Origin of the sequence: Streptomyces noursei (assembly GCF_016917755.1) — a bacterium.
In the GTDB taxonomy this organism is placed as follows: domain Bacteria; phylum Actinomycetota; class Actinomycetes; order Streptomycetales; family Streptomycetaceae; genus Streptomyces; species Streptomyces yunnanensis.
This window is the reverse complement of the sequence record NZ_CP070326.1, coordinates 1,592,863-1,648,552: the sequence shown is the minus strand read 5'-3', so window position 1 is coordinate 1,648,552 and position 55,690 is coordinate 1,592,863. Positions and strand designations below refer to the sequence as shown.

Here is a 55,690-nt window from a genome sequence, read left to right as displayed (position 1 = left end):
AGGTCCTGGCCGCTCATGTGGCCGGGTCGGTGCCGGCTGGGGCCGGGACGCGGTCTCGGGTGACCCCGGAGCGGGCCGTGGCGGCGGGGGCTGCCGGGGGACCGCCACCGGGCTGGTGGCGCCGGATCGGTCCATCTCGGTCGGGGCTTCGAGGTGTCGCGCGCGGGCTCCGTTGGGCAGCAGGCTGATCGGCACGCGTTCGCCGGTGAGTGACATCTGGTAGCGCGCGCAGCCGAGCCATCGATCCGCGCTGTCGCAGTAGTATTCGCGCCAACCTTGCAAGCTCGCCCTAAGTAGGGGGAAAAGGGGGCATCCTGTGGCGTGAGAGCAACTCATGTTGCTCCTTCCTGATCGGCGCACCACCCCTTCGGGGAGAGCGGTTGCCGTTCTCGATTCCTGCCCTCGCTCTGCCTGGTTGACGCTCCGAAAGCAATGCGGTGAAGGGCGGTGACAATAAGGCGCTGTGCCTCCATTCCTTGATCGGCCGCGATGCAACCATTGTTTCGGTGTTCCGAGCAACTCGGGGAGTTTTTCCAAACAGGCCACTTGGCGCTACTTGGTGAGATACTCTCCGCGACGGATATGCAGCGCCTGTCTCTCATGTCCGGATATCCGCGATCGTCAGCGAGGCCGTTTGGGCCGTGATTCGACTGCGTGAACGTGGCCCGCGCTGGCGCCAGTTAGCTGTATATGGAGGGGGTGTAAATTCTAGAGTTTCTTGTGGTGATGATGCGAATGTCGTGGATATCGAACGAAGGGCCAAGGGAGGGCAATCATGTGTCAACGTGCTGTCTGTCGGTCGTGCCGGAAGCTGACCTATGAGGGCTGCGGGAGACATGTGGACCAAGTGCTCATGGGTGTGCCAACGGCTCAGCGGTGCCTGTGTGAGCCCGCGGAACGCAAGCGTGCGCGCGCAGTGGAGGCGACGACTCGATCGGAATCGGTGCCCGCCCGACAGGGCGGGGCGTCGCGACGCACGCATGCTTCTGGGGGCCCCGGGAGTCCACCGGGTCGATCGAGGGGCGGCTGGTGGGCTCGGCTCGTCGATTGGGTGAAAAGCCCGGCATGAGGCACTCATCTGAGTGCGCTCGCTTTGGGGCCCTTGAGCCCAAGGTGTTCGGGTCACTCCCTTCAGCGCGCTGTGCCCCTGGAATGTCACTGGTGGCGAGAGAGGGACACCAAGCCAGCGCTCTTGTGAAGAGAGCGACTTGAGGCCGTCACAACTCAGCCGCCAACCAGGCACGCATCCTCGTCCTCCGGCGGGACTGCCCGCAGTAGCCGGGCTCTGCGCAGCCCGGAAAGACAAGGTTGCAGGGCCGGTAGGCTGTGGCCGCTGCGGCACCCCACACCTTGGTTCGCGCCCCACGGTGAGTCATGGCTTGCGGCGATCAAGACGTCTTTGGGCATGAGGATGAAGAACACGTGCTGATAGCGGGCCGATACCGGCTGCGAGACACCATCGGGCGGGGCGCGATGGGGGAGGTCTGGCGGGCCTTCGACGAGACGCTCGGCAGACCGGTTGCCGTGAAACTCCTGCTCCCTCACGACTCCGACCCCACCGCGCCCTCCCGTTTCCGGCTGGAGGCGCAGACCGCCGGAAGCCTCAGCCACCCGCATGTGGTCGCCGTTCTCGACTTCGGCGAGCACGAAGACCGTCTGTTCCTGGTGATGGAGCTCGTCGATGGGGGCAGCCTCGCGGACCAACTCGCCGTCTCCGGACCGCTACCCGCCGAGCACGTGACCCATATCGCCGCACAGGCCGCCCTTGGGCTGGTCGCCGCGCACCGGCAGGGCATCGTGCACCGGGACATCAAGCCGGCCAACCTCCTGCTGGGCGCCGACGGCACCCTGAAGATCGCCGACTTCGGCATCGCCCGCTTCCTCGACGACTCCGGTGCCGCGCTCACCGCCACCGGTCAGATCGTCGGCACCAGCCTCTACCTCGCGCCCGAGCGGGCCCTGGGCCGCACCGCCGGGCCGGCATCCGACGTGTACTCCCTGGGCTGCGTGCTCTACCAACTCCTCACCGGCCGACCACCGTTCCAGGCGGACAGTGCGCTCGCGGTGCTTCATCAGCACCTCGATGCCGCCCCCGTACCTCCCTGGCAACTGGGCGTCGATCTGCCGCCCGCCTTCGAGAGCTATCTGCTCGGCCTGCTGGCGAAGGAGCCCGAGAGCCGACCCACGGCTGACGAGGTGGCGGACTGGTTCGGGCGCGGAGCCTGGCGCGGTGCGCGGGAGCCGCTGCCGAGCGAACACCAGCGCCACGGCCGCCCGGACCGGCCGCACGTCACCGGCTCAAGGGCCGCCGCCCCGGCAAGCTCCCACTCCGCTCCCACCGCCCACTCCGACCGTGCCTTCGCCCCGGTGACGAACACCGAGTGGCAGACGAGCGTGCACCGGTCGGCGACCCGCCGCGCACACCTGCCGTTCCTCCGCCGTTCCCCGCTGGTGGCTGTGCTGGGCGGCGCCGGCATCTTCACCGTGGCGTTGCTGGTGGGCATGGTGTGGTTCTCGCCCGGCACCGGCTCGGCGCAGGGGCCGCAGGCCAACCCGTCCGCGAGCACGAGCCCCGCCACGCCGTCCCCCTCGGCGTCATACGAGACTGCTTCCTCCCCTCCGGCACAGCTTGCCGAGCAGAAGCCGGAGAGGGCCCCCGAAGTCAAACCAGGCCCCAAGAAGGCCGGCAGGCCCGGCAAGCACAAGCACTGACAGGGGCCGGAGCCCGGATCCTCACACGGTCTGCTCGCCTGGCTCCTGTCGCCCCACCTGTTGGGGGGCGAATGCGTAGTCCCTGAAGATGCGCCCGAGTCCGTCCGGTTGTTCCCGCGCATCGAAGAACTCGCCAAGAAGCCGGTGGAGCGCGGTCAGGGTCGCGGTGTCGGCCTGCTGTGTGAGCGGGGGGACGCATCCGCCGTGGGCGGGGGTGGTCGACGAGAACAGGCCAGGTCGGGCGCACTTTGAACAGCTAACCGCCCTCGAATGGAGTGGAGTTGACCACCGCCGGGTCGTCCACGACGTTCTGGTTGGCAGCGACGACCTCACCGGTCACCGGGGAGTGCAGGTCGCTCACCGCCTTGGTCGACTCCGGCTCGCCGCAGGTCTCGCCCGCGGTCACGGTGTCACCGACGTCCGGAAGCTGCACGAACACGACGTCGCCGAGCACGTTGGCCGCGTGCTCGGCGACGCCGATCGTCGCGACGCCGTCCTCGGCAGCCGACAGCCACTCGTACTCCTTGCTGTACCGCAGCTGCTGGAGGTCTCATTGCCTGAATTCTCTTGCACGCAGGGGCCATTGGCGGGCGCCGACGGGGGGAAATGGTGAGCAGGGGGAGAGCCTCGTGGAGTACTTACTGGTCACACCTGAAGGCGGTTGCTGACCGGCCGCTGGGCTCGCTGGCCGAGTCCGATGACGCCATCCATCCGTGAAGCCATGTCGCTTGAGAAAACCAAGAGGCGGCGTTCTCAAGCGACATGGCAACCCCGTAGGTCAGCGGCCCACCTCTGCCAGATGCGCTGCGACAGGGCATTCGCCGTCGGGGCAGATGTTTCGAGGGTGTGCCACTTCTGGTGAGACTGAACCGTGTGCCATCGCCGTGAGATCGCGGAAACCTACTGGTCAGGAGATCGGCGTATGCCACAAGCCGCGAGCTCCCACACTCGCCAACACATCACCGGCGGGGGAGTGGCCAGGCCCCGGGTTGTCCAGCAGCGCACAGAGGACTGTCGGGGCCTATTGGTGCGTCAGAGCCCGGCTATGCCGGAAAAGCTGGCCTGGCCCGAGACGGGGCCGGTGACCTGGATTCCGCCGCCGCCGCTGATCGCGCCGCCGGGCAGCCCCGGCAGTACCGGCAGTCCGGGCAGGCCCGGGAGCGCGGACGTGCCGTCTTGAACCATGTCGCCGAGAACGCCGCCGGAAACGCCGTCCAGGTCGGCCTCGGGAATCTCTCGGGTCTCGACGGGAGTGAAGTCGTTACGCATGACTGTCCTTTCCATTCGTGGCTTGGCGCGAGAGCAAACCATGTCGACCGGTTGTCCGGCGACCCCGGCTCATCGGTAATTTCTGCCGAGGTTCCCCATATCCCCACATGCCGACCCGTGGGACCGTTCACGGGATCACGGAAACTCCTTCACGCTCCTTTCGAGATCCGACGCCCGTGGCCGGTTTGCGGCGCCATCGCCGTCGGAAACCGGTGGGACATATCGGCATTCGAGCCCGGCCAGGGCGCGGCGGGCCCGGGTGATACGAGGAGTCCGTGACCTTCCTGTGCGCTTCGCGGATGCTGCCCCCAAGGAAATCCACCCGCACCGCCTCCGACGCAGCCTTTCCCGCCGCCATCGGCCGCATCGGCACCGACACCCTTCCCAAGCAGCGACGTCGGCCGCTACAGCCAAGTCGTGAAGGCCGACGTCACGCAGGCCCCGAACCAACCAACAGAGACCCTCCTCAGGGTCGGGCCGCTCGTGCGTCGTGACTCACCACGGCCGACCCCGGATGATTGCTGCAACGTGTCTGGGTCTCAGCCGCAGAGAGCCAGCCACGATGCTCGGGAGCCGTGACGAGCCCCCGACACGTGTGGAGTTCAGCCCCGCCGGCCTCGGCGACGCCGCTTTGTCCTTCTCCCGGGGGGCGGGCGGCGCTGCGCTGAAGCGGGCGTGTCTGGCCGGGTGGGTGGTCGTTGATCGAACGTTGGATGGTTCGCCCGTCCGACTCCGGCTCCCTGCCATGGCGCGGTGCTGGGTGGGGGGGCTCGTCGGTCCCGATCAAGCGTCTTGCCGGTGCGCTGAGTTGGCGCTCGGGGCTGCCGTCCGTTCTGGGGATGTGTGCGCCGCTCATTGGCGGGTGTCGTGCAGGGCGGCCGTGTTCAGCGTCGTCGGGTTGGTACGGGATTGCCCGTCGCGATGCGTGGTGCGGTGCAGCTGCCTGATGACTGGAGGGCTCCACACGTTCGGAGCCCTCGCAAAGTCCTTCATGGCCGCTGGTTGCCAGCCACAGCAGCAGCGGTCGTTGGGCTCAGCGGCGCGTACTGCGTCGGCTTGGCTCGGGCGTGGCCTGGGTGGCGACCATTCGAGGCTGCGGCGGAGCGAGACGCGGCTGTGCTTCTCGACTGCTGCGGGCCCTCGCTGCTTGCCCCCGAGGGCTGGGGGCGTGGTGTTCGCCGAGGCGGCGGACGCGCCAGGTCAGTGCGCGGGCGGGGTTGCGGGCGTCGTCCCGTGTGCGCTGGCCCAGAGTCTGGTCGAGGACGGTGACTGCGTTGTGCCCGGCGGCTTCTGCCTCGGTGAGCATCGCGGCGAGTGCGTTCCAGGCTGGGCCGTTGAGGATGCGTTCGGCGTGCTCCGGTACCGCCTCTTGGAGGTGGCTATCCCCGTTCGGACGGGGCAGCGGGAGAAAAGGGAAGCTCCGATGGCCTGCGAGCCGGGCACATCCAGCACGTACTCACCGTCACGGCCCCCGACCTCATCCGCACGGACGCCTGGCTGACCCAGACCCCGCTGGCCAGGACCAGAACTTCTGGCTTCACGAGCTTCGCCCCGCATAACGCACCGCCGAATTCGCCAACGGTGTCCCCGGTCGGGATGACCCGGTGAAGTGATGGGTGAGCGCGCCAGTCACCATGTGCGGCACCGGTGATGACCCTGCGCGCTCGTCCAGTCCGGCACGGACACGCGATCGCTTGGATCACGGACTTCGGTAAAGTCCCCGGCTCGTAGGGGCATTACGGGGGCAGCAGTCGATTGACCGGGCCCTGCCGTGTGACTGAGAGGCTGGTCGTTCGTGAGATACACAAGGGCATCGTCGGCTGCGGCAACGGTGCTGGGGTTGTTGGCACTTGCGGCCTGCGGCGGGTCCGGTGGCGGAAGCAAGGGCGCAGGCCCGGAGGCGACGCGTCCCGGTGGGAGTCAGCAGGCGTTGAAGTTGAAGGTGCCGGTCCCGCAGGCGTTCGACAGCACCGAGGGCTGGCAGGAGGCCCTCCCGTGGGTCCCGGAGGATGCCACCGGCCGGCCCTATGCCGCAGCGTCGGGCGCCGGGGTCGTCGCGCTCCTCAAGAAGCAGGGGAGCTCGTACATCCTGGAGGCCCGCGACGAGGCAACGGGTGCGCTGCGGTTCGGCAGCAAGCCCTGGCATCCGCCGAAGCCGCAGGAGATCACGGGCAAAGCCGTCGTGGAGACCCCAGGCGTGGAGACCGTCAGGCAGGACGGCCGCGAGTACTTGGCCGTCTGGGCGCAGGGCACGGACAGTGGCGACGCGCTCTCCAAGCCCCAGCAAGTGGTCGAGGTGGACATCTACCCCGTCGACACCTCCGGAGCCTCCGCCTCCCCCGCACATGTGGTGCAGGTGCCGGTCGACACATACTCGGGCGTGGCGCGGGCGCGCGACGGCGGAGCGGGGCTGCTGGTCAGCACGGACAGTGGCGACGAGTCCGTCTCCGTCGACATGCGGACCGGGCACCTGAAGCACTACCCCAACACCACAAAACTCGGCGAGCCCACGTGCGGGGCGATCGCTTGCGTCACCAGCGAGGTCAAGGCGCTGACCGCGCGCGGGCCGGTGCTGGCCAACTCCGTCGGCGGGTTCGGTGTCCCTGGTGTCTGGAACTCCAGCCGGGTCGTTCCGCACGGTGCCTCGACTCACGACTATGAGCAGTACAAGAGCACCGCCCACTTCGCCGTCTCCGGCCATCTCGTCGCGTCCTGGACCGCTGCGGACAACGGGGACGACATATGGGCCGTGCACAACGCCGAGACCGGCAGGGTCGAGGCTTCGACACGGTGCTCGCCAAGCGATCTGTCGGAAGGGGACACCCCCAGCGCGTTGTCGTTGAACGGCCGTTACCTGCTGGCCGGACCGCTCGCGTTCGACCTCACATCGGGCAAGGGCTACTGCTTCGCGGGAAGCAAGGCCAGTCGCCAGATCCTGCTGCTGTCTGCCGACGACGACGGACAGGCGTACGGCGTCGCCCAGGGCGACGACACCGCCGCCGGTGCGCCTGTGGCGGTGTCGTTGAGCACAGGGCATCCGAAGCCGTTGGCGCACGGAGCGCAACCGCCCTTCCTCTCCCTTCGCACGGTCGGTGCCTTCTCCCCGCCGGCGGACGGCCCCGGCGTGTTGTTCGCCTTCCTTCGTCGTCAATGAAATACGTCCGGGAAGGGGAGGCATACCGGATGCCTCCCCTTCCGGCCAGGCGGAGGCGTCCAGGCTTGTCGGCGACCGGCCGCTCCTCGCCAGCGGAAGTCCGGTGTCCTTCGCTGGCCACGGTCCTCGGCAGTGGGTGTCCGCCGATCCGCACTGTTGTCAGGGAGACTTCACGGGGGCGCCGGGGGTGTCGGCTGTCCCCGCGATCAGCCCCGGTACGGCGGCGTGATGCGGGACTCACTTCCGGGCGGTGTATGGGGACTTTCCACTGTCGCCATTCGCTGGAAACCCGCAGGTCAGAGGGATCCCGTACGTGCACCGCAGCGGCCGACCGCAACGCGCGGTAGCGGCAGCCACCTTTTGGTCCGACGCTCCGACGCTCCGAGGATCTTCGGAGTGAATGGAGCGACCGGCGCGGGTGGCCGGTCGGCACGGCACCGGCATACGCCTGGTGGCCGGCGAGCCGGACGTCTGGGCTCCGCAGCGGCGGCGGGAGGCGGTCGTCTTCCTTATGGTGGACACCAAGGCGCCCACGCCGCCGGCACCGAGGCATGCGCCGTCCAGATCATGGTCTGGCAGGGCAGTGGCAGGAAAGAGCCGCACATGGAGCAGGGAGAGGACCCGCTGCCGCTCGCGCTGCGGCTGCGCCTGGACGCCGAGTGGGACCGTGTCACCGAACGGCTCCGCACCCTGGCCGACGCCCAGGAACAGTTCCAGGGGCTGCTGGACGCCGCGCTCACCATCAGCCGGGAGCTGGAGCTGCCCGTGGTGTTGCGCCGCATCGTCAGCACCGCGATGGACCTGGTCGGCACACGCTACGGCGCGCTGGGCGTGCTGAACGAGCAGCACACGGGCTTGTCGGAGTTCATCCCGGTCGGCCTCACCGACCGGGAGGTGGCCGAACTGGCCGGTGTCGGGCAGCCACAGGGCCGGGGGCTGCTGGGCCATCTGATCCGCCACCCCGAACCGCTGCGGACCGACAACGTCCCCGCCCACCCCCACGCCGCCGGCTTCCCGCCCGGACATCCACAGATGCGCACCCTGCTCGGGGTGCCGATCAGCGTGCGCGGCGAGATCTACGGGGACCTGTACCTGGCCGAGAGGCTGGACGGGCAACCCTTCGGCGCCCACGACGAGCGTGTGGTGCTTGCCCTGGCCAGCGCCGCGGGCGTGGCCATCGACAACGCCCGCCTCTTCGAGCAGGTGCGCGCCGGAGCCGAACAGTTCCAGCGCCTGCTCCTGCCCCACCTGCCCGACCTGCGGCCCTTCACCGCGTCCGCGATCTACCGACCGGCCACCGCCCCCGGGCTCCTGGGCGGGGACTGGTACGACGCCGTCCTGCTGCCCGACCACGCCTGCGCGGCCGTCATCGGCGACGTCGTCGGCCACGACATGCACGCTGCTGCCGCCATGGCACAGACCCGCAACATGCTGCGCGCCCTGCTCTACGAACGGTGCACCCCGCCCAGCGCCGTCCTCGCCCAGCTGGACCGCACCCTGTGCGCGATCACCGACAACCCCGTCACCACCGCCTGCCTGGCCCGCATTGAACCCGGGGGCAACGCCTGGACGCTGCGCTGGAGCACCGCAGGCCACCTCCCACCACTGTTGATCACGCCCGACGCCCGGACCGAGTATCTGCACGCCGACCCCGGCGTCCCCCTCGGCGTCGACATCGCCCAGCCCCGCCCCGACCACACCCACCCCCTGCCCGCCGGCGCCACCGTGATCCTCTTCACCGACGGGTTGGTCGAACATCCCCAGGACTCCCTCGACGCCGGTCTGAACGTCCTCGCCCGCATCGCCACCGCTCACGCCGAGCTGCCCCTGGACGAGCTCTGTCAGACCCTGGCCGACCAACACCCCGGCGACGGCCACGACGATATGGCCATCCTCGCCCTGCGCACCCCACCCCGTGCGTAACCGCACTTCAGCCGGTCAGCGTCCACCGGGCTGCGACCTTCGTCGCGGGCTCTCCTTCCCGCCTACGGTGTGCCGACGGCGTGCGGCCCTCAGGCGGCGAGCGGCGAGGCTGCTCGCGTGGAGGCAAGCGGACACCGTGGAACGTTAGGTGAGTACGGGTCGCCTTGACTCGATGGCCATTTCGGATGCATCGGTCATCGAGCAGTCCGTCCGGACGACTACCGCGATGGATCCGGCAAGATGTGCGGATGCACAACAACAAGATCATGGTCGGGGCGGCAGTGGCTGCAGCCGCGCTCCTCCTCACCGCCTGCTCCGGCGCCAGCGATTCCTCGTCTTCTCCGGAGGCTGTGGCCACCGCGCCGACTGTCGCGCCCAGTCCGGACGCAACCCAGCGGCAGGAGCTCTACCGGGCTCTGGAGGCCATCGACCTCGGATACGTCCGACGGACGGGCCCCGCGGTCCGCCACGCCATGGAGGTTTGCGCCGACATAACGGCCGGCAAGGACCCGGCAACCACGGCCAAGAACGCGGAGGCATCCTTCCGTGGACTCGATGAACAAGAGTCCGTGCACGACAGGGGGCAGAAGATCGTCGACGCGGTCAAGCGAACCTTCTGCCACTGAAGCCGGCGCCCCGGGACCACACTCGTCCGCGTAGTCGTGTCCGTGAAGTCCCGCCGGTCGCCCGGAGGGTCGGTCGGGCGGTGTTCGGTGCGGCGAGAGTGCGTGCCTGGGGGCACCTCCCAGCGTGAGGGGGAGCGCCGAACGGCAGGCGGGACTTTGCGGACACACGGCGGCAACGTGAGGTGTCCGGCGAGCGCTGGCCCGCCATCGCTCGTGCCGGCGTGGCCTACCGAAACGTGCGGATCGTGTTCCGGTTGGTGGTGTCGGGCCGGCGGGGGATGCCGTGTTCCCGCAGGGGGCCGACGTGCCAGCCGCGTGTCTGGCAGGTGTCGAGTATGCGCGGTAGGGCCCGGAGGGTGGTGCGCCAGGAGCCGGTGGCGGAGGTGCAGTCGGAGTCGTGGAGCAGGATGGTGCCGCCGCCGCGCGGATCCTGCAGGACGGTGTTCCGGACGGAGTGCGCGGTGGCGCGTTGGCGCCAGTCCTCGCCCCAGCAGGTCCACAGCACCGGGGTCAGCCCGAGGCGGCGGCAGGTGAGATGGGCGGCGGTGGTCATCACCCCGTACGGAGGCCGGAAGAGCGCGCTGGTGGTCGGCCGGTGACATCGGCCGCGGCGTCGCGGGCACGGGCGATGTCGTCCCAGGTGGCACGGGGGCCGCGGAGCAGCAGCGGGCGGTGGTGCCAACCGTGGACGGCGAGTTCGTGCCCGGCGGCGGCCATCTCCTTCGCAGGGCCGCGCGAGCGGAGCAGCATCGAACCGAGCAGGAAGAAGGTGGCGTGGATCCCGCGTGCCTCAAGAAGGCGGAGGAAGCGCGGGGTTGAGAGGTGGTCGGGTCCGTCGTCGAAGGTGAGGGCGACATGGTCGGGGCGGCCCTGCCCGGCCAGGCGGGGCAGGGCGGTGTTGCGCAGCGGACCGAAGGTGGAGATCACGGGGGCGGCGTGCAGGGCGGCAAGCCCCGGCAGGACCGTGGCCGAGGCGAGCAGCGCGGCGCGGGCCGGGGTCATCGGTCATCTCCGTCCAAGTGGTGGGCGACGGTGGTGAAGTGGGCGGGGGCCTTGGCGTATGCGTAGGTCAGTGGCGCGGCGACGCCCAGCGAGACGGTGGCCACTGCGGTGGTGGCGGCCAGAGCGAGCCGTCGCCTGCCCGGGTGGCGCACCGCGGACGAGGGTGCGGGGGTTGCGAGCCGGTGTCTGGCTCGGGCGGTGATGGCCGGTACCGGGCCGGAGGCGGTTCGGTGCAGGGCGATACCTGCCAGGCGTTGGGCCCTGCCTCGTGGCCCGTGCAGAAGCTCGGCGAGCACGGGGCGCAGGTCGCCGACGGTGCGGATCCAGGCCGCCAGGCCCGCCTCCTCCAGTGCCTGGGCATTGGTGCGGCCGTGGCCGGGGATGCAGCGGTAGCTGGCCACGGGTAGCCCGGAGGCGAACGCCTCCAGTGCGGTCAGCCCCCCGGCGTTCTGGACCAGTACGTCGCAGGCGTGCATCAGGCCGGGCATGTCGTCCACCCAGCCGAAGGCATGTGCGATGCCGTCCTGTCGCAACTGTTCGACGAGAGCCTGGTTGCGCCCGCACACCACGGGCGTGGGCCTGGGCCGCGGGTATCGGGTGCACGGCCAGGTGCGCGTCGATGCCCCGGGCGATCCAGAGGGCGTGCACGGAGAAGTCGGTCAGGAAGGTGTAGGCCGGCACCTTCAGCACACCGCGCCGCCGCACTGCGCCGAGGACCTGACTGGCCCCCGGGTAGGTCGAGATGACCGCGGTCGTGTCCGGCGGGAGTGCGGCAAGGGTGCGGTGTTCGGCACTACGGAACAGCGCCCGCCAGACCGCGCCGGGGCGCGAAGCGTGCTCCGTGGCCTGGTAGAGGCGTTGGTAGCTCTCCGGTGCCCGGGTCAGCAGTCGGTGGTAGGCGTCGCGCAGCAGCTTGCCCGTGCGTGCGGGCAGGAGGTCGAGGAAGTCGTACCGGTCCACCAGGAATCCCTGTGCGGCCAGCCTGGAAGTCAGCCCGTCCGCCGTCCCGTCGTGGCCCGCGCCGACGCTCGCGGAAATGACGACGATGCGGTGGCGGCCCGTCCCCTGCGGTCCTGCGGAGGGAGGCGAGCCCGGCAGCAGTTCGTCACGCTCGGGCACGGTCGATCAGCCTCCTGACGGAATGCGTGAAATGCATGGAGTGCGCGGAATGCGGGGCGCGAGACGGGCGCACTCCGGGCAGGCGGCACCGCGCGCAGGCCGAGGTCGGGCCTCGATGCGGATCCGGGCCATGGCTGATTGCGGCGGCGTCGAAGGCCGAAGCTACTACATGATGTAGAACTTGGGGAGTGGGTACCCCGGGTGCGGGGGAGTACGGGTTCGGGCGCCGCGCCGATTACAAGTGGCGCTCTCCGTGTTCCCGCCGATCGTGATCCACACAGTGCAGGCCCGGCCGAACCTCGCGGTCGGCCGGCCACGAGCGCGCGGTGTCGGCGTACAACGCACACTGCGCCCACTGTGCGTTGTCCAGCATCCGGTCGTTGTCGGACGCGGCATTGGCCAGGCTCGCGCAGCAGAGAACCAGCAGCAGCCCGCCCGCTGCGAAGGGTAGCCTCCGGCGGGCGGGAGGCGGGGACAGCAGGGCCTTCACCCGCTGCGGCACCGCCCCGCCGGTGGCGGCCAGCGCCGGGGGACGGGACGTGGCGGCGGAGGCGAGCGCGGCGCGCGCGACGGCATGGGCGACGACCCGGCGGTCGCCGACACACGCCGCGGCTTCCTCGTCGGCCCACCGTTCCAGGACGAAACCACCTGCGGCGGCCAGTGGCCGCAGCAGCGGGTTCAGGGCCGCGGCAAGTCGCCAAAAGCCCTGGAAGAGGTGGTGGCGCCCGGCCAGATGCGCCCGCTCGTGTGCGAGCAGGGCCGCGCGTCCGTCGTCGTCCAGGCAGCGCAGCATCCCGCGGGACACCACGATCCGCCCGGGCGCCCCGGGCGGTGCGAAGGCCAGCGGGACGTCGTCGACGACGGCCAGCTCCGTCCGCCCGGGCAGGTCGGCGCACTCCTGTCGCGCCCGAACCAGGCGGCGAATCTGGCGTACGGCGGCCACGCCCAACGAGACGATGCCCGTCGCGAGTGCCAGCGCACTGCCGGCCGCGACGGCGAGGTAGACCGGGTCCTCGGCGCGCAGGACGGCCACGGACCAGTGGCCTTCCTTCGCGATCTGCGGAATCTGCGCCACGCCGGTGAAGGCCAGCAGGGCGAGCGATCCGGTCCAGCCGACCGCCGTGACGAGCGCAACGCAGACCAGTGCCCAGGCGGCCGGGCGCGGAGGCAACCGACGTGCGATGGGTGGCACGAGCGCCGCGAGTGCGGCGGTGACGAGGAACGGGACATAGACGCTGACCAGCACGGGGTCACCGATTCCTGGGGGAGCGCTCGCTCTCGGCGGGTGGTTCGCCGTGCCCGGACAGCAGCTGTTGCAGCAGGTGCTCGTCCTGCGCGGACAGCTCCGAGACGAAACGGGCCAGCACCGCCTCGCGGTCGGAGCCGCCCTCCAGCAGCGAGTGCATGCGTTGGGCGGTATGGGACGCTTCGTCCCGGGTCGGCTCGTAGGCGTACCCGCGGCCTTCGCGGTGCCGCACGACCATGCCCTTGTCGTGCAGCCGCGACAGGATCGTCATGACGGTCGTGTAGGCCAGGTCGCCCGGCAGTCGTTCCTGCGTCTCGCGCGCGGTCAGCGGACCGCGAGCGGCCCAGAGCGTGGCGAGCACATCGCTCTCCAGCTCACCGCGCGCCCGCCTGCCGGATGCCTGGCGGGCCCCCTCGTCACTTCGGTCCACCGCTATCGCCTTCCTTGGCCATCCGTGCGCACAGGCTACTCGGCCACCTTCCGGCCGCGGCCTGTCTCCTGTGGTGATCAGCCTGTCTCCTCTGGCGATCAGGAGGCGGAACAGCCGCTCTCGCGCGGATGACTGCAGCAGATGACCGCAGCGGATCACTACAAGCGGGGTGTGCTGTCCGGATCGAGAAGGCGAGTCCTCGTCGGATGACCGGCCTGCGGGCGCGGGTACCGCATGTCGGGCACGTCCGCCCTGCCGCGAGTGGCGCGGAAACCCCGGTGGGCCGGTGCGCGGGAGGGAGACGCGGCCCACGCCCGCGCGGTGTGCTGGTCGGCCCGGTGGCTGTGCCTCCGCGTTCGGTGAGCCGACGACGTCATCAGCCGACGGCCGCGGCTCGACTCGCTGAACACCCGACAAAGGCGGTGCGGAAAATGTCGGGTGAGCGGGAGCGGTGCCGCCGCACGATGGGGGCATGGACGACACGACCTTGGTATCCCGCTTCCTCCGCGACGGCTTCGTGAAGTTGGCGGGCGCCGTCGCGCCTCGCGTGGCCGCGGACTGCGCGCGGCTGCTGTGGCGGGAGACGGGCTGCGACCCGGACGATCCGGCGACGTGGACGCAGCCCGTGCACTGGGTGGCCGGGATGGCGCAGGGGCCGTTCGCCGCCGCGCCCAACTCCCCTTCCCTGCATCGCGCGTACGACCTGCTCGTCGGTGCGGGACGCTGGGAGCCGCGCTACTCGCTGGGCTCGTTCCCGCTGCGCTTCCCGCACGAGGAGGAGCCGGACGACGCGGGCTGGCACATCGAGGGGAGCTATCTGCCGGAGGGCGAGAGCTGGTACTTCACCAATCTGCGCTCCCGGGGCCGGGCGCTGCTGATGCTGTTCCTGTTCAGCGAGGTCGGTGAGGAGGACGCCCCGACCCGGATCCGGGTCGGCTCACACCTCGACGTGCCGAAGGTGCTGGAGAAGTACGGGGAGGACGGGGCGAGCGGGCTGACCCTCGCCCCCGATCTGGTGGCGGCGTCCGACCACCGGCCACTCGCCCTCGCCACCGGGGCCCCGGGCGACGTCTTCCTGTGCCATCCGTTCCTGGTGCACGCGGCGCAACCACACCATGGGGCGCGGCCGCGCTTCATGGCCCAGCCGCCGCTGATGCCGGCCGCGCCGTACGAACGGGAACGGGCCGACGGCGCGTACTCACCCGTGGAGATCGCGATCCGCCGGGGCCTGGGGCAGGACACCCCCTCTCAACCAAGCTGATCAGCGAGAACCAAGCGGTCGCGGTTGAGGTCTCGGCCGCTCGGCGTACGGCGTCACCGAACGCTCCTGCCGGTCCACCAGGCGTTGGCCGCGGACACGCAAGCCCACTCCGCAAGCATGGATGCCCACTCCGCAAGCGCGGCCTCCTCGCCCCGTTCGGCTGCCCGCGTCCAGGCAGGCTTCGGTGAAGGGCCGTTCGGGAGAAGCCCTGTTCCGGGGTGGGGGTTCAGTGGGGGTTCACAGGGGCGGGGCGTAGCCGCGGGTGCGGATGAGGTCGTGGGTGAGGTCGGTGAAGGCGTGGGTGGCGGCGCTTTGGTAGGCGTCGGTGCGGTGCAGGAGGGTGACGGTGCGGGTGGGCAGGGGCGGGTCGAGGGGGATGGGGGTGAGGTGGGGGTGGTCGTGGGTGATGGCGTCGGGCAGGACGGTGGCGAGGGGGGTGCGTTGGACGATTTCGGTGAGCGCCTGGATGGAGTTGGCCTCGATCGTGATGCGGGGGGCGACCTGGTGGCGGGCGAAGTAGGCGTCGATGTGGCCGCGGGTGGCGAAGTCGCCGCTGAGCAGGGCGAGTTGCTCGTCCTTGAGGGCACGGGCGGGTAGCGGGTCCGGCACCGCCTGGGCGCGCGGGGCGCCGGCGACGAGGCTGAGGGTCTCGGTGAACAGCGGCGTGGCGGTGACGCCGGGCAGGTGGGTGCCGGCGAAGGCGATGCCCAGGTCGAGGTCGTCGGCGAGGAGGGCGGCTTCGATGCGGTCCTGGGGCATCTCCGTCAGGGTGAGGCTGACGCCGGGGTGGCGGGTGTGGAGCTCGGCGGTGAGCGGGCCGATCAGGTAGGCGGTGAAGGTGGGGGTTGCGGCCAGGTGCAGGTGGCCGCGGGAGAGGTCCTGGACGTCGTGGACGGCGCGTTCGGCGGCGGCCAGGTCGCGTAGTGCGCGCCGGGCGTGGTCGGTGTAGACGGCGCCGGCGTCGGTGAGCCGTACCGTGCGGCCGGTGCGGTCCAGCAGCTGCACGCCCAGGGTCCGCTCCATCTGCTTGATCTGCTGGGAGAGCGTGGGCTGGGAGATGTGCAGCTCTTCGGCGGCGCGGGTGAAGTTGCCGTGTTCGGCCACGGCGAGCAGATAGCGCAGATGACGCAGTTCGAGAGCAGCCATGGGGCAACTATAGATGGCACTAATAGCTTCTATGGCTAATGACTCTTGGGCACTATAGGTACAGGTCATGCATGGTGGATCTCACCAGCCCACAGGGGTCGATCACCACCCGAAGGGAGTGACCCATGCAGGACCTCACCGAGGGCGTCGCCCGTTTCCAGCGGGACGTCTTCCCGGCCAAGGCGGAGCTCTTCGCGCATCTGGCCACGCATCACACCCCGCACACGCTGTTCATCAGCTGCTCCGACGCCCGCGTCGTGCCCGAGCTGATCACCGGCACCGAGCCGGGCGACCTGTTCGTCATCCGCACCGCCGGCAACCTGGTCCCCGCCTATACGCCCGAGGCCGACGGGGTCGCGGCGAGCATCGAGTACGCCGTCGCCGCGCTGGGCGTGCAGGACATCGTCGTCTGCGGTCACTCCGCGTGCGGCGCGATGACCGCCCTGGCCCAGGGCCACGACCTCAGCGGCGCCCCGGCGGTCGCCGCCTGGCTGCGGCACGCGGATGCGTCCCAGGCTCGCACCACCGCTGCCGGTGAGGTTCCCGCCCTGGTACGGCAGAACGTGCTCGCGCAGCTGGCGAACCTGGCCACCCACCCCTCGGTCGCCAAGGCCCTGGCGGAGGGGAAGGCCGCCCTGCACGGCTGGGTCTACGACATCCCCACCGGTCGCGTGGAGGACCTGACCGCCGCCGGCCCGGCGCTCGCGGTCTGACCCTCCCGGCTCTCGTTCCCAGCCCGCGACAACGACAGCGTGCCGGGAACCCGTATCCACCCCACCCACTCGCCACTTCACCCCACCCCTGTTCGTGGAGTGGCACACCTGAGAAAAGGACGTACTGACCATGGTGCACGCCCAGTTCGAGCAGACCGCCCGTGAGGCCCTGGCCGCCAAGGCCGTGGAGGCCAAGACCCGCAAGAACCTCTCCTGGAAGCAGATCGCCGAGGCCGCCGGCCTGTCGGTGGCCTTCACCACCGCCGCCGTCCTCGGCCAGCACCCCCTGCCGCAGGACTCCGCGCAGGCCGTCGCCGAGCTGCTGGGCCTGGACGACGACGCGGTGATGCTGCTGCAGACCATCCCGGTCCGCGGCTCGATGCCGAACCGGATCCCGACCGACCCGACCATGTACCGCTTCTACGAGATGCTCCAGGTCTACGGCACGACCCTCAAGGCCCTGGTCCACGAGGAGTTCGGTGACGGCATCATCTCCGCGATCAACTTCAAGCTCGACGTGAAGAAGGTCGCCGACCCCGACGGCGGCGAGCGCGCCGTCATCACCCTGGACGGCAAGTACCTGCCGACCAAGCCCTTCTGACCGGCGCCGACACGGCGTCGCGGACGGACGGCAACGGGGCGGGCCGGAAACAGTCTTCCGGCCCGCCCCGCCTTGTTCCCCGAACCCCGTGAAGTTGCCTGCCGGCGGCCTCGCATCCCCCTTCCCTCTTTGGAGGACCTTTCATGGACTTCGTCCAGCGCACCATCGACATCGCCCGCCAGAACGTCGCCGAGGGCGGCCGCCCGTTCGCGACCGTCATCGTCAAGGACGGCAGGATCCTTGCCGAGAGCCCCAACAAGGTCGCCCAGACCAATGACCCCACCGCCCACGCGGAGATCCTCGCCATCCGCGATGCCTGCATGAAGCTGGGCACCGAGCACCTGACCGGCACCACCATCTACGTACTCGCCCACCCCTGCCCGATGTGCCTGGGCTCGCTGTACTACTGCTCGCCGGACCAGGTCGTCTTCCTCACCACCCGCGACGCCTACGAGCCCCACTACGTCGACGACCGCAAGTACTTCGAGCTGGACACCTTCTACGACGAGTTCGCCAAGCCCTGGCAGGACCGCCGGCTGCCGATGCGCTACGAGGAGCGCGAGGACGCCGTCGAGGTCTACCGGTTCTGGCAGGAACGCAACGGCGGTGAGCGCCGCGTCGCGGGCGTCCCGACCGCCGGCTGAGGCCCCGGTGCCCGAGGCGATCGAGAAGGTGGCCTGGCTCCGGCTCGACGAGGGCCGGCTCCTCGCCGCCCGCACCCACGGATACCGCGCCCGCGCCACCACCCGTGCTCGACCACCTCACAGCCACCGGCCAACTCCCGCGCTGGTGAACCCCGACGGTGCACCGGCCCCACGCCTGCCGTCCCGGGGCCGGTGCACCACCGCTGTTCTCGTCCGCTCCCCCACCCCGTCCTGAACCGTTCTCCCCAAGGTGATGTCGTGTCCGAGCCGTCCCCAAAGCAGCGGCAGCTGGCCCTTGCCGTCTGCTGCTCAGCCCTGTTCCTCGTCAGCCTCGACAACACCGCCCTGAACACCGCACTGCCGGCCATCCAGCGCGACTTCGACGCCTCCACCGCCGGACTGCAGTGGACCGTCGACGCCTACCTCGTCGTCCTCTCCGCCCTGCTGCTGCTCGCCGGCTCGACCGGCGACCGCATAGGCCGCCGTCGCGTCTTCCGCGCCGGGCTCGCCCTGTTCACCACCGCCTCCCTGCTGTGCTCCCTGGCTCCCTCCCTCGGCTGGCTGATCGCCTTCCGCGCCCTCCAGGCCGTCGGCGGCTGCCTGCTCACCCCCGTCGCCATGGCCCTCATCACCAATGTCTTCACCGACCGCCGCGAACGCGCCCGCGCCATCGGCGTCTGGAGCGCGGTCCAGGGCATCACCATGGCCGTCGGCCCCCTGCTCGGTGGGCTACTGGTCGACACCGTCGGCTGGCGCTGGATCTTCCTGATCAACCTGCCCATCGGCCTCCTCGCGCTGGCCCTGACCGGCCAGGTGCCCGAATCCCGCGCCCCGCACCCCCGCCGCCTGGACGCGCTCGGCCAACTGCTCATCGTCGTGCTGCTCGCCACCAGCGTCTACGCGATCATCCAGGGCCCGGCCACGGGCTGGACCTCCCCCCAGGTACTGGCCTGCGCCCTCACCGCCGCCGCGGCACTGCCCGCACTGATCGTCACCGAACTCGCCCAGCGCGAACCGCTGATCGAACTGCGCTTCTTCCGCCAGCCCCCGTTCACCGCATCCGCCCTCAGCGCCGTGTGCGCCTTCGCGGCCCTGAGCGGCTTCCTCTTCCTCGCCGCCCTCGGCCTCCAGGACGCCCGCGGCCTTCACGCCTGGCAGGCCGGCCTCTACCTGCTGCCCATGGCCGCCATGACCATCGCCTGCCCACCCCTGGCCGGACACCTCACCGCCACCCGCGGCCCCCACCTGCCCCTGGTGCTCTCCGGCACCGCCACCACCCTCGCCGGACTCCTGGCCCTCCTCGGTGCCCAGCAACACACCCCGCTCCTCCTGGCCTGCTACCTCCTCTTCGGCATCGGCTTCGGCCTCGTCAACGCCCCCCTCACCCACACCGCCGTCTCCGGCATGCCCCGCGCCCAGGCCGGCGTGGCCTCCGCCGTCACCACCACCAGCCGCCAGATCGGCAGTGCCCTCGGCGTCGCGGTCACCGGCGCCACCCTCCCCGCCACCGGTTACACCGCCACCACGTTCGACCACGCGAGCCGCCCCGCGTGGTGGATCATCACCGGCTGCGGCCTCACCATCGCCGCCCTGGCCACCCTCACCCGGCACCACACCCACCGCAGCACCCCTCCCAACACAGCGCCGAGGAAAACCAGCCGGCACCGACAGCAGGCTCCGCGGCCAAGCGTGTAAGCGACACCGGCTCCCGGGGCCAAGCCTCGCGGTTGAGGAACGCGGCGACCTCCTCCTGTGCGTGGGCGGGGTGGGGGAGCGTCGGCGGATTGCTCCGCCGAGGCGTCCGAGGCCGGCCTCGCCGACACCGTGCCGGCCGGCCCCACCAAGCCGAACCGCGTTCCCGTGCCTGGCGCTTCCGCGTACGAGGTGGCCGTCACGGAAGGCTTTAGGGGAACCCGGCCCGACTGGCTCGCATCCCTGATCGGCCCCCGCGGACAGGAAGGCACGCGGGGACCGACCGGGCCCCAGGGCGCACGCGGTGAGCGGGTACCCCGGGGGTCGACGGCCGGGTGCCTGACGTTGCCACCTCCAACGCCCGGGCTGCAGACCCCAGTTGTGGTGGGCAGTAATCGGCAGGGCATAGTCGGGGAGGACCAGCTATCGATCAGGAGGAACCATGCGGATCGGGGTCTACCTCGCGCACCCGCGTCCAGGCAGCTTCAACCACGCGGTGTTCACGGCCGTCGTGGAAGAACTGCGCGACCGGGGGTGTCATGTACTCGCGCACGACCTCTACGCCGAGGGATTCGCCCCTGCGCTGACCGCCGACGAGACGGAGACAGTCCAGTCGGCCGCCCCCGCCCGTGACGCGCAGGTGGAGCTGCACCGGTCCGAGGTGGCCACCCTTGATGCCATGGTGTTGGTCCATCCGAACTGGTGGGGCATGCCGCCCGCCGTCCTCACCGGCTGGGTGCAGCGTGTGCTCGCGCCCGGTGTCGCGTACAAGCTGGGCACCGCGGACGGGGAGCCCGCAGGGCTGCTGAAGGCCGGCCGGGCGCTCGTTCTGAACACCTCCGACACCCCTGTCGACCGCGAAGAGAGTGAGTTCGGCGACCCGCTGCAAAGGATCTGGGCGGCATGCGTCCTGCCGTACGTAGGTGTTGCCGACGTCCGCCGCACCGTCTTCCGCACGGTGACCGACTCAACCGACGAAATGCGCGCATCGTGGCTGTGCCAGGCACGTCAGCAGGCCGCCGCGCTGCTGGTCTGACACCGCGTGCACGCCCGTGGGCTGCCGACGAGTGGGGCCGGGAGCCACGTACATTCGTGCGCTACACAAAGGACAATGCCATTCCGCTGCCGCTCCAGGACCTCATGATTCGCGAGGCGGACGAGATCGCGGACACGCCCCAGGCGCGGGCGGTGCTACGAGCACGTGGTGCCGGGTGCCGGGACCTTGCCGTCCAGCAAGTAGTCGTCGACGGCCTTCTTCAGGCAGGGGTTGCCGCTGTTGTAGCCGCCGTGGCCCTCGCCCTTGAGGGTGAGTTCGACGCCCACGCCGTCGCCCAGTTCCCTCGCCATCTTCCTGGCTCCCTCGTAGGGGGTGGCTGGGTCGCCGGTGTTGCCGATGACGACGATGGGGGCCGAGCCCTTGGCACCGACCTCGGTCTTGTCGGTCTTGCCGGCGACGGGCCAGTCGGTGCAGCCGGTCAGACCCCAGGCCGTGGACTCGCCGAAGACCGGTGACGCCCTGCGGAACTCCGGCAGCTTCGCCCTCACGTCGTCGACGGTGTAACGCCGCTTGTCGTCCACGCAGTTGATGGCTCGGTTGGCGGCTTGGGAGTTGTTGTAGTGGCCTTGCTCGTCACGACCGCTGTAGCTGTCGGCGAACGCCAGCAGCATGTTGCCCTGGCCGCTGCGCATCGCCTCGCTCAGCGCGATCGTCAGCATGCCCCAGCTCTCCTTGTCGTAGAGCGTGGCCACGATACCGGTGACTGCCAGGTCCTGGGTGAGCTTGCGGGCGCTCTGGGTGGGCAGCGGGTGCCTGTCGAGTTTCTTCAGCAGCGCGGTGAGCTTCTGGTTGCCCTCGTCCCCGCCCTTTCCGGTCGGGCAGCCGGAGCCCATCTTGGTGGCGCAGTCCTTCATGTAGTTGGTGAGGGCGAGTTGGAAGCCCTTTGCCTGGCCGATGGCCGCGGAGAGGGGATCCTGGGTCGGGTCGACGACGGCGTCCAGTACCGAGCGGCCCACGTTCTTCGGGAAGAGGTGGGCGTAGACGCCGCCGAGCTTGGTGCCGTACGAGATGCCGAAGTAGTTCAGCTTCTTGTCGTCGAGGACCGTACGTATGAGGTCCAAGTCACGCGCGGAGCTCACCGTGTCCACATGGGGAAGCACCTTGCCGGAGTTCCGCCGGCAGGCTTCGACGTACTTCTTGTTGGCGGCGGTCGCGGCCTCGACCTCGGCGTCGTCGTCTGGCGAACCGTCGACCGCGGTCATGGCGTCGGTCTCCTGGTCGCTCAGGCACGTCACGCCCGCGCTCCCGCCCACGCCGCGCGGGTCGAAGCTGACCAGGTCGTAGCGCGAGCGCAGGGTGTCGTAGTCCTGGGCGAGGCCGGGGAGGGTGGTGATGCCGGAGCCGCCGGGGCCACCGAAGTTGAAGACGAGCGACCCCAGGCGCCCGCCCCGGTCCTTGGCCTTGGCCTTGGCGCGGATCAGCGCGATGCCGATCGTCTCGCCGTCTGCCTTGGCGTAGTCCAGCGGTGCCTTCAGCGTGGTGCACTCCCACTCGCCACCCGGGGCCTTGCCGCCGCCCTGCGCGGGAGTCGGTGCCGCGCACTGCCTCCACCTCAGCTTCTGCCCGGTCAGTGAAGCCGGCAGCTCGCTCGTGGCCGGGCCGGAGGAGGACGACGAGGTGTTCACGGTCGACGAGGGCCTCGACGTGGACTTCAGAGGTTCGTTGCCGGCGCACCCGACAACCGTGCCGGCGGCCACTATGACGGTCGCGCTGAGCGCGCCGACCCGTACGGCCTTGGGACCAACGATGGGCATGACGTCATTCCAAACTTTCGCAACGAGTGTGAGGAAGCCAGAGCGAATTGACTCCGCGAACGGCCGGGGGCGGCTCGGCGGGGAACGGGAAACCGGCGTCTGCACCCACCGGATGACCACCTTGATCAAGATGGTCGATCAAAGTGGTCGGTCAAAGTGGTCGATCAAGGTGTGTGGCGCGCTCCGCCGGTGCGGGAGCCGATGCCACAAGCCTGGCAGCGAGCATGGCCCGGCGGATCAGCCTCAAGGGCCGATCGGACCTCACCCCGTGGGTGGACCCGTGGAACGAAAGTCGCTCCCCCCGGCACGCCAAGTCGGCGATCCGCATGCGGTTGTCGCCGCCTTGGGCCCGATCCGTACCGCTCCACGCATGTCCACGCATGCTTCTCGATGAGCGACTTAAGTCGTCGGCCGTCGCGACCAATGGCGAATGCGGTGTCCGGCGGTGGCCGCCTACCGTGGCCGCGTGACACGTGTGGAACGTACGGACCTTACGGCTTCGGCCCGCCAGGCACTGGCAGCGGCGCTGCGCTCGGCGCCCCGGCGGCTTACCGATCCGGTCAGGGCACTCTTCGCCCCGGGGATGTGGACTCCCGGGCGCATCGTGGGCGAAACGCTGCTGTGCGCGTTGCTCGGGCTGCTGGCGGCGGCTATCGAGATCCCGTCGGGGGTGGTGTCCGACGCCGGGATCGTACGGGTCGTCGCCGTGGGTCTGGCCGCCGCACTGTTGTCGTCCCTGCGCCGGGTCCTCCCGGCGACCGTGCTGCTGCTCGCCGCCGCCGGCATGTCCGTGTTCGTCGGTCTCATGCCCCTGCTCATGGTGGCGGCCTGGTCGGCCGGACGGCGGATCGAGGGAGTCGGCAAGGCGGCCGGAACCTTCGCCGCCGCATACGTCCTCAGTCTCTGCCTGGGCCTCCTGAAGGAGCCGCTCTCCCTCACGATGACCCTCACCCTCGCCGTCCCGCTGCTGCTGGTCATGACCGTCGTCCCCGGACTGATCAGCCGCTACTGGTCACAACGCCGCACACTGACGGACATCCTGCGGGAGTACAACGCCCAGCTGTTGCGCGAACGCGCGATGGTCGCCGGCCAGGCCCGGATGCGGGAGCGCCAGCGCATCGCGCAGGACATGCACGACAGTCTCGGCCACCACCTCACCCTCATCTCGGTCCACACCGGGGCGCTGGAGGTGGACCGGGAACTGACCGGGCGGCAGCGGGAAGCCGTCAGTGTGCTGCGCGAGGCGTCGGTGGCCGCGATGCACGAGCTGCGCGAGGTGGTCGGGCTGCTCCGGGACGGGACCGAGGGGCCCGCCCAGGAGGGTGCCACCCACGCCCTCCAAGCGGTGCGGGAAGAGGGCAATACGGTGCCGTCGCGCGGGGTGGTCGGCATCGAGGGCCTGGTGGAGGCGTCCCGGAGCGCGGGGACGGCCGTGGAGCTGCGACGCTCCGGCGAACCCCGCCCGCTCGCCCCGACCGCGGATCACGCGGCGTACCGCGTCGCCCAGGAGGGGCTGACCAACGCCCACAAGCACGCCCCGGGTGCCGCGATCACCATTGAGCTGAGGTACGAGCCGGACGCGCTGGTCGTGGAGGTCGCGAACGGTCCCGCCCCGCAGACGGCGGAGGCCGGCCGGAGCGTGGTGAGCGGTGGTCAGGGTCTGACCGGCCTCGGCGAACGGACCCGGCTCATCGGCGGCATGGTGCACGCGGGCCCGACGGCGGACGGTGGCTTCCGACTGGCGGGCGTGCTGCCCTACGCCTCGCCGGAAGGCGGGGTCGCGAGTCGCTCGCCGGGGGACGCGGAGACGACGTTCGTCGATCCCACCGGCGACTTTCGGGAGCAGACCCCGGCCGGCCCCCTGGGCGAACGTGTTCCGGTCATCGACGGGAACAGTCTTCCGAAGGAGCTGGCCAAGGCCATGAGCAGGAACACGAAGCGAAGCGGCGTCGCCATCGGCTGTGGGATCGCGGCACTGATCCTCCTCCTGCTGGTGGTCCTCGGGGTCGTCGCCGCGGTCTTCCTGGTGGGGGAGGCCGACAAGGCCATGATCGAGCCGAAGCAGTACGACGCGGTGCAGGTGGGCCAGTCAGAAGCAGAGGTCCGCGCGAAACTGCCCCGCGGAAACTCGTTCCTGGCCGAAAACCTGGACAGAGGAGCACCGCCCGCACCCCAGGGCGCCGCATGCCTCACGCTGATGTCCTCCGAGAACAGCAGCAGTTGGAGCAAGGAGCCGGTTTTCCGGTTCTGTTTCAAGGACGGCAAGCTGATCGAGAAGAAGTCCTTCGAGGTCAGGAGCTGAGGAGAGTCGTGATCAGGGTTCTCATCACCGATATGCCGACGAGACGCGTTGAGTTGCCCGCCTCGATTTTGGACTGTACTGTTCAAAACTCGCGCAAACGATAGACGGTAGACAGTGGAGGCACGAAGTGATGCGAGCGGAATCGACGGCGCCGAGCACGCGAGACACCGTCGAGAACTTCCTGGCCCGACTCGCCGCGGGAGACGTCGACGGCGTCGCGGCGCTCTTCGCCGAGCGAGTGGACTGGGACGTACCCGGCGCGGTCGAGGTCCCCTGGCTCGGCATCCGCGCGACGCGTGCCGAGGTCGCCGACTACTTCACCACGCACCCCACATACGTCACCAAGGAGGATTTCGTTGTCGAACGGACCCTTGTGGATGGTGCGGAAGCGGCAGTCTCGGGCCGTTTCCGGAGCCGCGTCATACGTAATGGGGCAGTGATGGAGAGCTGGTTCGTGCTCCAACTGACCGTTTCGGACGGCGAGATCACCCGCTACCGCTTCTACGAGGACAGCCTTGCTGTCGCCCGCGCATGGGCTTCGACCGCCACAGGGGCTGACGGTCGAGCCCAGGAGGCCCACAGCGGGACGACCGACTGACGTCGTACATCAGCCCGACAATCCCGGATGCCGCTCCGCCGGCTTCCGTGTGGACTGGTCCTGCGGGCCTCGCTACCAGCCGACCTGGCCTGTGGAATCGAAGAGCCGTCCGCTGGGCCCGTCGATCGCCAGGGCGATTTGTGCGACCGTCGCGGCGCTCTGCGCGGGTGTGCTGGTGCCGGTGTGGTTGTTGAGCGCGGTCGCGGTGAACCCAGGGTCGACGGCGTTGATGCGGAAGCCGGGCAGAGCGCGGGCGTACTGGTAGGTGAGCATGTTCAAGGCCGTCTTCGAGACCGGGTAGACCAGGCCCTGCAACCGGGATTCCATGCGCTCCGGGTCGTCGCTGATGGTGAACGATCCGCGGCCGCTCGTCACGTTCACGACGCGTGGGCGCTGGGCCTTGTGCAGCAGAGGCAGAAGGGCGTGCGTCGTCCGGACAGCGCCGAGCAGGTTGACGTCCATGACCTCTGTGAAATCGTCCGCGGTGGTCTCCTCCACTGCCGGGCGGGTGCCGCCGATGCCCGCGTTGTTCACCAGGACGTCGAGCCTGCCCCACTCTGCCTCGACCGTTCGGGCCGCGGCGTCGACCTGCGACTGGTCCGCCACGTCCAGAGGCACGAACCGCACATCGCCGGCGGTCGACAACTCGCGTGCGGCAGCACGGCCCCGTTCCACATCTCGGGCACCGAGACAGACCACCATGCCCGCGGCGGCGAGTTGCCGGGCCACCTCTCGCCCGATCCCCTGGTTCGCGCCTGTCACCACGGCTATGTCCGCAATCGTCATGCTCGGCATGATCCTCTCAAGGCTCGTCTCATGGGAAGGTCGACGTCGAGGGTGAGGAATGCCTGGTGGATGTCGTCGCGGATCTCCCAGCGGATCCGCAGGCGACGGAACCAGTGCGAGTGGGCGAACTCGCGCTCCACGGGCAGGCCCGTGAACAGGTCCGGTCGGAGGCCGCGAGCCGCTTCGCCCGTGCTGAGAAGAATCGCAGATCGCGAAGGAACTGCCGGGCACCGAGCGGTCCTTGGAACGCTGACGACGCAGACCGGCGCGGGGCCCGCACGTCCGTGTCTTGTCAGTGCCCGGTACTAGGGTCCACGGCATGAATCACGATCGACGACCGATACACCTGCCTCGCACGGACGCTGCTCCCGTTCTGCGGACCGACTTCACCGACCTCGGTGGCTGGGCTCGCCTGTTGCAGGCCCTGGAGATGCCCGTCGCTTTCGAGGAGGGCTCGCAGGACGTCTGCGATTACGACCAGGCCATCTCGTATGTCACCCCGATCGACAAGGAGAAGTACCGGGACCTGCTGCCCGAGACGGTGCTCGCCGCCGCCCCCGACGCCGGCCACGACCTTCCGTACGACCACCTCTATCTGGCCGACGCGGAGACCTTCGCCTCCGACGATCTGCCGTTGCTCGGCATCGACATCCATGTGGACGAGGCGGGCGATGAGCCTTGGCCACGTGTGAAGCCGTTCCGTGTTCCGGCCCTGCACGTGGCCAGCGTCGAAATCAACGACAGCATCGGCAACTTGTTCTTCCGCGAATTCCACGACTCCGACTGGGGCGACTTCGAGGTGCATGTGGCGGGGCCGGGGACGGCTGTGTACGAGGAGTTCCGTCAGATGGAACAAGAGGAGGTGGACGACAACTGACAGGGGAGCACGTCCATATGGAGACGGTCCCGCCGCCCCACCCGGTCGGCGGATAGGGCGGAGGCGGGCGCGGGGCCGGCGAGCCGCCGGATAGGGCCGCTGCATCGTTCCCCGCCAACGTCAGGGGGTCTTCGCTTTTGTGTGTCCCGGGTTGGCGAATTTGCGTCCTGTCGGCGCGCCTGCCCGGCGCACGCCCTCGACACCTGGGGCAAAACTGACCCTTCGATTACCTCGGCTTTGTTCGGCGGCGATACGTTGCCACGAGCGGTCTGACGAGTTCTCACCTGGGGGCGCGGTGGCACTGGAACTACCCGACGCGGTGGTGTCGTTTCTCGACTTCATCGGTGTCCACTGGCCCAATGTCGACGAGGACAAGGTCCGCGATTTTGGTAGCCATGTCAGGGATTTCGCCAACAACATCCAGCAGAGTCACCAGGACGCCACCTCGTCGGTGGAGCAGTTATCCGAGGTCTACCAGGGCGCCTCCTACGACGCCCTCATGGCCAAGTGGGGCCAGATGTCGTCCAGTCACATGAACGAGCTGGTGACCGCGTGCCATACGGTGGCGACCGCGCTGGACGCCGCGGCCGGTGTCATCGTGGGCATGAAGGCGGCGGCGATCGCCGAACTGGTGGTGCTCGCCGTGACGTTCGTCGCGGACCAGGCCGCCGCGGCCGTCACCTTCGGACTCGCCGAAGCCGCGGAGGCCGGCATCATCGCTGCGGCCCGCAAGGCGACGAGCTATCTGGAACAGCAGTTGGAGCAGTACGTCATCGGCCAGGTGATCGAGGCCGCCATCACCCCGCTCGTCGACGTGGTCGGCAACGCGGTGAGCGGGCTCGTCTACGAGGGCACCGCCAAGGCCCTCGGGGTGTCCGGCGGCGGGGGCGCAGGGCAGAGCTTCTCTGTTCATCCCGAGGAACTGCACGCTCGCTCACAGGCGCTGTCCAAGCACGCCGAGACGGTGGCGGCGCACGCCGAGGACTTCAAGAGCAAGCTGAGCGGGGTGAGCTTCGCGTGACGAACCGCATCGTCAAAGCGCTGGAGGACGGCGCACAACGGCTCGGCAAGACCCTCGGCGAGGACGCCGGCAAGGCAGTCAAGAACCTCTATCACGATACGGGCGACCGTCTGCGGCAGGTGGCGAAGAACCACGCCGAAACGGACGCGAAGCATGCGTCGGAGATGGAGGGCATCCTCAAGGGCCGGCACGGTGACATGCCCAAGGATCCCCATGTCTCTCCCTCCTCGTCGCCGCACACGTCGGGCGGGCCGGGGGGTGAGGGCCCCAAGGGCCCCAAGGGCCCTGCGAAGGGCCCGGGTTCCGGTCGGCCGAACTCCTCCGATCCCTCACTGCGGGACGGGGCGAACCGGGACGGAGTCGGCTCGTCCAAGCCGGCGGGCGGCCGCTGCAAGGGCGGCGACCCCATCGACCTGGTGTCGGGCGAGATGATCCTCAGCGCGACCGACGTGCGCCTGCCCGGTCTGCTCGATCTCGTCGTCGAGCGCACCCACCTGTCTTCCTACCGGTGCGGTCAGTGGTTCGGCAGTTCCTGGGCCTCCACCTTGGACCAGCGTCTGGAGGCCGACGAACGGGGACTCGTGCTCGCCACCGCGGACGGCATGCTGCTCTCGTACGACGTGCCGGCCCCGAACACCGTCAACCTTCCCCACCACGGCCCCCGCCGGGAGCTGCGGTGGGACGGGACACCGGCCGGCGAGATCCTCGTCACCGACCCCGACACCGGGCACACCCTGCACTTCATGCCGGCCACCGTGACCCCGGCGGAGGCCGCGGCCGGCCGGGTGACCCTCCCCCTCCAGACCGTGACCGACCGCAACGGCCACCGAGTCGACATCTGGCGCGACGACGACGGCACCCCCTTCGAGATCCGGCACAGCGGCGGGTACCGCATTGCCGTCGACACCGACGGCGACCGGGTCGTGGCCCTCCGCCTCCTCGGTACCGAGGACGGCGAGGCCGGCACGGTCCTACGACGCTACGGCTACGACGACGGCCAACTCACCGCGGTCACCGACGCACTCGGCCACACCGAGCGCTTCCACCACGACGAGACGGGTCGCATCGTCGAACGCGTCGACCGCAACGGCGGCTGGTACCGCTGGGAGTACGACGGCGCCGACCGCTGCGTGCGCGGCACCGGATCCGACGGTTACCTGTCCTGCACCCTCACCTACGACGTCCGCAACCGTGCCAACAGCTACACCAACTCCCTCGGCCGCACCACCGTCTACCACTACGACGAGCAGCGGCGCCTCACCGGTTGGACCAACACCGAGGGCCACCGCACGCACCGCACCTGGACCGGCCGGGACCTGCTCGCCTCGGTCACCGACGAGCTGGGCCACACCAGCAGCTACACCTACGACGACGGCAACCTCACCATCGTCACCCGCCCCGACGGCCGCACCACCCGCGCCACCTACAACGCACTGGGCCTGCCGGTCGAGATCGTCGAGGTGGACGGCGCGACCTGGCGGCACGAGTACGACGCCCGCGGCAACCAGGTCCGCACCACGGATCCGACCGGTGCCGTCACCAGCTTCGCCTACGACCACGGAAGGCTGTCCGCGGTCACCGACGCCCTCGGCCACACCCGCTCCGTGGCCGGCAACGCGGCCGGCCTGCCACTGGCAGTCACCGATCCCTTGGGCCACACCACGGTCGTCGAACGCGACGCGTTCGGCCGGGTCAGCTCCTACACCGACGCCTGCGGGCGCACCGAGCGCTTCGGCTGGACCGCCGAGGGCAAGCCGGCGTGGCGGGAGTTCGCCGACGGCGCGACCGAGATATGGGAGTGGGACGGTGAGGGCAATCTCGTGGCCCACACCGACCGACTGGGTCAGGTGTCCCGGTTCACGTACACCCACTTCGGCATCCCCGTCACACGCACCGCCCCCGACGGGACCACCTATACCTTCGCGCACGACACCGAGCTGCGGCTCACCACCGTCACCGATCCGCGCGGCCACACCTGGGACTACGCATACGACGCCGTCGGCCACCTCGTCCGGGAGAGCGACTTCCAGGGCCGGGCCGTGGAGTACCGGCCCGACCCCACGGGCAATCTCGCCGCCCGCACCACCGCTGCCGGCCGCACCACGGTGTTCGTCCGCGACGAGCTCGGCCGCACCGTCGAGGAGCACTCGCCCGACGGCATCGCCACCTTCGCGTACGACCCGGCCGGCTGCCTGCTGCGGTCCGCCAACGCCACCACCACCGTCGCCCACACCTACGACGTCCTCGGCCGCAAGCTCTCCGAGGACATCAACGGCCGCACCACGACCTGGACCTACGACGCACTGGGACGGCGCACCAGCCGGCGCACCCCCAGCGGAGTGCTCTCCACGTGGTCGTACGACGCCGCGGGGCGGCCGGCCACCCTCGACGTCGGGGGTGACCGAGTGGGCTTCGCCTTCGACGACGCGGACCGGGAGGTGCGCCGCCTCATCGGCCCCGACCTCGTCCTCTCCCAGGAGTGGGACAGTGCGGGCCGGCTCAGCTCCCAGGCCGTCACCCGCGGTGCCGACACCCTCCAGCACCGCGCCTACGCCTACCGCGCGGACGGCCACCTCCGCGGCGTCACGGACTCGGCGGGCGGCACACGGCACTTCGAGCTCGATCCCGATGGCCGGGTCACCGCCGTGCGCGCCCAGGACTGGACCGAGACCTACGCCTACGACAGTGCCGGGAACCTCACCCACGCCGAGGTTCCCGGCGACCAGACCGCCGGCCCGGAGCGCACATTCACCGGCAACCGCCTTGAGCGGTGCGGACGCCGCACCTACGCGTACGACGAGGACGGCCGCATGGTGCGCCGCACCACGCGGCTCCTCAACGGCCAGACCCGTACTGCCTCTTTCGCGTGGAACACGGCGGACCAACTCACCGACGCCGTGCTGCCCGACGGCACACATTGGACGTACGAGTACGACACGGCGGGCCGGCGCACCGCCAAGCGTCGCCTCGACGGTGACGGGCGCCCGGCCCAGGAGGTCCGTTTCGTCTGGGACGGCACCCGACTCGCGGAGCAAGTGACGTCGGACGGCACCGCGACCGTCTGGGACTACCACTCCGGCACCCACCGGCCGCTCACCCAGACCGTCGTCCACACCGAGGGCCGCGTCGACTTCCACACCGTGGTCACCGACGTCTCGGGCGCCCCGACCGAGCTGGTCACCCCGGACGGACGGATCACCTGGCGGCTGCGCACCACCGCCTGGGGCATGCCGGTCGGCGACGGGCCGGCGGACACCTGCCCCCTGCGGTTCCCCGGCCAGTACGCCGACGCCGAGACCGGGTGGAACTACAACTACTTCCGCCACTACGACCCGGAGACGGCCCGCTACCTCACCCCCGACCCACTGGGGCTGGTGGCGGCCCCCAACCACTACGCGTACGTCGACAACCCGCTCACCGTCGCAGACCCCCTCGGGCTGACGCCACAGCGGGGACCGAACGGCCGCTTCATCCCGAACCCGAACGGTCCGGCGACCCACAACCGCGACACCGAATATCCCGGCAGTTACCGACAGTCGACCCACGACGCCATGACAAGCCAGTGGACGGTCGAAGGCCAGACGCAGGGCGGCGTTCCGCGCTTCCCGGCCGGCCACCCGGAGGCCGGCCAGCGCATCCCACGGGACCAGCTCAACTGGTTCAACTCCAAGGGCGAGCCGGTGCCCGCCGGAAAGGACGAGCTCACGTACGAGCACCTGCACCCGGTCGTCGACCACTGGAACAAAACGGGCTACAACTCCGACCGCGCCACCCGCAACGACTTCTACAACGACGCCAATAACATGGAGCCCATGTCCCGCAAGAACAACTCCAGCGGCGGAGGCAAGATGACCTCCACCTACCGCCAGGACACCGGCCCGAACTACTCCTCCTGCTGAGCAGGAGCCCCACCCCCTGAGGAGCCACCCATCATGGACCTGACGTCGAAGCTGGCCGCCCAGCCCGGCGCCGAGCCCGTACCTGGCGTGCCGGACGCCTGGCACTGGTCACGCATGATCTTCTCGTTCGACGCCGTGGTCTCCGGGGACCGCGTGCTGGAGATGCGCGTCATGGGCGAGTACGACCCGGCACTGGCCCGCGCCGTGCTGGAACTGGCCCGCGACCACGCGGAACAGCTGCTCGACGGCGACCGCCCGCTGGTGACGCTGGACGGGCTCGCCTGCCCCGGGTGGGACTTCGACACGGTCGCCGCCGTCGGACCGGAGGTGCACGAATACCACAGCCAGGAGGACACCGACCTCCACAAGGCGACGGTGGCGCTCTTCCCTGCCTGGCGGCAGGAGTTCGCCGGCTCGGAGAGCCTGGCGGAGGCCCGCCACCAATTCGACCGCGGCCTGCAGCCCACACGACTGCGGCGCGACCCGGTTCCCTTCCTGCGCATGCGCTACCGCAACGAACGCACCGGGAGCCACAGCGAAGGCCCGGACCGCGGCCTGGCGACCCTGGACGTCCTGCGGTATGAACTCTCCCTCCTGCCCGGCGCCTCCGGCAGCCATGTCGAGTGGGAGAACCGCCTCGGCGCCATCTTCCGGGCGGAGTACCACGACACCCTGACGGTGCACGGGCCGGACGGACCGATCCGGACGACCGGGGACGATCTCGTCGCGCTGGCCGATCAGTCGGTGCTGCGCCCGGAGGAGGCCGTATGACCGCCACCCGCGTCCACACCGCTACCGGGGCCGTGCACGACAGTCCCGACGCGGACACCCTCTACGACCTGCTCAGCGAGCTGAACCTGGCGCTGCCGTTCCTCGTCGTGGAACGCGCGGACGGCCGCGATCCGGAGCAGTACTACATCCAGGTCCACCTCGCGGAGGACGGGAGTTGCCTCGTGGAGTACCGCGACGGCGGACCCGACCAGCACTTCCGCACCATCGTGGCGCCGCCCTACGCCATGAAGGGCCACGACGAGGTCGCGGCCCTGGTGACGAGCTGGGCGCAGGACGACGGCGAGTGGACCCGGCGAGGCCACTGGCAGCGCGTGCAGGTCTGAGCAGCCAGCCGGGTGCGGCGACGATTGTGCGGAGACCCTTGCCGACCGTGACCGGCTCAGGCTGGGTGGACCTTGCCTTCGACGTACATTACCGACCGTTAGTCTCGTCGTTGATCAACACATGACGAAACTTCGCACTGTTCTCGCAGCGGCTGCCCTTGCTGTGTCCGCTACCGCACTCATCGCGCCGGTTGCCAACGCTGCCCCTGTACCGAGGCCCGGTGCAGCAGCCGACGCCGACCCGCAGATGTGTGCCTCCGGGGCGCAGATGGGCTGCACTGCGGCGGCAACCTTCGGCAAAGCGCTGCACACCGTCCGGGACCTCTATGACGGCTCCAACTACTCCGAGACAGGCGACTCGGCCTGACCGACTGGAAGCCCCGGAGCGTCCATGGCCTGAACATCGAATCAGACCGACACATCCACCCCTGCGTCCCCGGTAGCCAGTGCCGTACGGGTCCACGCCAACAGCGCAGGGCCAGCGGCCCCGGGGTGTGGGTGCCGTAGCGGGTGCCGTAGCGGGTGTCGTAACAGATGGTCGGAGCTTGCCTGCCAGGCTCCGACCATGGTCGTGCTACGAGGCGCGCGAGCCCGGCAAGGGGCGAACTCCCCGTTCGCGGAGCAGGCCCGGCCCGGGGTGGCCGCCCGACAGTGCTGGTGCCCCTCGACCGCAGAGCGTGGTCGACGTCCCGAGAGCCGCCTCACGAGCGTGATCTCCATTGGCGGCATTCCGCGCGGGCTGGAAGTCCGGCCGATCGCGGCGTCGCGACCCTGAACCGGCACTACCCCAGGACCGTTTCCACCCGATCCGCGAAGTCCAGCACCGCGGCGGCGCAGAGGGACCAGGCGCGGGTTGTGGGGCGGTGCAGGGTCTGGACGAGCAGGACCGAACCCTCGGGACTCTCGGGAAGTGGCTCGATCGCCAGTCGGCGGGCCACCTGCCAGGTGTGGTTCCGGTCCGGTCCGGCCGTGGTGGGCGTCAACGCGCGGGCCGCGTCGACGAGGTGCGCGTCCTGGTTCAGGCGGTCAGTGGTCGCGGGGGCTCCCTCGAAGCGGGCGGAGGTGGCGCCGCCGGGCGTGTTCAGTTCGATGATGGAGGTGACCGTTGGTTCCAGGGGCACCGCGTAGAGGAGATGTCCCAGGCCCAGGCTTCGGCGGATGCCCGAGCGTCCGGTCAGGACCGAGGCGCGGAGTTCGAAGGGCCTGGGGGACTGGGCGTCGATGTAGAGGAAGCAGTGCGTCGGCACGGGCATTCCGCTGAACCGTGCGCGCGGGGGCAGAAGACTGCCGGCCGGTACGCCGGTGCTCTCGGCCGGCAGTGTCATGGCCAACGGTGGTGCGGTGAGGCCGAGTTCGTCGCACAGCGCTGCGGTGATGTCGGCAGCGGTCTGCTCGGGGGTGGCGTTCCGGCCGGTCCAGATCGCGGCGGGCACGGATGCTTCTCCTCGCTCGGTCAGGAAAGGCCGGTGGCTTCCTGGCGGATCTGGGCGGCCTGCTGCTCCTGCCCCTCGGCGTCCAGGAGTTCGCTCAGCCGGTCCAGCGCTGCCCTGCGTTCCGCCTGGAACCGCCCCGGCCGGGCCCGGGTGAGCGCGCGCCAGGCGTCGGCGGCCTCCCCGGCCCGGGCCAGTGCCTCTGCCTGCCGGCCCTGGATCGCCAACTCGTCCCGGCTGACGTCCAGTTGCTGGGCCTGTCGGAGCAGGCTCTGGGTGGGGTCCTCGACGGGGGCCGGCGCGGCGGCCTCCTCGCGGGCGACCCGACGCCTGCGTACGGTCACGCTGAGGTATCCCACCAGGGCGATCAGCGCGCCGGTGATGACGGTGGAGACCAGCTTGTGCAGAAGATCGTTCATGGGGAACCCGTTCACTCGCTGAGGGCGCGCACCTACGGAGAGGGGTGCGGACGCGGCAGGCGCACGACTGGCTGGCCGGCGCTTTGTTCGGTCCACTGTCATGGGTGGCGTTGAAATGACGATGAAGTCTCGATGTGGTGCGGCCCGCCAATGCTCGGCAACTGCTCGGCAACCGCTCGGCAACTGCTTGGGAACCCCGTGCTCGGTGAACTGCGTGAACGGCCTTGGCCTGCTCTGAGTCGCGACCGTGGATGCGCCGGCCACCCCCGTTGGGAATGCGCCCGACCTCCTTGATGTCCAGGTGCACCATGTGCCCGGGCCAACGAGCGGTGCTCTCGGCCGGCTCATGAGTGATGCGCCGCGCGGACCGCTTCTCCTGCCGCCGCCAGACTTCGATCTTCTCGATCACTGAGGTAGGCGTCGCCCGTGGGCTGTGGGCGGGGTGGATGCCCGGTCGTGCAGTCCGAGTGCGCCGTAGCGCCGGTACCGGTTCACCTACTTCGACGCACGTGCCCGGGAGATGCCCGTCTATCTCAGCGGCCGCGTGTGCGAGGGGGCGCGTTTGCAGCGTTCAACCAACCGGCGTCGGCTTTCCACGGACAGCGGAGCGTTCCGGTGAAGCGACGCGGTACTGGCGATCACCGGCCGCACTGTTCGTCTGTCGTAGCAGCGGGGAGGTGAACAGTCAGAAGCGGCAAAAAGTAGCCGACGAGAGGCCCCATGCACAGGGCGACGAGTACCGTCCCGGCCCCGAAGCTTCCACCGAGAGCCCAGCCGATGCCGGCGACGGCGACGTCGATGCCGGTGCGCACCACCGCGACGGGTAGGCGGGTGAGTCGAACAAGGCCGGTCATGATGCCGTCACGTGGTCCCGACCCGAACTGTGCGCCGAGGTAGAGCGCGTCAAAGAAGGCCAGCGCGGCGAGGCCGACTACCAGGTAACCGCTCTCGGCAAGTGTCCCCTGAGGGGAAGGGAGCACCGCCGCGGTCGCGTCTGCGGCGAAGCCGACGATCGCGACGTTGAGGAGCGTGCCAAGTCCTGGCAGTTCGCGCAGGGGTATCCAGGCGAGAAGCACTATGAGCGAGATCAGGTTCGTGGCCCATCCGAATGAGATGCCGAGAGTCTTCGCCGCGCCGTCCGTGAGTACGCTCCAGCTGGCTGTGCCGAGACCGGATTGGACGAGCACCATGACGGCGGCGCCGTATCCCACCAAGCCGATCAGGAGCTGGGGAACGCGACGCCCCGCTCGGCCTGCGCGAACTTGGGCGAAGGCGTTCATGCGGATGATCACAGGGCGGTCGTGACGGGCCGAGAAGGACAGTTGGGCGCGGGAAGCAGGAGGAGCCATGGCGCAAGCCTTGACGCCAACTGGACTCGGATTCCATAGCCAGATTGATTGGGCTGGCTCGGTGAAGATCAGTTCGTACGCGGTGGCGCGCATGATGGGGACCTGGCAGGAGGGGCCCGGGCCGGCGCACCAGCGCCTCTCCGACAGGCTGCGGCTGCTGATCCTGGACGGACGTCTCTCCCTCGGGGCGGCACTGCCGAGCGAACGCGACCTCGCCGCCGTGCTCGGCACCAGCAGAACCACCGTCGGTGCCGCATACCGCACGCTGGTCGAGCACGGCTACCTCGCCACGAGGGCGCGCGCCAGGGCGACGGTGCGCCTCCCGCAGGACATCCGACCGCCGTCAGCGTCGGCTCGGTTTCCAAGAGCGTCTGGGGCGGCCTCCGCATCGGCTGGATCCGCGCCTTCCCCTCACTCCTGCAGCGCCTCGAAAAAGCCCGCCCCGCCACGGACCTCGGCACCCCTGTCGTCGAACAGTTGGCCACGGCCGTCCTCCTGAATGAGCGTCAGACCGAACGGCCCGACGCGCTCCGGCAACTGCGATCGCAACGCGACGCACTACGGCAAGCACTCACCGAGCAGTTGCCCGACCTCCACGCACCGCAACCGGCTGGAGGCGTGACGCTGTGGGCAACGTTCCGCGAGCCCATCAGCTCACGGCTGGCAGCGATCGCGCCGGACTACGGAGTGACCATCGCGGCGGGACCACGGTTCGGAATCGGCGGGGCCTTCGAACGTCACATCCGGCTGCCGTACACGCTCCCTTCGAGTCAACTCACCGAAGCAGTCCGCAGGCTCACGCAGGCGCAGCTGGCGCTCAGCCAAGGCGCCACCGGAGCCCACGATCCCGCACCCGTTGCGTGAGCGTCAACAACGGCCTGCAGCGACAGAGCGGCGGACGACCGGGCGCGAAGACGCCAACCTGGGGCGCACCGAGTCGAAGAGCCCGACGCGGCACTCCACACAACCGCATCCACACCAATGCGCTCCAATGATTTCCACGACCGAAACTCGCCGCGTCACCCCAGCGATCGACGGGGAGCCTCCCGCTGAAACAACAGCCACCAACACCAGGGGGGAACGTGGCATTCGGCGCTGAACGCATCATCGGAGAGCTCCGCACGGCGATCTGCAACGCACAATCGGCAATCACCGATGCACTCGACCGCAGCCTCGCCGGCCTCCGCGCCACCATCGAAACCACACTGACCGCAGCCCAGCAGGCACGCGACGCCGCGGCCCTCGCTCACGCCAGAACCGACGCCATCCACAGCGAACTCCAGGGCCTCCGCAACGACACCCAACGCCCACAACCCGCCACACCCTCACGCGACGACCAGCAGATCCTCATCCGGCTCGCCGAACTCCACGGCAGCGTCGAAGGACTCCGCGCCGACCTCGCAGCCGCCAGGACTCCAGAGCCACCCGCACCCGCAACGAAGTCGGCCGCGCAGGAGGCACCCCAACCCCCGGCCGAGGCCGATGACTTCGAGTGCCTCCTCACCCTCGCCGCCGGCATTGCCTATGCCCAGATCATCTGCCATCGGGACCACTGGGATTTCCTCGTCGGCCAGTCCAGCCGCGGTCAGCACTTTCGGCTCCCCGCCGGCGTCAGGGAAGAAAGTGGCCTCATCCAAGCCGAGATCTCCGGCCGCACTCTCATCGCCGCACTCGACGCACTACGCGCCACCCGTCAAGACCCCGCAGCCATCCCCGGGACCCGGCAACTCGCCAGCAGGATCTACGAACGCATCGGCGTAGCCCTACGCAAAGTCGACACCGGCGAAGCCGACGCCCACTACCAACCCCGTAACGACTGCCCGCCCGTAACGCGCATCATCATCGACGACCGGCCACCGGCCGAAGCGGCCTGACGACCCCAACGCCCCTACTGCTCCAGGGGCCCGTGCATGTCGGAACGGCGATCGACACGGCACGAGTCGCCCGCCCGACGCGCACAGACGCCATAGGCCCCTTCCGGCAGTGCCTGTTGCGCGCCGGCGCGCACCATCGGAGGGGCCACGCTGTCCGACTTCTCGCCGGGCCTACGACATGCCCGGAGGGGTGTTTGGCAAGGGCCTACGAGTTGCGCCACGGTGCCCTGGTTGCCCGGGATCGGATGTGGGTGGCGGCCGTGGCGGCGACGGGTTGTCCGAGCACGATCCCGAGCAGGACCAAAACCAGTCCGCATATCTGCTGCAAGGTGAGGGGCTCTTCGGCGACGACGGTGCCGAGCAGCACGCCGGTGACCGGGTTCAGCAGACCGACCAGGCCGACGGTGGCGGCCGGCAGGTGACGCAGGCCGGCAAACCAGGCGGCGAAGGCGACGGCTGTCGCGACGACGGTGACGTAGGCGAATCCGAGGATCGCGCCCGCGTCGAGGTCGGGCGGTGCTCCTTCGCGGACGACGGCCATCGGAAGCACGACCAGGCCGCCGGCAATGAGTTGCCAGGACGTCGAGGCGAGGACATCGACCTCGCTGCTCCACCGCTTCGCGAGCACGTAGCCGAAGGAGGACGTCACCATCGCCGTGACCGACGCGAGGACGCCGAGTGCGTTCAGGGTGACGTTGCCGGTGAGCAGCATCAGGCATACGCCTGCGAAACCGATGCCGACGCCCACCAGCGGGAGGCTGTAAGGGCGTTCTGCGTTCACGGCCCAGGCGAGCAGCATCAAGACCGCGGGTGAGGACGCCATGATGGTGGAGGCGATGCTCGTCGGCAGCAGCTGGGCCGCGAGGTAGATCAGGGTGAAGAAGGACCCCACGTTGAGGGTGCCGAGCACCAGCGACTTCCACCACCACGTCCCGTGGGGCGCCTGCCGGCACAGCGCCAGCAGCAGGACCCCTGCGGGCAGAGCCCTGATCGCCGCACCGTAGAGGGGGTGGTCGGTGGGCAGGTATTCGTGGGTGACGAAGTAGTTCGTCCCCCAAGCGACCGGAGCGATTGCCGTCACCAGTGTCCATCGCATAGTAGCTTCCACGGAAGGAATATAGCTTCCCTGGAAGGTATGATGAAGTCGTGAAGGAAGGCATGAACGACTACGAGGATCACGTCGCCCGCATCCAGGCCGAGTGGGCTCGCGAGCGTCCAGACGTGGATGTGAGCCCCCAAGGCGTGATCGGCCGACTCCATCGCCTCGCCAGTCTTCTGACCGAGCAGCTGTGTCTGGTCTACCAGCGTTACGGATTGAACGAGGGGGAGTTCGACGTCCTGGCGGCGCTCCGGAGGGCCGGGCACCCCTTCGAGCGCGCCCCGGGCGAGCTGGCCACGTTCACCATGGTCACCACGGGCGCGATGACCAAACGCCTTGACCGGCTCGAACGCAACGGGCTGGTCACGCGACGCCGGTCCGCCGAGGATGGCCGGGGGCGCGTCGTCGCACTCACCCAGGCGGGGCGGGAGCTGATCGACCGGGCCTTCACCGACCACATGAGCAATGAACGCCGCATACTCGACGAGCTCGGCCCCGACGCGGCCGCGCGTCTCGAACCACTGCTCACCGCCTGGCTGGCACGTGTCGAGCCGCCTCCCGGCGCGCCGGAGTGACTCCGCCGAATGTCACGGCCGAAGCTCTTCGGCTCACTCGGCACCCGCGTGTTTCACTTTCGCTCGAACCACGGATACGCCGAGCTGAAGCACGCCGGTGGCCCCATGGGTTCGCGCTGAAGAACCTTCGGTCTCGCTGAGCCCACGGGGGCCCGGCCCCGGACCGTCGAGTGCGATCGCGGTACGGGGCCTTGGACGCATCGCCGACCCTTCCTGTGAAGTCCTGCTCGACGAGCTGCTGTTGCCTTCGGCCGTGACTGGTCTTTCATCGGCTTCCGGGTTCAGGCGTGCGTGTGGTGGAGAAGTTGTCGTGCCAGGCGGCCCGGGCTCCCGAATCCCCGATGCGGTAGGTCTGCACAACCGCGCCGGCCCCCAGCGCCAGCGACAGCACCACGGCCGCCACCCTGAGCGCGCCTCGTGCGCGCGCTCCCGGCCGTACCTCCTCGTCCACTGCCGCAGTGTCAGCCTGGGAAGCCGCCCTGGTGCGGCGTTGCGTCCACCACAGGGCCACCGCCAACGCGAACAGGCCCACCACCCAAGGCAACAGGCCATCGCCCAGCTCTGCATGTTGGCGTACCAGAGGATCGTTGGCGACGTGATGCTTGAGCCACTCTCCTGCGTGGGTGGTGATCGGCACGCTGACAAGTGTCACCGCGGCCAGCACCGGAAGGGTAGGCCCGAACCGTCGGGCCTGCTGGGGCCAGACAGCGCAGGCCAGCAGCGCAAGCGCGGTGAGCGGCACGAGCACGACCACGACGTGAACGAAGAGCACATGCGCGGGTATCCCGTTGATCAACGTAGGTCCCATGGCCTCTCCCTGCTTCGGCAGTAGTTGGCGGCGCGCAATCTACTACAAGCATGTAGACGCTTGAAGTCCTCCCGCGGGCGCGGCAGATGAGCACGCCAAGGGTCGGCTGCGGGACGTGACCGCCGCCCTGGCTTACGTCAACAAGGCCACGCTGCCCTCGTCGCGTACAGGGCCTGTCCGGAGTTGCGGTCATGTGGCGGGGTGGGGGCTTCGGGGCAAGGAGATCGATTCCTGCGGCGCAAGTCAGGGGTGGCCGGCGAGCCGCAGACCGGGGCGGAGTGCGGGCATGCCGGCTGCCGTGTGGTCGAGTCCACATTGAGAGGGGTCATACGCGATGACATAATCGTCTGCATGACGATAACTCTTGAGGGTGTCTACGTCGCTGTCCGGAGCATGCTGTCGGGCATCGAAGGGCTCGACGGCGCGGACGTCGTCGGCGACGGCCCTCCCGATGCCGGCTACCCTCATGCCGAAGTCCACGACGGCGCCGTCCACTGGGTGGTGCTGGAGCGCAACAAGGAAGTGGAGCGCCGCACAGCCGGGGACCTGGACGAGTTTCTGTACTGGGCGGCGCTGCACACCACCCGTGACGCCGCGTCCCGCTGGGAGCTCGGCCACCGCGGTCTGCTGCCCGGCTGCGGCGACACCCGGGTGGGGTGGCTGGCCAGGCAGGTCCAACTGCTGGGGCTGGTCCGACCCGAGTGGGCGGACAGGTTCCGGGCGCAGATCCCGCAACAGTGTCCGGGGGTGCGCCTTCAGGACGTGGACGCCTATCCGGTCGGGGGGCGGGTCAGGCTGTGGCGGCGCGGAAGGGGCAAGAAGCGGACGGTGGGAGGAGCGGAGATGTGGGACCGGTTCGGGAGTCCGCTGGGGAGGTTCGCGCACCCGAAGGGGACGCCATTCGCCCAGCGTTCCCTGCCTCCCACCTACCTGGCGTGCGGATACCACGTGTACGGCTGGATCCGACCATGGAGCCAGGAGCACGTCGACAAGTACGGCTTCATCCGGAGCGGCAAGGTCGCTCCCTGGTTCGAGCAGCCTGGGGGCGGAACGCAGTTCCTACTCCCGGAGGGCATCTCGGTGCAGTGGCTCATCGACCAGGGCTACATCCGTGAGGAGCCCGTACGGTGATCTAAGCCGATTGCCGATTAACCGGAACCGCTGGCATCATCCTCGATCTCCCTGTGCGCAGCCAATGCGGTGGCCTGCTGGTGTGAAGGCTTCGGATCCAGCTGATCCGTGCTCGGATCGAGGACTGGAACGCGAACCCCCGCCCGTACGTATGGCGCAAGACCGCCGGGCCGATCCCCGACAGTCGCACCGGCTACCGCCGACGCATCAACGTAAGCCACTAGGCCACCAGGCCACCAGGCCACCAGGCCACTTGGCCACGCTGGATTCGCCTTCGAGGTCGACCGCTACCGCACTATCCCGGGATTCGCGGCGGTAGGTGCTGTGTGATCCGGTTGAACAAGTCCGTCAGTGGCTCGCCGACTTCCCGACCGAACTCGGACAGTCCGTAGGTGACTTGGGGTGGCGTCGTCGGCTCGACCTCCCGCCAGACCAGGCCGTCCTGGACCAGTGCGCGCAGGGTCTGAGCGAGCATCTTCTCGCTGATGCCCTGGATGCTCTCGCGCAGCTCGTAGAAGCGAAGGTCGTTGCTCCGCAACGAGATCAGCACCCAGATACCCCATCTGCTGGTCACGTGGTCGACCACGTCACGCGCGGGGCAGTCGGTGTGAAACACCTCATACCGATTGCCCGCCTCAGCCTGTGCCAGCTGCGCACCTTCCTTCATGTCCGGAGCTTACCTCTGGGTATGTCCTTACGAAAAGTGAGCCCGACTCCTAGCGTCGATTGCCGTAGTACACAACGGACTAGGAGCTGAACATGATCGTGGTGGCCGGGGCTACCGGGAATGTGGGCCGACCCCTGACGCAGGCCCTGGCCGAGGCGGGCGAGCAGGTGACGGCGGTGTCGCGGCGCCCGGCGGCGATGCCGGAAGGGGTCCGACACGTGGCGGCCGATCTGGCCGAACTGACAAGCCTCACAACCGCGTTGGACGGGGCGAAGGCGCTGTTCCTCCTGTTGTCCGGCGACCTGCACGCCCCCGCAGCCAGGCCGACCGACATCATCGGCCTGGCCGCGGCCAGCGGGGTCCGCCGGGTGGTCCTGCTGTCTTCGCAGGGCGTGGCGACCAGGCCGCTCGGCCCGTCGCGGGTCGCGATGCGTGCGGTGGAGGACGCGTTGGGGGAGTCCGGCCTGGACTGGGCCGTCCTGCGACCAGGCGGTTTCGCCTCCAACGCCTTTGCCTGGGCGGAGTCCGTCCGCACGCAGGGGACGGTCGCCGCGCCCTTCGGCGACGTAGGGGTGCCGGTCATCGACCCGGCGGACATCGCCGAGGTCGCGGCGGCCTGCCTGCTGGACGACCGGCACACCGGCAGGGTGTACGAGCTGACCGGGCCGGAGGTGATCACGCCGCGTCAGCAGACGGAGGCGATCGCCGCCGCGCTCGGCTCGCCCGTACGGTTCCACGAACTCACCCGCGACCAGGCCAAGGCCACGATGACCCGGTTCGTACCGGTGGAACTCGCCGACGACACCCTGGACATCATCTCCGCTCCGAACCCGGCCGAACTGCGGATCAGCCCGGACGTGGAACGAGTCCTCGGCCGCGCCCCGCGCCCCTTCCACAGCTGGGTCGCCCGCAACATCGACGCCTTCCGCTGAGGCGGAACTCAACTGAAGCACCCGGGCAGCCTCGTGCGGATGCGGCCGCATGAGGCGCCCACCTCCGTATCGCCGCCGCCGTGGGGGCGGCCTGGGGCATTCGTTCCGCAGTACCGGGGAGCGTGGCATGTTCGACGGGGCGACCGCGTCCGGCCCGCGGCACCCGCGAACGCGCGCTCCGCCCCTCCGGGAGAACTTGGTCGAGGCCGGCCTGAGACTGCGGGCGGGGTGGGTGCCCATGGGGCCGGACGGCCGCCGATGCGCCCGCCTCGCCAACGCCCCACCCCCATCCGCGGCCGGCACTGCGAATCCGGAGTGGTGCACGTCACTGGAGACGGCGTCACAGTTGCGGGCCCTGCCGGGTCTCTCTGGAGAACAGAGGCGCAATCCCGGCGACCTCGGCGAGGCCGTCGTTCCGCGCTCGCCAGCCACGAGAAGGGACGGCTCATGGAAACCTTGACCGTGCAACGCGTCATCGCGGCGCCGATCGCCGACGTGTTCGGCTGGTGCGCCACCACCACCAACTACACCCGTACACCGTTCGTCCTCAAGGCACGGTTGGCCCGACCGGGACAGAACGCACCCTACGGAGTGGACGCCGTCCGGCTGCACACGTGGGCGATCGGCTGGTTCCGCGAACGGATCACCACCTACAACCCGCCGTATGACTTCGACTACGTCGTCGAACGCAGCTTCCCGCCGGCTCGGCACGAACTGGGCCGGATGACCTTCACCGAGGTGTCCGGCGGCACCCTCGTCGCCTGGACCACCGCCTTCCAGGTCCCCCTTCCCCTCGTCGGCGCCGCCCTCACCCGGGCACTCGCCAAGCCGGTCGTCGCCCATGTCTTCGGCAAGATCCTCGACGCCGCCGACACGGCACTCGCGACCGCCTGGACCAACGTCGACACCGTCGAAGGCCACCGCTGAGGTCCAGTTGGCGATCCATGGCAACGGCGTCGCGACTGGGGCCTCTTCGGGCTCGGGTTGTCAAAGATGAAGTCGAGAAAGTACTTTCCACTTGGAAAGTGACCTTGCGTGCGGGAGTGAGCGGATGGACGAGTACCGGATGGGCATGGAGGTTGTGGCTCGTCAGCGCCAGGCCGCAGCTGCGCGGGTTCGGCTGGGCTGGTGGTTTCCGGTGTTGAGCGCGGTGTCCTGGGCGCTCGCGGTAGGCGGTGATTTCCCTGCGGCCGGCTACCGGCGTCTGGGCATTCCGGACCTGTCGTACGGCCAGGTTGGTGGTCTGCTGTTCTTGGCGTTGGTCGCGGTGTTCTCCGTGCGGTCTGGGGTGAATCGGTGGGATGTATCGCCGTTCGCGTTGTACCCGTCGCTGCGTTGGCGCTTTCCCGCGTTCGTCCTGATGTGCCTGGGAAGTATGGCGGTGGTGTTCGGGCTGGGCTGGCTGGGCGGTTCGTCGAGCGGCGCCGCATGGGCGGCGGTCGTGTTCGCGGTGGTCGCGGGAGGGGTGATGGCGCTCCTGCTGACCTGGATGACTGCGGGGATCCGTGGCGACATCCTGACTGGGGGCCAGCGGCGGTGACCGGCACACCCGAGGGGTTGGACCCCGTGATCCATGTGCTGCCGAAGCTGTCGATCTGTGCGCTGCTGGCCGCAGGCTCGCAGTGGGTGGAGTTCCGCACGGTCCGGGAGGCGACGGGGTTGAGCGATTCGATGGTGTCCAAGCACAGCCGCGCCTTGGAGGACGCGGGCTACATCGAGATCCGCAAGGGCGGGGTCGGGCGACGCCCGCGCACCTGGTTCCGCATGACCCCGCTGGGCCAGGCCCGCTACAGCCGCCACGTCGCGGCACTGCAGCGGCTACTCCAGCGCGAACCTGACCAGGACACCATCCCGGACGCCTGACTGCCGCGTACTTGCGCGTACTTGAGAGCAGCGATCGTGCGGGAACCGTGGCTGCACCCCATCCGTGCAGAATGCTGGCGGGCACCTCGAATTCCTGAGGGTGCCCGGCAGCGTCTGAATCGGAGCGGTCTGGAAGGCATTGCCGATAGGCTGCTCGGATGTTCACGGTTCGCCGCGCCGGCCAGTACGACGGGGACATCCTCGGCGAGATCCACGCCGCAGCCTGGGAGGCGGCTTATGCCCCCTTCTTCGCTCCGGAGTTCGCCACGCGGGCGGTCCAGAGCAGACGAACACGATGGCACGAAAGGCTCGCACAGGGAGCAGGGGTGATCCTGCTGGCCGAACACGACAGCCGTCCCCTGGCGATGTCCGCCTTCGGCCCATCCTCGACTCGGCCGGGTCTTGCCGAGATCCTCACCTTCTACAGTCACCCCGACAGCTGGGGCAGTGGCGTCGCCGCCGCGTTGATGACCGAGACGCTGCGTCACCTGCGCAACGACGGGTTCACCAGGGTGCACCTGTGGACACTGCGTGACACCCCACGATCCCGTCACTTCTACACCAAGTGCGGCTTCACCGAGCGCGGCACCGTACGCACCCACGACTTTGGCGATGGGAACCCCCTTGACCAGGTCGAATACGAGCGAGTGTGCTGAGAGTCCCAGAGGACTCTCGCCGTCTCCCGGCCGGCTGAAGCGACCAGCCGCAGCTCACCGCCGTGCTCACTGACTTGATGGTCGGCCGCCCTGGCGGAGGGCTGGCCGCCCGGCGTTTGCGGTCACGTCACCGCCGTCATGTCTCATCCACATCTCCGAGCCGACGGGCCGCCAACTGCCTCCGAAACTGTCCGTCGTCGACGAACCCAGCCCGTTCGTCACCGATTCCAGCCGCTTGCCTGGCGTCCGGGGCCCTCAGGTGGTCGATGCCAGGCGCTGCGCGGCGCGATGACGGCGGTAGTAGGAGATCGTGACGGCTGCGGTCAGCGGGCCCCAGAGGACCATCGGCTGGTAGAGAGCGCCGACGAGCAGGTGTCCGGTGGGTGTCATGTCCGCGTGCGGATACGTCCACCACCAAGGGACGTTGGCCCAGAGCGCGGTCAGAGCGACCGCGCCCAGGGCAGCAGGGACGACAACGGCCATGGGACGGACCCTGCGCCCTCCGATCAGCGGGATCCAGCGGGGGATGACCTCGCCCCACGGTCGTACCAGGCCGATCGTCAGGAAGGCGACCAGCTCGCAGAGCACGCTGAGCGTCAGCATCCATGCCTTGGAACCGAGCGTCTCGAAGGGGACGAAGCCCGCCGCGGTGTAGCCGGCGGGGAATCCGAGCACCATGGCGATGCGCCACAGCCCACTGGGCAGCACCACCAGCGTGGTCAGATGTGCGGCCCAGACCGCCCAACGGGCAGGTTCCGCCGCGGATTTGGTGGGAGGGGAGGGCATGTGGAGGTTCATGTGACCCATCCTCAGACACCATCTGACGCTGGCCGTCAGACTGAGCGGCACACTTGTATGAGCCGCCGGCACGAGAGCTGTGCGACGTTGATCGTGCAAGCGGCGGAAGCCCAGTCATCCTCCGCGACGATGCGCCCGGCGGACTCGTCGATTCAAGGGTGCGTTCGCGTTCGTGGTTGCCGTCGTGGTTGCCGCCGTGCTCCGTCCCGGACACGGCCGTGGGCACGGTGGACGCGATGGGGGACGGGTCGTGCGAGCCCTTCAGACTCTCAACGGCGGTCCATCACGGCGTCCCCCGACCCGAAGCCCTCCTCGGAGTCCTTCTCATAGCCCTTCTCGAAGTCCTCCTCGAAGTAGCTGTCGTGCCGCACGCGGAACTCCTTGAGTTCCGCGCTGCCGCGCTGTGACATCTCCGCGACCCTTTCGAAGAACTCCTCGCGCGGGGCGCCCGGGGAGAAGAGCATGAGCATCGACATGGGCTCGTCGGTCACGTTCTTGAAGGCGTGCAGGCCGCCGACCGGCACATACAGGAAGTCGCCGGCGCGGCCCGTCACCCACTTCTCGCCGTTGAAGAGTTCCAGCTCCCCGGAGAGGACGTAGAAGGACTCCGACATCGCCTTGTGGAAGTGGGACTTGGCGCCGGCGGCCCGTGCCGCCAGGTCCACCTTGTACAGGCCGTACTCGCCGCCGGTCGATTCGTGCGTGGCGAGGTAGCGGTAGGCGTCGCCGCCGGGCGAGGTGAGGTCCGGCGGGGTATCGGCGGGACGGAAGGACGCGTTCACCTCGCCCCTGTCTCCGTGGTAGCGGGGAACGGGGTACTGCAGGTGCTCCGGGTGCGACATTGTGCGCTCCTGTCGTTCAACCTTAACAATCTCGATACCGAGATAAGAGCATCTCGACTCTCTTAGAGTCAAGTATCTCGAAACTAAGAAAAGTAAGACTGATAGAGTCTCTGTCGAGAGAGTCTGTATCAAGAGGAGTGACCGCGATGAGCGATGCGGTGGACGCGATCGTCGACCAGTGGGTCAAGGAGCGCGCCGACGTGGAGGACGACCTCTGGCCGGTGCAGCTCTTCGGGCGGATCCAGCGGCTGGCCGTGGTGATAGAGAAGTCGGTCAAGGCGAACGCGGCCCAACATGGCCTGGATGTCGGCGAGTTCGACATCCTCAGCACACTGCAGCGCTCCGGACCGCCCTACGCCCTCACCGCCGGGACCTTCCTCAAGGCCTCCATGGTGACCTCCGGCACGATCACCAATCGCGTCGACAAGATGGAGGCCAAGGGCCTGGTGGAACGAGTGCGCGACGGAGAGGACCGGCGCACCGTCAAGATTCGCCTCACCGAGCGCGGGCAGGAGGTCACACGGGCCGCCTTCACCGACCATCTGGCGAACTACGCGCGGCTGCTCGCCGATGTGGACCGTGATCTGGTCGAGAAGGCCGCCGAGAGCCTCCGGCCAGTACTGGAGGCTCTCGGCGACACCACCATCAAGTGACGGCCGCCCAGCGAGCGCGCCGACCGGGCCCAGTCGCCGTCCACCCAAGGGCCAGTTCGGCAACGGCTCCGCTGGTGAGTCGGTTGGTTACGAGAGTCGGGCCGGGTCGTCGCTGTCGCCGGTCTCTGTCATGGTGGCCCATCGACGCGCGAGGCGTCGGCCGGCCTGGACGAGTTCGGGCGGGCGGAGGTCGCTGAGCTCGGCGTCGAAGGTGGCGAGGATGCCGGCGATCCCGGCCCAGGACCAGGCGCCGAGGGTGAGTCGACAGTGGTTGGCGTCGAGGTGTTCGACGACCGAGCCGCCTGGCGCCCAGCGGGCGACGACGTCAGCGGGCAGGTCGAGTCGGGCACTGCCGGTGCATGGCCAGGCGGCGGGGGTGTCGCCGCGGTCGTGGCTGCGCATGACGAACTGGGCGAGATCCTCTCCGGGAAGCTCGCGTGCGGTGAAGCGGTGCGTTGTCGGGCGCGGGTGGAGCCGGTCGACACGGCGCATCCGCCACTCGTGGTCTGCGAGGTCGTAGGCGACCAGGTACCACCGACCGGCCCAGACGACCAGGTGGTGGGGTTCGATGCGGCGGGCGGGCAGGAAGTCGTCGTCGCCGGGTTCCGGGCGTGAGCCGTCGGCGCGCAGCGTCTCGGTGACGAGCACATGGCGGTGGCGCACCGAGGCCCCCACGGCGGTGAGCGCGGTCGAGTCGATGGGTGGCGCGGGGAACTCCCAGTAGTTCTGCAGCCTGGTCAGGCGCAGGGATTGCATGGACGCCCGCAGCGGAGCGGGCATCACCTGTTCCAGGGCAGCCAGCGCCCTCGCCGCGTCGTCTCCCAGGCCGAACACCGTGCTGGGCGCGGTCTGCAGGGCCACCGCGACCGCAAGGGCCTGATCGTCGTCGAACAGCAGCGGGGGAGGGTGTGTCCGGCACCGAGCCGGTAGCCGCCGTCGGGGCCGTGGATGGTGGTGATCGGGTAGTCGAGCTGGCGCAGCGACTCGATGTCGCGGCGAACCGTGCGCTCACTGACGTCGAGCCTGGTGGCCAGTTCACGCAGCGGCCACTGCCGGTGCGATCCGAGAAGGGACAGCAGTCGCAATGCCCGTCGTGAGGTGCTTGCCATCGCCCCATCATGGCCGGTGCTGGCCACTCGGCGTCCACTACCGGTGTCATCGTCGGTCTGAGAAGGCCAACTGGCGGTGAAAGGGGACGACATGCGTGTGGTTGTGGTGGGTGGCGGGATCGGTGGGGTCGCGTTGGCCGCGGGGTTGCGACGCCGGGGTTTCGAGGTGGCGGCGTTCGATCGGGACACCGAGGTCGCGGCGACGGGCGGCTACCACATCACCCTGGACGGGCGGGCGCAGTCGGCACTGCAGGAACTGGTCGCGCCGGAGATCATGGAGCGTCTGCTGGCGTCGGCCTCGGCGCTCCGGCTGCGCGACCGCGACGCGTTCTGGGACCACCGGGGCCGGCTCCTCGGCCACGGGCCGGATCTCAGCGGTGATTCCGGCGTCGATATCGACCGCATCACCCTGCGTACGCTGCTCGCCGAGGCGGTCGGCGGTGATCTGCACCTGGGGCGGACGGTGTCCGCCGTCGGGTATGACGAAGACGGCACACCCCAGGTGCGGTTCACCGATGCCGCACCCGTCACGGCCGATCTGGTGGTGGGTGCGGACGGTGCCCACTCCCTCGTCGCCCGGCACCTGGCTGGAGGCCCAACCAACACCCCGTCGGGCATCATCGGGTTCTCCGGCCGCACCTCCCTCGCAGACCTGAGCCCTCGTGAACAACAGCGGCTCGGAACACGGTCGGGACTGGCGATCGGCCCTCGGGGCGCGGCACTCTACGTCGGCTATCTCGACCCGGTCGGCAACGCCGTGCTCGATGCACCCGAGCTGCGAACGTCCGTCACCACCGGACCCACCTACATCTGGGGCGGCATGCTCCCCGAATCCGCAACCACCGACGCCCTACGTGGCTTGCGTGACGGCGAGTTGCAGGCCGCGCTGCTGGACCGGTTCCGTGCGCGGGGCTGGGCCGAGCACACGCTCAAGATCATCGCCCGCGCCGACCCGCACAGCGTGGCCGCATTCCGTTTCAACGCTGCCTCGACCCGCGCACCCGACCTCGCGCCCTGGCCCGCAGGCCGGATCACCGCACTCGGCGACGCCGTCCACGCGACACCACCGACCGCCGGAATGGGCGCCGGAGCAGCCATCCGCGACGCTGCCAGCCTGCTCGACCAGCTGAGCGAAGTCGCCGCCGGCACCACCACTCTCACCGTGGCCGTCAGCCGGTTCGAGGCAGGTATGCGCCAGCGCGGCAGCGAGATCCTCACCCTGGCCATGAAGACAGTCCGCTGGATCCTGGCCACCGACACCGCATTCGGCGCCGCCGCCACCGCCGCGACCACCCCGATCCTGGCCACGGCCGCCCGGCTGCGCCGACGGCATTGACGATCGACGACGGCACAGGCCGGATGGCCGTGCCGGAGCGGCTGGCCGATGCCGACCTGCGCGGTATGCACGGCGGTTGTCCCCTGCCGTGGTGCCGGACGCGCTGCTTGTGGGTTCGTCGGGCACCATGGTGATCATGACATGCATCGCCGAGCACGCCGCGAGCGCGAGCAGCGTCACCACCGTCAGCTCTCTCACCTCCGTCACCTCCGTCCTCTCGTTCGTCTCCGTCACCGATGTCTGGCTGTGTCAGGGCGAGTTGGTGCTGTTGACCACGGCGGTGGACCATCGATGGAGCCGACCGCGGGTGTTTCGCCCTCCCGTCCGCCGCGGTATGGAACCGGGATGTCCAGCACTCGGTGTACCACCTGGTGGGAGCCCTGTGGTCCACGACTTGAGAAACGGGGGAGCGAGGGTTGTTGGACGAGACGGTGTTCCGCAGCGACGATGTGCCCGCGGCCGAGCGGTTCGACTACTGGGCCGAGCTCCTGGGGCGCACCCACGCTCCCATGGAGCTGCGCAGCGACCATGCCGATGACTTCCGGGCGTGCCAGCGTGTGGTGGACCTCGGTGCCGTCACCGTGTGGTCCGCCACCTACCTTCCGTTGGTCTTCCGGCGCACGCCGAAGCTGATCCGGCAGTCCGATCCCGAGGCGTACCACCTTGCACTGGTGGTGCGCGGGACCGGTGCGGGTGTGTGGGCGCACCGGGAAACCGAGTACCAGCCGTACGACTTGTTCCTCAACTCCTCCTCGCTGCCGGCCGACGTCCACAGCAGCGGGGCGCCGGTCACGACGGTGGCGCTGGAGCTTCCCAAGACCATGGTGTCGCTACCGCGCGACGTGGCCCGCCGGATAGTGGGGGTGCCGGTGTCGGGACGGGAAGGGATGGGCGCCCTCCTGGCACGGTTCCTCACCCACATCACCGACGACACCACCTCCTACCAGCCTGCCGACGGCCCCCGACTGGGCGCGGTCCTGGCCGATCTGACGGCTGCGCTCTTCGCCCACCTGCTCGAAGCAGGCGACTGTCTCCCCCCCCGGAGACCCACCGCCAGACCCTCATCTTGCGCATCCAGGCGTTTATCCGGGAGCACCTGCACGACCCGCAGCTCACCCCCGCCGCGATTGCCGCCACGCACCACATCTCCACCAGCTATCTGCATCGTCTTTTCCGGGACGAGGACGCCACGGTCGCCGCGTGGATCCGTCGCCTACGCCTGGAGGCGGCCCACCGCGAGCTCACCGAGCCGGCATTCCAGGCCGTCCCCATCCACGTCATCGCCACCCGCTGGGGCTTTCCCCGGGCAACCGACTTCAGCCGCGCCTATCGCGCCGCCTACGGCACCACGCCGAGGGAACAGCGGCATCAGGCTCTTCGCAGCCAGGAGTGAACTCGTCGCCAACATGGTTGTGCAGTCAGCAGTCAGCAGTCAGCATGAGGCCGGTGGCCGCTGGCGCCTATCTCCGTACATCGGGCGCGGGGCAGAACGAGGCCCGCCACCGTCGGGTGGCGGGCCTCCACGGCCTCCTGGTCAGGCGCCTTTCCCAGCTGACTCTCAGCCGGCCTTGTCGAGCAGCAGCTTCGCGGCCACCGCCGCCCCGTCGGCGCGGATCTGACCGGCCACAGCGGCTGCCCGGGCTCGGGTCTCGGGATTCAGGGCGACTCCGAGCGCGGCCGACAGGGACTCGAAGGTCGGGTTCGGGCCGTCGTGTGCCGCGCCGATGCCGAGGTCGGCCACGCGGCTGGCCCAGTACGGCTGGTCCGCCAGCTGGGGTATGACCACCTGGGGCGCACCGGCCCGGGCGGCCGTTGTCGTGGTGCCCGCGCCGCCGTGGTGGACGACGGCGGCGACGCGCGGGAACAGGGCGTGGTGGTTGACCTCGCCGACGGCGAAGCAGTCGTCCTGGTCGTCGGCCACGGCCAGGTCGGCCCAGCCGCGGGAGAGCAGCACCCGGCGGCCCTGCGCCCGGACCGCCTCGATGGCCGCCCGGGCCACGTCGTCCGCGTCGCGCAGGGGAATGCTGCCGAACCCCACGTACACCGGCGGTTCGCCGGCGTGGAGGAACGCCTCCACGTCGGCCGGCAGCGGGCGGTCGTCCGTCCGGAACCACGCGCCGGTCTGCACCACGTCGAGGTCCGCCGGCTGCTGCCACGGGCTGAGCACCGGGTCGGTGGCCAGCCAGGGGCGGTCGGTGAGGACGTGGTCGCGGAAGTGGCTCACCGGCGGCAGGCCGATGGACGCCCGGTGGGCGTTGAGACCGGTCCCGAACAGCACGTTCATGGTCTCGGTGTCCAGGTCCCACAGCGTTCGGTTGTCGGTCACGCCGGGCGGGAACGGCCGGCCCGGCCGCTCGAACGGCGGGTGGTGCGGCGAGGGCAGGTAGGAGGGGAAGTAGGCGACGAACATGTAGGGGATGCCCAGGTGCTCGGCCGCCGTGCTCGCGCCGGCCGCGGCCGGGAGCAGACCGGTCGCCAGGATCACGTCGCATCCCTCGGCAGCCGTGACGACCGCCTCGTACGTCGTGGCGGTCATCGCCGCCGCGCGTGCGGGCAGCCCCTCCGCGGGAGCCTTCGTCTTCCCGGTGAGCACCCCCTTCACGAACGGGCGCACCGGCTCGCCGATCGGCACCAGCGGGAGGCCGACGGAGTCGAGAAGCTCCGCGAAGTCCGGAGGCGTGCACATCCGCACGTCCACTCCGAGGTCCCGCAGCTGCACCGCAACCGCCACCAGCGGTTCGACGTCTCCGCGCGACCCGTAGGCCATCAACAGCACGCGCATGTAGTGAGTCTCATTTCGTGGGATTCCGGGCTCGGCCTGGCCTCGGGTTTCCGAGTCAGGTGGGCGATTCTGCGGCACCCACGGGGTCTTGCCGCAAGCCCCCCTGTGCGCTATATCTTGATCATGGCAAGAGCGGCTGCTTCCCTTTCCCGCTCTGGTCCGCTGATGACGGACGAGCACACGCGAGTCACCACGTCCCGTCGGCCCGGCGACCTCGCCGTACGCCCCGTCCCACAGTGCGGCCCGCGCCGCCGGCCCGGTAGTGGTTGACGGTGGTGTAGCACCAGCCGGTCTCCTGGCTGGAGCCGCCGGTGACGGTGTCCCATCCCGCTCCGGTACGCCGGAGGCCGCGAGGCAGCTGTTGAGGGCGCTGAAGGTGAGTTCACGCATCCGCCGGAGCAGGCCGACCACGTCCTGGGGGATGCGCTTGTCCCAGTGGATGCTTTCGATCTGCAGCTGTTCGACCTGGTCGGGCCGGTCTTCGTAGCCGAGTTTGGACGCGGCGTGCCCCAGTGTCCGGTGCCCTCGGTACCGGTCGTCGGGGACGGGGAGGAGGATGGCGCCCAGGCGGAGGGCCTGCTCCCAACCATCGGGGGCTGTGAAGTCAACGGCGCCGTTGGTGAGTTGGGCGAGGGGGAGGTTCAGGGGCGGGCCCTGGACCGCGGTGGTGGTCGTCGTGCGGGACCTTTCGTATGGGCAAGGGGCGTACTGGGGTGGGACGGTGGCCGGATCAGAGGTGGGAATCGTCGTCGTGGGTGCGGTTGACCTCCTGCATCGCGAACTCGGAGTGCGACGGGAGGGGGCGCGGCACATCGTCTTCGTAGCGGTACACGGTGCTGTCGAGGTCGGAGTCGAGGAACGTCACGTAGGAGGTGCGGTGGGCCTGCCCGGGTGGGCGAGCACGCTGTGCAGCACCGTGACGCCGAGGTCGGTCATCTGATGGCCCAACTGCGCGACGCCGTCCGGCAGCAGTCCCCAGTTGGCCTGTTCGATGGAGAAGTTCTCCCACTGGTCGTGTCCAGGAGGAACAGCCCATCGCCCAGGGCCCGTTTCCACGCCTGGTCGTCCCCCTCGAAGACGAGGGAGCCACCCTCGATGCGGGCGCGCTCCAGTGCAGCCGTGGAAGTCACCAGCTGGGTGTCGACGCGCTTGCGGTACGGTGAAATCACCTCATCGGGCCGGGAGGTCGGCGACCGAGGCATTCGCTGCCTGCGTCCACTCCCGCTTTCGCGTTCTCGCGCCTTGAGCGTCTGCGGCGCTCCGAGCCTCGGTGGGTTTCCGCGCAGGCTCCGCGCACGGCTCGAAGCCCCTGGTTCCTTCTCGGGCCGGCCCTCCTGAGCGCAGCCCCTTCCGGCGCAAGCAATCCCCAACCTTCTGCAACCAGAGACGTTCATGAGATGACGCCGCCGCCTGGCGAGGCGGCGGGAAGGGAGTGCTGTGACTGTGTGGGAAGTCGAGGGGCGAAGCGGAGCCCGCTGGGCGCTGGTCTCGGTCGCGTTGGGGGTCTTCTGCATCCAGCTCGACTCGTTCGCCTTGAACCTGGCCCTGCCGCACATCAAGGATGAACTCGGCGTATCCACCGGTCAGTTGCAGTGGGCGGTCAGCGCGTACCTGCTGTCGTGCGGCACACTGATGTTGGGCGCGGGCCGGATGAGTGACCTGTTCGGCCGGCGCCGCCTGCTGATCGGGGGACTGGCGCTGTTCGGACTGGCGTCGCTGTGGTGCGCACTGGCGCCCTCGCTGCCGGTGTTGGTGGCGGCCCGTGTGGTGCAGGGCGCGGGCGGCGCGTTGATCATGCCGGCCGGACTGGCGCTCCTGACGAACGTCTTCCCGCCCGGCGTGCGCGGCCGGGCCACGGGGTGGGCGCTGGGCATCGGCGGACTGGCCACCGCCTGCGGCCCGTTCGTCGGCGGCGCCCTGACCCAAATGGTGTCATGGCGGGCAGTGTTCTGGCTCAACGTGCCGCTGGGTGTGGTGGCTGCGATCTGCGCCCGCCGGGCCCAGGAGTCGCGGGACACCACGGTCTCCGGGCGCGTCGACTGGCCGGGGCTGGCCACCGGGACCGCCGCCGTCGCTGCCCTGGCCCTCTTCTTCGACCGTGGCCCGGTATGGGGCTGGACATCCCCCGCCGGCCTCGGCGCGCTGTGCCTGGTGGCACTGGCACTGGTGGCCTTCGTGCGGATCGAACTCCGCACGGCCGATCCGCTGATCGCCCCCGCGCTGTTCCGCAACGGCGCTTTCGTGGCGCTGACCGCGGCGGGCGCGGTGGCCAACGCCGCGACCGTGGTGTTCCTCTTCGTCGTACCGCTCTCCCTCCAAGGCGGCCAGCGGCTGACGCCGTTGATGGCCGGGGTGGCCTTCGTCGCCCCCGCGGCAGCCATGGCCGCCGCCGGTCCCTTCGCGGGCCGGGTGACCAGCGC

Annotated in this window: 53 protein-coding genes and 4 pseudogenes (1 of these 57 cut by a window edge); 32 read left to right on the top strand and 25 right to left on the bottom strand. The window is 69.6% G+C overall.

The window, feature by feature from the left end; genetic code table 11:
- Nucleotides 1-1,422: 1,422 nt before the first annotated feature.
- Nucleotides 1,423-2,712, top strand: a complete 1,290-nt coding sequence (locus JNO44_RS07010) for a serine/threonine-protein kinase (RefSeq protein WP_205362326.1) — start codon at nt 1,423-1,425, stop codon at nt 2,710-2,712.
- A 259-nt stretch (nt 2,713-2,971) separates the two neighbouring features.
- Here JNO44_RS07010 and JNO44_RS07005 read toward each other — a convergent pair.
- Both JNO44_RS07005 and JNO44_RS07000 read right to left on the bottom strand, forming a co-directional pair.
- A pseudogene (locus JNO44_RS07005) lies at nt 2,972-3,250 on the bottom strand (glycine cleavage system protein H); the annotation flags it as partial.
- A 494-nt stretch (nt 3,251-3,744) separates the two neighbouring features.
- Nucleotides 3,745-3,981 carry a type A2 lantipeptide gene (locus JNO44_RS07000; RefSeq protein WP_205362324.1) on the bottom strand — a complete coding sequence of 79 codons (237 nt, stop codon included), beginning with the start codon at nt 3,979-3,981 and terminating at the stop codon, nt 3,745-3,747.
- A 1,930-nt stretch (nt 3,982-5,911) separates the two neighbouring features.
- Here JNO44_RS07000 and JNO44_RS06995 point away from each other — a divergent pair.
- The 3 genes from JNO44_RS06995 to JNO44_RS06985 all read left to right on the top strand — a co-directional run bounded on the left by JNO44_RS06995 (nt 5,912) and on the right by JNO44_RS06985 (nt 9,684).
- Entirely contained in the window at nt 5,912-7,135 is a 1,224-nt protein-coding gene (locus JNO44_RS06995; protein ID WP_205362323.1) for a hypothetical protein, read from the top strand.
- A 603-nt stretch (nt 7,136-7,738) separates the two neighbouring features.
- Nucleotides 7,739-9,058: a PP2C family protein-serine/threonine phosphatase gene (locus tag JNO44_RS06990; RefSeq protein WP_205362322.1), complete on the top strand. Its 1,320-nt coding sequence runs from the start codon at nt 7,739-7,741 to the stop codon at nt 9,056-9,058.
- A gap of 248 nt (nt 9,059-9,306) precedes the next feature.
- Entirely contained in the window at nt 9,307-9,684 is a 378-nt protein-coding gene (locus JNO44_RS06985; protein ID WP_146051124.1) for a hypothetical protein, read from the top strand.
- A gap of 226 nt (nt 9,685-9,910) precedes the next feature.
- Here the strand turns inward: JNO44_RS06985 and JNO44_RS43255 are convergent, their stop codons facing one another.
- From JNO44_RS43255 to JNO44_RS06965, 6 genes and pseudogenes are all read right to left on the bottom strand, one after another.
- The gene (locus tag JNO44_RS43255; protein ID WP_240167464.1) at nt 9,911-10,237 is read right to left on the bottom strand and encodes a polysaccharide deacetylase family protein; all 327 of its coding nucleotides are present in this window, start codon (nt 10,235-10,237) and stop codon (nt 9,911-9,913) included.
- Nucleotides 10,237-10,686: a polysaccharide deacetylase family protein gene (locus tag JNO44_RS43250; protein WP_240167463.1), complete on the bottom strand. Its 450-nt coding sequence runs from the start codon at nt 10,684-10,686 to the stop codon at nt 10,237-10,239. The genes JNO44_RS43255 and JNO44_RS43250 overlap by 1 nt, the downstream gene beginning before the upstream one ends.
- On the bottom strand, nt 10,683-11,255 hold the full coding sequence (locus JNO44_RS43245) for a glycosyltransferase family protein (RefSeq protein WP_240168047.1): 573 nt from the start codon (nt 11,253-11,255) through the stop codon (nt 10,683-10,685). The genes JNO44_RS43250 and JNO44_RS43245 overlap by 4 nt, the downstream gene beginning before the upstream one ends.
- Nucleotides 11,256-11,301: 46 nt before the next feature.
- Nucleotides 11,302-11,646 (bottom strand): annotated as a pseudogene (locus JNO44_RS43240) (UDP-N-acetylglucosamine--N-acetylglucosamine transferase); the annotation flags it as partial.
- 394 nt (nt 11,647-12,040) lie between these two features.
- The gene (locus JNO44_RS06970; RefSeq protein WP_205362321.1) at nt 12,041-13,051 is read right to left on the bottom strand and encodes a M56 family metallopeptidase; all 1,011 of its coding nucleotides are present in this window, start codon (nt 13,049-13,051) and stop codon (nt 12,041-12,043) included.
- 4 nt (nt 13,052-13,055) lie between these two features.
- Entirely contained in the window at nt 13,056-13,481 is a 426-nt protein-coding gene (locus JNO44_RS06965; protein WP_205362320.1) for a BlaI/MecI/CopY family transcriptional regulator, read from the bottom strand.
- A 472-nt stretch (nt 13,482-13,953) separates the two neighbouring features.
- On the opposite strand from JNO44_RS06965, the gene JNO44_RS06960 reads away from it, so the two are divergent.
- The gene (locus JNO44_RS06960) at nt 13,954-14,742 is read left to right on the top strand and encodes a phytanoyl-CoA dioxygenase family protein (protein ID WP_205362319.1); all 789 of its coding nucleotides are present in this window, start codon (nt 13,954-13,956) and stop codon (nt 14,740-14,742) included.
- 237 nt (nt 14,743-14,979) lie between these two features.
- On the opposite strand, the gene cynR is transcribed toward JNO44_RS06960, so the two are convergent.
- The gene (cynR, locus tag JNO44_RS06955) at nt 14,980-15,888 is read right to left on the bottom strand and encodes a transcriptional regulator CynR (protein ID WP_205362318.1); all 909 of its coding nucleotides are present in this window, start codon (nt 15,886-15,888) and stop codon (nt 14,980-14,982) included.
- 125 nt (nt 15,889-16,013) lie between these two features.
- On the opposite strand from cynR, the gene JNO44_RS06950 reads away from it, so the two are divergent.
- The 6 genes from JNO44_RS06950 to JNO44_RS06925 all read left to right on the top strand — a co-directional run bounded on the left by JNO44_RS06950 (nt 16,014) and on the right by JNO44_RS06925 (nt 20,574).
- On the top strand, nt 16,014-16,601 hold the full coding sequence (locus tag JNO44_RS06950) for a carbonic anhydrase (RefSeq protein WP_205362317.1): 588 nt from the start codon (nt 16,014-16,016) through the stop codon (nt 16,599-16,601).
- 130 nt (nt 16,602-16,731) lie between these two features.
- Nucleotides 16,732-17,202, top strand: a complete 471-nt coding sequence (gene cynS / locus JNO44_RS06945) for a cyanase (protein ID WP_205362316.1) — start codon at nt 16,732-16,734, stop codon at nt 17,200-17,202.
- Nucleotides 17,203-17,345: 143 nt separating this feature from the next.
- Nucleotides 17,346-17,846 (top strand): nucleoside deaminase, encoded by a 501-nt coding sequence (locus tag JNO44_RS06940; protein ID WP_205362314.1) that lies wholly within the window; start codon nt 17,346-17,348, stop codon nt 17,844-17,846.
- Between the two features lie 7 nt (nt 17,847-17,853).
- Complete coding sequence (locus tag JNO44_RS06935) at nt 17,854-18,081, top strand: hypothetical protein (RefSeq protein WP_205362312.1); 228 nt, start codon at nt 17,854-17,856, stop codon at nt 18,079-18,081.
- A gap of 23 nt (nt 18,082-18,104) precedes the next feature.
- Nucleotides 18,105-19,541: an MFS transporter gene (locus JNO44_RS06930; RefSeq protein WP_205362310.1), complete on the top strand. Its 1,437-nt coding sequence runs from the start codon at nt 18,105-18,107 to the stop codon at nt 19,539-19,541.
- Nucleotides 19,542-19,980: 439 nt separating this feature from the next.
- The gene (locus tag JNO44_RS06925; RefSeq protein ID WP_205362308.1) at nt 19,981-20,574 is read left to right on the top strand and encodes an NAD(P)H-dependent oxidoreductase; all 594 of its coding nucleotides are present in this window, start codon (nt 19,981-19,983) and stop codon (nt 20,572-20,574) included.
- Between the two features lie 155 nt (nt 20,575-20,729).
- Here the strand turns inward: JNO44_RS06925 and JNO44_RS06920 are convergent, their stop codons facing one another.
- A complete protein-coding gene (locus tag JNO44_RS06920; RefSeq protein WP_205362306.1) occupies nt 20,730-22,349 on the bottom strand; it encodes an alpha/beta hydrolase in 1,620 nt (539 codons plus the stop codon).
- A 583-nt stretch (nt 22,350-22,932) separates the two neighbouring features.
- Between JNO44_RS06920 and JNO44_RS06915 the strand changes: the two genes are divergently transcribed.
- Together JNO44_RS06915 and JNO44_RS06910 are read left to right on the top strand one after the other, a co-directional pair.
- The gene (locus JNO44_RS06915; protein ID WP_205369448.1) at nt 22,933-24,651 is read left to right on the top strand and encodes a sensor histidine kinase; all 1,719 of its coding nucleotides are present in this window, start codon (nt 22,933-22,935) and stop codon (nt 24,649-24,651) included.
- A 130-nt stretch (nt 24,652-24,781) separates the two neighbouring features.
- Nucleotides 24,782-25,249: a nuclear transport factor 2 family protein gene (locus JNO44_RS06910; RefSeq protein WP_205362304.1), complete on the top strand. Its 468-nt coding sequence runs from the start codon at nt 24,782-24,784 to the stop codon at nt 25,247-25,249.
- Nucleotides 25,250-25,321: 72 nt separating this feature from the next.
- Here the strand turns inward: JNO44_RS06910 and JNO44_RS06905 are convergent, their stop codons facing one another.
- Nucleotides 25,322-26,035, bottom strand: coding sequence for an SDR family NAD(P)-dependent oxidoreductase (locus JNO44_RS06905; protein WP_205362302.1), 714 nt, complete (start codon nt 26,033-26,035; stop codon nt 25,322-25,324).
- A gap of 319 nt (nt 26,036-26,354) precedes the next feature.
- Between JNO44_RS06905 and JNO44_RS06900 the strand changes: the two genes are divergently transcribed.
- The 5 genes from JNO44_RS06900 to JNO44_RS06880 all read left to right on the top strand — a co-directional run bounded on the left by JNO44_RS06900 (nt 26,355) and on the right by JNO44_RS06880 (nt 32,947).
- Entirely contained in the window at nt 26,355-26,912 is a 558-nt protein-coding gene (locus JNO44_RS06900; protein WP_205362300.1) for a DUF6924 domain-containing protein, read from the top strand.
- Between the two features lie 295 nt (nt 26,913-27,207).
- Nucleotides 27,208-27,933, top strand: a complete 726-nt coding sequence (locus JNO44_RS06895; protein ID WP_205362299.1) for a WXG100 family type VII secretion target — start codon at nt 27,208-27,210, stop codon at nt 27,931-27,933.
- Complete coding sequence (locus JNO44_RS44385) at nt 27,930-31,832, top strand: DUF6531 domain-containing protein (RefSeq protein WP_205362284.1); 3,903 nt, start codon at nt 27,930-27,932, stop codon at nt 31,830-31,832. The genes JNO44_RS06895 and JNO44_RS44385 overlap by 4 nt, the downstream gene beginning before the upstream one ends.
- A gap of 33 nt (nt 31,833-31,865) precedes the next feature.
- Nucleotides 31,866-32,603, top strand: coding sequence for a hypothetical protein (locus JNO44_RS06885; protein ID WP_205362282.1), 738 nt, complete (start codon nt 31,866-31,868; stop codon nt 32,601-32,603).
- Complete coding sequence (locus JNO44_RS06880; protein ID WP_073446127.1) at nt 32,600-32,947, top strand: hypothetical protein; 348 nt, start codon at nt 32,600-32,602, stop codon at nt 32,945-32,947. Before JNO44_RS06885 ends, JNO44_RS06880 begins: the two co-directional genes overlap by 4 nt.
- Nucleotides 32,948-33,729: 782 nt before the next feature.
- On the opposite strand, the gene JNO44_RS06875 is transcribed toward JNO44_RS06880, so the two are convergent.
- The 4 genes and pseudogenes from JNO44_RS06875 to yczE all read right to left on the bottom strand — a co-directional run bounded on the left by JNO44_RS06875 (nt 33,730) and on the right by yczE (nt 36,238).
- Nucleotides 33,730-34,380 (bottom strand): hypothetical protein, encoded by a 651-nt coding sequence (locus JNO44_RS06875; protein ID WP_205362280.1) that lies wholly within the window; start codon nt 34,378-34,380, stop codon nt 33,730-33,732.
- 20 nt (nt 34,381-34,400) lie between these two features.
- Nucleotides 34,401-34,796 (bottom strand): hypothetical protein, encoded by a 396-nt coding sequence (locus tag JNO44_RS06870; RefSeq protein WP_205362278.1) that lies wholly within the window; start codon nt 34,794-34,796, stop codon nt 34,401-34,403.
- 220 nt (nt 34,797-35,016) lie between these two features.
- Nucleotides 35,017-35,435: pseudogene (locus tag JNO44_RS43205) on the bottom strand (leucine zipper domain-containing protein); the annotation flags it as partial.
- The gene (gene yczE / locus JNO44_RS06865) at nt 35,435-36,238 is read right to left on the bottom strand and encodes a membrane protein YczE (protein WP_235092554.1); all 804 of its coding nucleotides are present in this window, start codon (nt 36,236-36,238) and stop codon (nt 35,435-35,437) included. The gene yczE and the pseudogene JNO44_RS43205, both read right to left, overlap by 1 nt.
- Here yczE and JNO44_RS43200 point away from each other — a divergent pair.
- The 3 genes from JNO44_RS43200 (at nt 36,144) to JNO44_RS06855 (ending at nt 38,019) form a co-directional block, all read left to right on the top strand.
- On the top strand, nt 36,144-36,644 hold the full coding sequence (locus JNO44_RS43200) for a GntR family transcriptional regulator (protein WP_338058609.1): 501 nt from the start codon (nt 36,144-36,146) through the stop codon (nt 36,642-36,644). The genes yczE and JNO44_RS43200 overlap by 95 nt on opposite strands.
- Nucleotides 36,533-37,009: an aminotransferase-like domain-containing protein gene (locus tag JNO44_RS43195; RefSeq protein WP_240167949.1), complete on the top strand. Its 477-nt coding sequence runs from the start codon at nt 36,533-36,535 to the stop codon at nt 37,007-37,009. Before JNO44_RS43200 ends, JNO44_RS43195 begins: the two co-directional genes overlap by 112 nt.
- A gap of 218 nt (nt 37,010-37,227) precedes the next feature.
- Nucleotides 37,228-38,019 (top strand): hypothetical protein, encoded by a 792-nt coding sequence (locus JNO44_RS06855; RefSeq protein WP_240167462.1) that lies wholly within the window; start codon nt 37,228-37,230, stop codon nt 38,017-38,019.
- A 205-nt stretch (nt 38,020-38,224) separates the two neighbouring features.
- Here JNO44_RS06855 and JNO44_RS06850 read toward each other — a convergent pair whose 3' ends face one another.
- A complete protein-coding gene (locus tag JNO44_RS06850; protein WP_205362274.1) occupies nt 38,225-39,115 on the bottom strand; it encodes a DMT family transporter in 891 nt (296 codons plus the stop codon).
- 62 nt (nt 39,116-39,177) lie between these two features.
- Between JNO44_RS06850 and JNO44_RS06845 the strand changes: the two genes are divergently transcribed.
- Nucleotides 39,178-39,693: a MarR family winged helix-turn-helix transcriptional regulator gene (locus JNO44_RS06845; protein ID WP_205369444.1), complete on the top strand. Its 516-nt coding sequence runs from the start codon at nt 39,178-39,180 to the stop codon at nt 39,691-39,693.
- Between the two features lie 265 nt (nt 39,694-39,958).
- Here the strand turns inward: JNO44_RS06845 and JNO44_RS06840 are convergent, their stop codons facing one another.
- Nucleotides 39,959-40,501 (bottom strand): DUF2231 domain-containing protein, encoded by a 543-nt coding sequence (locus JNO44_RS06840; protein WP_205362272.1) that lies wholly within the window; start codon nt 40,499-40,501, stop codon nt 39,959-39,961.
- A gap of 351 nt (nt 40,502-40,852) precedes the next feature.
- Between JNO44_RS06840 and JNO44_RS06835 the strand changes: the two genes are divergently transcribed.
- The gene (locus JNO44_RS06835; protein ID WP_205362271.1) at nt 40,853-41,632 is read left to right on the top strand and encodes an Imm63 family immunity protein; all 780 of its coding nucleotides are present in this window, start codon (nt 40,853-40,855) and stop codon (nt 41,630-41,632) included.
- Nucleotides 41,633-41,927: 295 nt separating this feature from the next.
- On the opposite strand, the gene JNO44_RS06830 is transcribed toward JNO44_RS06835, so the two are convergent.
- Nucleotides 41,928-42,299 carry a winged helix-turn-helix transcriptional regulator gene (locus tag JNO44_RS06830; protein ID WP_205362262.1) on the bottom strand — a complete coding sequence of 124 codons (372 nt, stop codon included), beginning with the start codon at nt 42,297-42,299 and terminating at the stop codon, nt 41,928-41,930.
- A 92-nt stretch (nt 42,300-42,391) separates the two neighbouring features.
- Between JNO44_RS06830 and JNO44_RS06825 the strand changes: the two genes are divergently transcribed.
- From JNO44_RS06825 to JNO44_RS06805, 5 genes are all read left to right on the top strand, one after another.
- Complete coding sequence (locus JNO44_RS06825) at nt 42,392-43,231, top strand: SDR family oxidoreductase (RefSeq protein WP_205362260.1); 840 nt, start codon at nt 42,392-42,394, stop codon at nt 43,229-43,231.
- 447 nt (nt 43,232-43,678) lie between these two features.
- The gene (locus JNO44_RS06820; RefSeq protein WP_205362259.1) at nt 43,679-44,158 is read left to right on the top strand and encodes an SRPBCC family protein; all 480 of its coding nucleotides are present in this window, start codon (nt 43,679-43,681) and stop codon (nt 44,156-44,158) included.
- A gap of 124 nt (nt 44,159-44,282) precedes the next feature.
- Nucleotides 44,283-44,771 (top strand): hypothetical protein, encoded by a 489-nt coding sequence (locus JNO44_RS06815; protein WP_205362258.1) that lies wholly within the window; start codon nt 44,283-44,285, stop codon nt 44,769-44,771.
- Complete coding sequence (locus JNO44_RS06810) at nt 44,768-45,094, top strand: winged helix-turn-helix domain-containing protein (RefSeq protein WP_240167461.1); 327 nt, start codon at nt 44,768-44,770, stop codon at nt 45,092-45,094. The genes JNO44_RS06815 and JNO44_RS06810 overlap by 4 nt, the downstream gene beginning before the upstream one ends.
- A gap of 158 nt (nt 45,095-45,252) precedes the next feature.
- Complete coding sequence (locus JNO44_RS06805; RefSeq protein ID WP_205362255.1) at nt 45,253-45,750, top strand: GNAT family N-acetyltransferase; 498 nt, start codon at nt 45,253-45,255, stop codon at nt 45,748-45,750.
- 255 nt (nt 45,751-46,005) lie between these two features.
- Here the strand turns inward: JNO44_RS06805 and JNO44_RS06800 are convergent, their stop codons facing one another.
- Both JNO44_RS06800 and JNO44_RS06795 read right to left on the bottom strand, forming a co-directional pair.
- Nucleotides 46,006-46,548 carry a hypothetical protein gene (locus JNO44_RS06800; protein WP_205362254.1) on the bottom strand — a complete coding sequence of 181 codons (543 nt, stop codon included), beginning with the start codon at nt 46,546-46,548 and terminating at the stop codon, nt 46,006-46,008.
- Between the two features lie 269 nt (nt 46,549-46,817).
- A complete protein-coding gene (locus tag JNO44_RS06795; protein ID WP_205362253.1) occupies nt 46,818-47,390 on the bottom strand; it encodes a cupin domain-containing protein in 573 nt (190 codons plus the stop codon).
- 146 nt (nt 47,391-47,536) lie between these two features.
- Here JNO44_RS06795 and JNO44_RS06790 point away from each other — a divergent pair, with 146 nt between their 5' ends.
- The gene (locus tag JNO44_RS06790; RefSeq protein ID WP_205362252.1) at nt 47,537-48,043 is read left to right on the top strand and encodes a MarR family winged helix-turn-helix transcriptional regulator; all 507 of its coding nucleotides are present in this window, start codon (nt 47,537-47,539) and stop codon (nt 48,041-48,043) included.
- Between the two features lie 87 nt (nt 48,044-48,130).
- Here the strand turns inward: JNO44_RS06790 and JNO44_RS06785 are convergent, their stop codons facing one another.
- Together JNO44_RS06785 and JNO44_RS44775 are read right to left on the bottom strand one after the other, a co-directional pair.
- Nucleotides 48,131-48,904 (bottom strand): helix-turn-helix transcriptional regulator, encoded by a 774-nt coding sequence (locus JNO44_RS06785; protein WP_338058559.1) that lies wholly within the window; start codon nt 48,902-48,904, stop codon nt 48,131-48,133.
- Nucleotides 48,823-49,152 (bottom strand): helix-turn-helix transcriptional regulator, encoded by a 330-nt coding sequence (locus tag JNO44_RS44775; RefSeq protein WP_338058558.1) that lies wholly within the window; start codon nt 49,150-49,152, stop codon nt 48,823-48,825. The genes JNO44_RS06785 and JNO44_RS44775 overlap by 82 nt, the downstream gene beginning before the upstream one ends.
- A gap of 91 nt (nt 49,153-49,243) precedes the next feature.
- On the opposite strand from JNO44_RS44775, the gene JNO44_RS06780 reads away from it, so the two are divergent.
- Complete coding sequence (locus JNO44_RS06780) at nt 49,244-50,488, top strand: FAD-dependent oxidoreductase (protein WP_205362251.1); 1,245 nt, start codon at nt 49,244-49,246, stop codon at nt 50,486-50,488.
- 416 nt (nt 50,489-50,904) lie between these two features.
- Nucleotides 50,905-51,881, top strand: a pseudogene (locus tag JNO44_RS45090) (AraC-like ligand-binding domain-containing protein).
- A gap of 165 nt (nt 51,882-52,046) precedes the next feature.
- On the opposite strand, the gene JNO44_RS06770 reads toward JNO44_RS45090, so the two are convergent.
- The 3 genes from JNO44_RS06770 to JNO44_RS06765 form a co-directional block, all read right to left on the bottom strand.
- On the bottom strand, nt 52,047-53,270 hold the full coding sequence (locus JNO44_RS06770) for a glycosyltransferase (RefSeq protein WP_205362250.1): 1,224 nt from the start codon (nt 53,268-53,270) through the stop codon (nt 52,047-52,049).
- A 730-nt stretch (nt 53,271-54,000) separates the two neighbouring features.
- Nucleotides 54,001-54,135, bottom strand: coding sequence for a hypothetical protein (locus JNO44_RS44380; RefSeq protein WP_268825851.1), 135 nt, complete (start codon nt 54,133-54,135; stop codon nt 54,001-54,003).
- Complete coding sequence (locus JNO44_RS06765) at nt 54,132-54,326, bottom strand: hypothetical protein (protein ID WP_143179660.1); 195 nt, start codon at nt 54,324-54,326, stop codon at nt 54,132-54,134. The genes JNO44_RS44380 and JNO44_RS06765 overlap by 4 nt, the downstream gene beginning before the upstream one ends.
- Before the next feature lie 381 nt (nt 54,327-54,707).
- Between JNO44_RS06765 and JNO44_RS06760 the strand changes: the two genes are divergently transcribed.
- Nucleotides 54,708-55,690, top strand: the 5' portion of a protein-coding gene (locus JNO44_RS06760; protein WP_240167460.1) for an MFS transporter. Its footprint extends 430 nt past the window's final position; 983 of the gene's 1,413 nt are visible here — the first part of the coding sequence; its start codon is at nt 54,708-54,710; its stop codon lies off the right edge, out of view.

Excerpts from the sequence above, each read along its gene's own strand:
- JNO44_RS06880 (WP_073446127.1), top strand. The coding sequence starts at position 32,600 with ATGACCGCCACCCGCGTCCACACCGCTACCGGGGCCGTGCACGACAGT.
- cynS (WP_205362316.1), top strand. The coding sequence starts at position 16,732 with ATGGTGCACGCCCAGTTCGAGCAGACCGCCCGTGAGGCCCTGGCCGCC.
- JNO44_RS06835 (WP_205362271.1), top strand. The coding sequence starts at position 40,853 with ATGACGATAACTCTTGAGGGTGTCTACGTCGCTGTCCGGAGCATGCTG.
- cynR (WP_205362318.1), bottom strand. The coding sequence starts at position 15,888 with ATGGCTGCTCTCGAACTGCGTCATCTGCGCTATCTGCTCGCCGTGGCC.
- JNO44_RS06920 (WP_205362306.1), bottom strand. The coding sequence starts at position 22,349 with ATGCCCATCGTTGGTCCCAAGGCCGTACGGGTCGGCGCGCTCAGCGCG.
- JNO44_RS06940 (WP_205362314.1), top strand. The coding sequence starts at position 17,346 with ATGGACTTCGTCCAGCGCACCATCGACATCGCCCGCCAGAACGTCGCC.
- JNO44_RS06990 (WP_205362322.1), top strand. The coding sequence starts at position 7,739 with ATGGAGCAGGGAGAGGACCCGCTGCCGCTCGCGCTGCGGCTGCGCCTG.
- JNO44_RS06820 (WP_205362259.1), top strand. The coding sequence starts at position 43,679 with ATGGAAACCTTGACCGTGCAACGCGTCATCGCGGCGCCGATCGCCGAC.
- JNO44_RS06840 (WP_205362272.1), bottom strand. The coding sequence starts at position 40,501 with ATGGGACCTACGTTGATCAACGGGATACCCGCGCATGTGCTCTTCGTT.
- JNO44_RS06805 (WP_205362255.1), top strand. The coding sequence starts at position 45,253 with ATGTTCACGGTTCGCCGCGCCGGCCAGTACGACGGGGACATCCTCGGC.
- yczE (WP_235092554.1), bottom strand. The coding sequence starts at position 36,238 with ATGCGCGCCACCGCGTACGAACTGATCTTCACCGAGCCAGCCCAATCA.
- JNO44_RS06900 (WP_205362300.1), top strand. The coding sequence starts at position 26,355 with ATGAATCACGATCGACGACCGATACACCTGCCTCGCACGGACGCTGCT.
- JNO44_RS06815 (WP_205362258.1), top strand. The coding sequence starts at position 44,283 with ATGGACGAGTACCGGATGGGCATGGAGGTTGTGGCTCGTCAGCGCCAG.
- JNO44_RS06870 (WP_205362278.1), bottom strand. The coding sequence starts at position 34,796 with ATGAACGATCTTCTGCACAAGCTGGTCTCCACCGTCATCACCGGCGCG.
- JNO44_RS06825 (WP_205362260.1), top strand. The coding sequence starts at position 42,392 with ATGATCGTGGTGGCCGGGGCTACCGGGAATGTGGGCCGACCCCTGACG.
- JNO44_RS06925 (WP_205362308.1), top strand. The coding sequence starts at position 19,981 with ATGCGGATCGGGGTCTACCTCGCGCACCCGCGTCCAGGCAGCTTCAAC.
- JNO44_RS06845 (WP_205369444.1), top strand. The coding sequence starts at position 39,178 with ATGAACGACTACGAGGATCACGTCGCCCGCATCCAGGCCGAGTGGGCT.
- JNO44_RS06850 (WP_205362274.1), bottom strand. The coding sequence starts at position 39,115 with ATGCGATGGACACTGGTGACGGCAATCGCTCCGGTCGCTTGGGGGACG.
- JNO44_RS06885 (WP_205362282.1), top strand. The coding sequence starts at position 31,866 with ATGGACCTGACGTCGAAGCTGGCCGCCCAGCCCGGCGCCGAGCCCGTA.
- JNO44_RS06795 (WP_205362253.1), bottom strand. The coding sequence starts at position 47,390 with ATGTCGCACCCGGAGCACCTGCAGTACCCCGTTCCCCGCTACCACGGA.
- JNO44_RS43255 (WP_240167464.1), bottom strand. The coding sequence starts at position 10,237 with ATGACCACCGCCGCCCATCTCACCTGCCGCCGCCTCGGGCTGACCCCG.
- JNO44_RS06960 (WP_205362319.1), top strand. The coding sequence starts at position 13,954 with ATGGACGACACGACCTTGGTATCCCGCTTCCTCCGCGACGGCTTCGTG.
- JNO44_RS06770 (WP_205362250.1), bottom strand. The coding sequence starts at position 53,270 with ATGCGCGTGCTGTTGATGGCCTACGGGTCGCGCGGAGACGTCGAACCG.
- JNO44_RS07000 (WP_205362324.1), bottom strand. The coding sequence starts at position 3,981 with ATGCGTAACGACTTCACTCCCGTCGAGACCCGAGAGATTCCCGAGGCC.
- JNO44_RS43250 (WP_240167463.1), bottom strand. The coding sequence starts at position 10,686 with ATGACCCCGGCCCGCGCCGCGCTGCTCGCCTCGGCCACGGTCCTGCCG.
- JNO44_RS06800 (WP_205362254.1), bottom strand. The coding sequence starts at position 46,548 with ATGAACCTCCACATGCCCTCCCCTCCCACCAAATCCGCGGCGGAACCT.
- JNO44_RS06780 (WP_205362251.1), top strand. The coding sequence starts at position 49,244 with ATGCGTGTGGTTGTGGTGGGTGGCGGGATCGGTGGGGTCGCGTTGGCC.
- JNO44_RS06985 (WP_146051124.1), top strand. The coding sequence starts at position 9,307 with ATGCACAACAACAAGATCATGGTCGGGGCGGCAGTGGCTGCAGCCGCG.
- JNO44_RS43200 (WP_338058609.1), top strand. The coding sequence starts at position 36,144 with ATGGCGCAAGCCTTGACGCCAACTGGACTCGGATTCCATAGCCAGATT.
- JNO44_RS06790 (WP_205362252.1), top strand. The coding sequence starts at position 47,537 with ATGAGCGATGCGGTGGACGCGATCGTCGACCAGTGGGTCAAGGAGCGC.
- JNO44_RS06950 (WP_205362317.1), top strand. The coding sequence starts at position 16,014 with ATGCAGGACCTCACCGAGGGCGTCGCCCGTTTCCAGCGGGACGTCTTC.
- JNO44_RS44775 (WP_338058558.1), bottom strand. The coding sequence starts at position 49,152 with ATGGCAAGCACCTCACGACGGGCATTGCGACTGCTGTCCCTTCTCGGA.
- JNO44_RS06830 (WP_205362262.1), bottom strand. The coding sequence starts at position 42,299 with ATGAAGGAAGGTGCGCAGCTGGCACAGGCTGAGGCGGGCAATCGGTAT.
- JNO44_RS06905 (WP_205362302.1), bottom strand. The coding sequence starts at position 26,035 with ATGACGATTGCGGACATAGCCGTGGTGACAGGCGCGAACCAGGGGATC.
- JNO44_RS06910 (WP_205362304.1), top strand. The coding sequence starts at position 24,782 with ATGCGAGCGGAATCGACGGCGCCGAGCACGCGAGACACCGTCGAGAAC.
- JNO44_RS06915 (WP_205369448.1), top strand. The coding sequence starts at position 22,933 with ATGTGGACTCCCGGGCGCATCGTGGGCGAAACGCTGCTGTGCGCGTTG.